Here is a 57176-nt window from a genome sequence, read left to right as displayed (position 1 = left end):
GCTGGCCGGCTCACCCCGCTGGGAACCAAAGCTGCGGGGAGTGCTGCGGGGAGGCGAGTCCGTGGCAGAGCCTGCGGAGTACCTGGGGATCCTGCTCGACGCCGGGTTCACGGCCGATGCGTGGGAGACCACCTACCAGCAGGTGCTTGCGGGCCCGGATCCTGTGCTGGAGTGGGTGCGGGGCACCGCGCTTCGACCGGTCCTGGCAGTCCTGCCACCCGAAGACGGGGCAGAATTCGAAGCAGAATACGCCGCACTGCTGCGCGAAGCGTATCCGCCTGGTGTCCACGGCACAGTGTTTCCGTTCCGCCGGATCTTCGCGGTAGGGCGCAAGGTATAGCGGGTGAAAGTCCATTCGCTGGACGTTCTCCACAGGGTAGTCACGTGGCATGACAAAGAAAGTAAGTGATATGCCTTACAATTGCGGGGTTGGCTGAATTGGGGTGGCCGCCAGCCGCCCTGGCAGGCATCCCGATCACCGTGGAGGCGTGGTGCTGATCGCTCTGATGAGGCGGCTGCTGGACGGGTATAAAGCCCGGATCGCGGCTATCGTTCTCCTGCAACTGGTCCAGGCCGCAGCCAACCTCCTGCTGCCAACAGTGAATGCGGCAATCGTCGACGACGGCATCGTGGCAGGCAACACCGCAGTCATTTCGCGCCTGGGAATGGTGATGGCGGTGATCGCCGTCCTGCAGGCGGCGGCGGCCATAGCAGCCGGCTACCTGGCTGCTCTTGTCGCCATGAAGATGGGCCAACAGCTCCGAGGCGAGATTTTTGCCAAAATCCAGTCGCTGTCCTCCCAGGATGTTGCCGTCTTCGGAACCCAGAGCCTGACTACCCGCGCCACCAACGACACCCAGCAGATCCAGGCCTTCGCTGTACTGGTGTTCACCATGCTGGTGGCCGGGCCGGCGATGGGGGTGGGCGGAGTGGCCATGGCGCTGCAACAGGATGTGGCGTTGTCATCAGTGGTGATCGTTATCGTGCCCCTGCTCCTGCTGATCATGTATCTCATTGTCCGGCGGCTGATCCCGCTGTACCGCGACGGCCAGGAACTGCTGGACCGCGCGGGCGGCATCCTTCGGGAGCAGATCATCGGCGCCGCCGTGATCCGCTCCTTTGTCCGGCAGGACCATGAAATCCGGCGCTTCGCCCGGGTCAACAGCAACCTCACCGCCAACAACCTTTCATCTGCGCTGCTGGTTGCAGGCATGCTCCCGCTGGTCATGCTCGTGGTGAACATCTCTTCAGTGGCCGTGGTGTGGTTCGGCGGGCACAGAATCCAGGCGGGCGAGATGAACATCGGCGCCCTGACGGCCTTCATCGCCTACATCCTGCAGATCCTGCTCGCCATCATGATGTCCATGTACGTCCTCATGACTGCCCCCCGCGCATCTGTCAGTGCCGAGCGGATCAGTGCGGTCCTGGATACGGAGCCATCAGTACGCCAACCAAGGAACCCCGAGTCCCTTTCCCCGCAGCCACTTCCGATGTCGACGGACCCGCTGCGGCCGGCCACACTGGAGTTCAGCCACGTTGGCTTCTCCTACCCGGGAGCCGAGGCTCCCGTCCTGACCGACATCAGCTTTACCGCCCGTCCGGGCACCATCACGGCAATCGTGGGTTCAACCGGCAGCGGAAAGTCCACCCTCCTCAACCTCATTCCGCGCTTCCTTGATTCCACTGCGGGACGCATCAGCCTGGGCGGGGTGGACATCAAGGCGGTGCCGCTGGACAGCCTGCGGGAATCCATGGCGGTTGTTCCACAGCGGTCCCACCTCTTCACGGGCACTATCGGCGACAACCTTCGAATGGCGAAACCGGACGCCACGGACGCGGAACTCTGGGAAGTCCTGGAGACCGCCCAGACCATGCGTTTTATGCGGGACCTGCCGCTGGGGCTTGCAACTCCGTTGGGCCAGGGCGGCACCAACCTTTCCGGCGGCCAGAGGCAGCGGTTGTGCATTGCCCGTGCGCTCCTGCGCAAAGCTCCGCTGTACCTGTTCGATGACAGCTTCTCAGCACTGGACTACGACACCGATACCCGGCTCAGGCAGGCACTCCAGTCAACGTTGGCATCGGCCACAGTGATTGTTGTAGCGGAAAGGATTTCCGCTGTGGAAGGCGCCGGGCTCATCCTGGTGCTCGACGGCGGGCGGGTGGTAGCGCAGGGAACGCACCAGGAGTTGCTGGAGACATCCGAAACGTACCGGGAAATAGCGGAGTCTCAGCTTGCCCTGGATGGCCGGCAGTGACTGCGGAAGCCGGGGCACCGGCGGTGAGGTTCTGGCCCACCGCCCGCAGGCTCCTGCGGCTGCTCCGGCCTTTCCGGCGCCACATGCTGGGCGCTGTGGCTGCCACCTGCGCATTCGCCGGGCTGAACGTGGCTGCTCCGAAATACCTGGGCGACGCCACCGACCTTGTAGTGGACGGCGTACTCCAAGCGAACCTGGACCAGGAGGCGCTGGCGCTCATCCTGGGAACCGTGGCACTTATGTATGTCGGCGCCTCGCTGTTCAACTGGATCCAGGGGGCACTCTCCGCCCGCTCGGTACAGGGCTTGATGTATGGACTCCGGGAGGCGGTGGAGGGAAAACTGCATCGGCTCCCGGCCACTTACTTCGGGGAGCGGTCCAGGGGCGATGTCCTCAGCCGCGCCACCAACGACATCGACAACATCACCCAGGCCTTGAACCAGCTCCTCACCCAGCTCATCATGTCCGTCCTGATGCTGTGCGGCTCGCTGGCCATGATGCTGTGGATCTCGCCACTGCTGGCCGCCATTGCGATCGCCACCGTACCGCTGTCCGCCCTGATCACTGTGCAAGTGGCCCGGAAATCCCAGGCCCAGTTCGAGAAGCAATGGATGGAAACGGGCCAGCTGAATGCGCACATGGAGGAATTTATTACGGGCCATGAGGTCATCAAAGCCTTCGGGCGGCAGGCGCAGGCGGCAGACGTGGTGGCCCGGAGCAATGAACGGCTGGCCCGGGCAGCTACCCGGGCGCAGTATTCGGCGGGGGTTGTTCAGCCCCTGATGGCCTTGATGTCCAACCTCAGCTACATCGCTGTTGCGGTGGTGGGTGCCCTCCAGGTGATCGCCGGTGCCATGACCATCGGCGGCATCCAGGCTTTTATCCAGTTCAGCAGGCTCTTCACCCAGCCCGTTGGCCAGATAGGCGGAATGCTCAACCTCATGCAATCCTGCGCTGCTTCCGCAGCCCGGGTCTTCGCCCTGCTCGATACCTCCGAGGAGCCGCGGGACGCGCCGTCCCCGGCCGCAGGTGCGCCTGTTGCTCCAGATGTCCGGGATCATGAAGGCCGCATCGTCTTTGACAATGTGACGTTCGGGTACCCCGGAGCAGCACCGGCGGTGCGTAATCTGTCCTTCAGCGTGGACCCGGGCCGGACGGTAGCGATTGTTGGGCACACGGGGGCGGGCAAAAGCACCGTGATCAACCTCCTCCTGCGTTTTTGTGAACCGGATTCCGGTCGGATCACCATCGACGGAACGGATATCGCCGCTGTTCCCCGAGACCGCCTGCGGGAGCGTTTCGGCGTGGTACTCCAGGATGCGTGGCTCTTTGCCGGGACCATCCGGGAAAACCTCGCCTACGGCAGGCCTGGGGCTACGGAGGCGGACATCCTGGCCGCCGCCGAGGCCAGCTATGTGGACCGCTTCGTCAGGTCGCTGCCTCAGGGGTATGACACCGTCCTGGAAAACGGCGGTGACGGGCTCAGCCAGGGCCAGCGGCAGCTGATCACCATCGCCCGGGCACAGCTGGCGGGCCGTTCCATCCAAATCCTCGATGAGGCAACAAGTTCGGTGGACTCCCGGACGGAGTTGCTGATCCGCCAGGCGATGAACCGGCTGCGCCGTGGCCGCACCAGCTTCGTGATAGCCCACCGTTTGTCCACAGTGCGGGACGCTGATCTAATTCTGGTCATGGACCACGGACGGATCGTCGAGCAAGGCACCCACCAGGAGCTGCTCGTTGCGAACAGCTACTACACACGCCTCTACAACGCACAGTTCGCCCTGCAGGCGGGACGCAGCAGCGCGCTCGAGGCCGGACTTTGACAGCCGCGGGCTTCCCGGGGACGTGGAAGCCGAATGCAGCCAGTTCGGTGCCGCTGTTCGAGCAGCTGCGGCTCCAGGTGATCCATCTGGCCGACGGCGGGAAGCTGCCGCCCGGAACCCGGCTGCCTGCGGTCAGGGCGCTGGCGGAGCAGCTCGATGTGGCACCCCATACGGTGGCGAGGGCGTATAAGGAACTGGAGGCGGCCGGCGTCGTGGCCACCCGGGGGAGGAACGGCACCGTTGTGTGCGCCAGGGACGAACGGCTCGGCGGCCTGTCGGCCGCGGCTGCCACGTATGCTGCAGCCGCGAAAGCCCAAGGCGCCTCCTTTGCGGAAGCCGTGCAGCTGCTCGCTGCAGCCTACGACGGCACGTGAGGATCACCGCGTGGGTGTTCGAAGAAGTTTTCGATTAGCATTAGTGGGTGCCTAAAGCCGTAGCTGAAGAATCTGACCTCCAATCCGTTGAAGTTTCGCTCGCCCCATCCGCAGCGCCCAAGCGTCCGGACCTGTCCCGCCTTGTGGTGAAGGGGGCGCGGGAGCACAACCTGCGCAACGTTGACCTGGACCTGCCGCGCGACGCCATGATCGTCTTCACCGGGCTGTCCGGCTCCGGCAAATCATCCCTCGCCTTCGACACCATCTTCGCCGAAGGCCAGCGCCGCTACGTGGAATCGCTCTCCGCGTACGCCCGCCAGTTCCTGGGGCAGGTGGACAAGCCGGATGTCGACTTCATCGAGGGACTCTCCCCGGCCGTCTCCATCGACCAGAAGTCCACCAGCAAGAACCCCCGCTCCACAGTGGGAACCATCACCGAGATCTACGACTACATGCGCCTGCTGTGGGCCCGCGTAGGCCGGCCGCACTGCCCTGTCTGCGGTGAGCCGGTAGCCAAGCAGACGCCGCAGCAGATTGTGGACCAGTTGCTGGAACTGGACGAGGGCACCCGTTTCCAGGTCCTGGCCCCCGTGGTGCGCGGCCGGAAGGGGGAGTTTGTTGACCTCTTCAAGGAACTCACCGCCAAGGGCTACTCCCGTGCCCGGGTGGACGGCAACCTGGTCCAGCTCAACGATCCACCCAAGCTGGGAAAGCAGTTCAAGCACACCATCGAGGTGGTGGTGGACCGGCTGGTGGTCAAGGAGGGTATCAGCCAGCGGCTCACCGACTCCATCGAAACAGCCCTGGGCCTGGCCGAGGGCAGGGTCCTCGCCGAATTCGTGGACCTGGAAGCCGACGATCCCCACCGGCTCCGGGCCTTCTCCGAGAACCTGGCGTGCCCCAACGAACATCCGTTGGCCATCGACGAAATCGAGCCCAGGTCCTTTTCCTTCAACAACCCCTTCGGCGCCTGCGCGGCCTGCAGCGGCATTGGCACCAAGCTTGAGGTGGATGAGGAACTGATCGTCCCCAACCCCGAGCTTTCGCTGTCGGAGGGCGCCATCGCTCCCTGGTCCCTGGGCACGGCCACCACCGAATACTGGAACCGGCTCCTCGAAGGCCTGGCGAAGGAACTCGGGTTCTCCATGGATACGCCGTGGGAAAAGCTGGGCAGTGATGTCCGGCAGACAGTGCTGCACGGCAAGGACCACAAAGTGGTGGTGCAGTACAAGAACCGGTTCGGCCGCGAACGGAAATACAGCACCGGCTTCGAAGGTGCCATCCAATACGTCCACCGCAAGCACGGCGAGACGGACTCCGAGTGGGCCCGCGACCGCTACGAAGAGTACATGCGGCAGATCCCCTGCCCTGCCTGCAACGGCGCCCGCCTCAACCCGGCCTCCCTGTCGGTGCTCATCAACGGGAAGTCAATTGCCGACGTCGCCGCCCTCCCCATGCGGGACTGTGCCGACTTCCTGAACAACCTGGTGCTCACGGGCCGCGAAGCGCAGATCGCGCACCAGGTGCTGAAGGAGATCCAGGCGCGGCTGACCTTCCTCCTGGACGTCGGGCTGGAATACCTGAACCTCGAGCGGCCGTCCGCCACGCTGTCCGGCGGCGAAGCACAGCGTATCCGGCTGGCCACCCAGATCGGTTCCGGGCTGGTAGGTGTCCTGTACGTGCTGGATGAACCGTCCATCGGACTGCACCAGCGGGACAACCGCCGCCTGATCGACACCCTGACCAGGCTGCGCGATATGGGCAACACACTCATTGTGGTGGAACACGACGAAGACACCATCCACGTGGCCGACTGGGTGGTGGACATCGGACCAGGCGCCGGCGAACACGGCGGCCAGGTGGTCCACTCCGGGTCCTACAAAGAGCTGCTCGAGAACACCGCTTCACTGACCGGGGATTACCTGTCCGGACGCAAGAAGATCGAGGTCCCCAAGAAACGCCGGAAATACGACAAGAAACGTGAACTGAAGGTCATCGGCGCCCGGGAAAACAACCTCGTGAACGTCGACGCCGCCTTCCCGCTCGGTCTCTTCACCGCCGTCACCGGCGTCAGCGGGTCAGGGAAGTCCACCCTGGTCAACGAAATCCTCTACAAGGTGCTGGCCAACAAGCTCAATGGCGCCAAGCAGGTTGCCGGCCGGCACAAAACGGTCCAGGGCCTGGAACACCTGGACAAGGTGGTGCACGTTGACCAGAGCCCCATCGGCCGTACTCCGCGCTCAAACCCGGCCACCTACACCGGCGTCTTTGACAACATCCGCAAGCTCTTCGCGGAAACCACCGAAGCGAAGGTCCGCGGATACCTTCCCGGACGCTTCTCCTTTAACGTCAAGGGCGGGCGGTGCGAGGCATGTTCCGGTGACGGCACGCTGAAGATCGAAATGAACTTCCTGCCGGACGTTTACGTGCCCTGCGAGGTGTGCCACGGAGCGCGCTACAACCGCGAAACGCTGGAAGTCCACTACAAGGGCAAAACCATCGCGGATGTCCTGAACATGCCCATCGAGGAGGGCGCCGAGTTCTTTGCGGCGTTCTCTCCGATCGCCCGCCACCTGAACACCCTCGTGGACGTGGGACTTGGGTATGTCCGGCTGGGCCAGCCCGCCACCACGTTGTCCGGCGGCGAGGCCCAGCGCGTCAAACTGGCCGCCGAACTGCAAAAGCGGTCCAACGGCCGCAGCGTCTACGTCCTGGATGAGCCCACCACGGGCCTGCACTTCGAGGACATCCGCAAGCTGCTGATGGTGCTGCAGGGCCTGGTGGACAAGGGCAACACCGTGATCACCATCGAGCACAACCTGGATGTCATCAAGAGTGCCGACTGGATTGTGGATCTCGGGCCGGACGGCGGTTCGGGCGGCGGCCAGATTGTTGCAGCCGGCACGCCGGAGCAGATCTCAAAGTCAACCACCAGCCACACGGCGGCCTTCCTCGCAGAGATCCTGCCGTAGGCAGCCACCCTGGCAGCGGAAATATTCCGTGTCGGGAATGCGAGTTTCAGGCATCAGTGCTGTCATGAGAAACTAACCCGGTGACTCAAACAACAGTGCCCGTGATCTTTGACCTGGACGGCACTCTTGTCGATCCGGCCGGCGGAATAACCGATGGAATTGCTTCAGCCCTTCAGGCGCTGGGGCTTCCGGTTCCCGGCCAGGACCTGCTCGAAGCGATGATCGGCCCGAAGCTGAGCGACTCGCTGCTGAACGTGGCCAAGGTCCCGGCGGATCTGCTCGACGAAGTGATCCGCCGCTACCGCGAGTACTACGTGGCCACCGGTATCGGCCAGAGCCGCCTGTACCCGGGTATCCGCGAAGTCCTCGAGTCATTTGCGGCGGCGGGCCGGCCGGTGGCCGTTGCCACACAGAAACCCCAGGGCCTGGCCCGAACGGTCTTGGAGCACCACGGAATCGATGGACTTTTCCAGGCCATCCACGGCTCAGCGGACGACGAGTCCGCAGTTGACGGGGTTCCGGTCGGCAAGACCGGGATCATCGCCGCCGCGCTGAAGGACCTTGGCACGCAGCATGCCTTGATGGTGGGGGACCGGGCACAGGATGTTGCGGGTGCCGTTGCCAACGGCCTGGACTGCATCGGCGTGGCCTGGGGTTTTGCCCCGGACAACGAACTGGAAAATGCCGGAGCCGTTGCAGTGGTGGCCACCGCGGACGAGCTGGTGACCACCATCGACCGTCTTGAGTCCGTCCACGCGGCCGCCATGAGCGAGGTGACCAACGATGGAAATGTTTGAAGCAGTCCGCTGGACCACGCGGAGCCTGATTGCCGGCACCTGCCGGCCCACCGTCGTCGGCATCGAGAACGTGCCCGCCGACGGGCCCTTCATCGTGGCACCCAACCACCTGTCGTTCTTTGACAGCGTCATCGTCCAGGCGCTGATGCCCCGTCCCGTGGCATTCTTCGCCAAAGCCGAGTACTTCACCACCGGCGGCGTCAAAGGCAAGGTCATGAAGGCCTTCTTCGAATCCGTGGGTTCAATCCCGGTGGAGCGCGGTGAACAGGCCGCCAGCGTCCAGGCGCTCAAAACCCTGATGGACATCCTCGAGTCCGGCCGGGGAATCGGAATCTACCCCGAAGGCACCCGATCCCGGGACGGCATCCTTTACCGCGGCCGCACCGGCGTGGGCTGGCTGGCACTGACCACCGGAGCCCCTGTGATCCCGGTAGGCCTGATCGGGACTGAAAACTTGCAGCGCGCCGGTGAGAAGGGGGTCAGGCCGCAGCACTTCACCATGAAGGTGGGGGAGCCCCTGTACTTCGACAAGACCGGACCGGACCATTCGCTTCCTGCCCGGAGGGAAGTCACGGACCGCATCATGGACGCCATCGCCGAACTCAGCGGCCAGGAACGCTCCGGCAGCTACAACCAAAGCAAAATCGCCGAGTAGCGGGCCTCCGGAGGTGCTGGCCCGCAGATCCTCCCGTCCCTGAGGACCATTGCACCCTGTGCGCCTCAGTAGACTGGATAGGTGGCAAATCCAGCAAGTTACCGGCCCCAGACGGGCGAAATCCCGACCAATCCGGGGGTGTACCGGTTCCGTGACCCGAACGGACGGGTCATCTACGTGGGCAAGGCCAAAAGCCTCCGGTCCCGGTTGAACTCGTACTTCGCCAACCCCGCCGGGCTCCTGCCCAAGACCTATGCCATGGTCCATGCGGCGAGCAGCGTGGAGTGGACAGTGGTGGGCAGCGAGCTGGAGTCGCTGCAGCTCGAATATACGTGGATCAAGGAATTCAAGCCCCGGTTCAACGTTGTCTTCCGGGACGACAAGACCTACCCCTACCTTGCCGTGACTATGGGCGAAAAGTATCCGCGGGTGCAGGTGATGCGCGGAGATAAGAAAAAGGGCACGCGCTACTTCGGCCCGTACACCGCGGGGGCCATCCGGGAAACCATGGACACCCTCCTCCGCGTCTTTCCGGTCCGCAGCTGCAGTGCCGGCGTGTTCAAGCGCGCCGAGGCCAGCGGCCGGCCCTGCCTGCTGGGCTACATCGACAAGTGCGCCGCGCCCTGCGTCAGCAGGATTTCGCCCGATGACCACCGGGCCCTCGCGGAGGATTTCTGCGCCTTTATGGGCGGCGAAGCCAAACGCTTTATCAGCAAACTGGAAAAGCAGATGGCCGAAGCCGTGTCCGAGCTGAACTACGAGCGGGCGGCACGGCTGCGTGATGACATCACCGCACTTCGCAAGGTCTTCGAACGCAACGCGGTGGTCCTCGCCGAAGACACCGACGCCGATGTCTTTGCCCTCCACGAGGACGAACTGGAAGCTGCCGTCCAGGTATTCCATGTCCGGGGCGGCCGGATCCGCGGCCAGCGTGGCTGGGTGGTGGAGAAGGTGGAGGATTCCACCACTCCTGACCTGGTGGAGCACCTCCTGCAGCAGGTGTACGGCGATGAGGACCAGAGCCATGGGAGGCTGCCACGGGAAGTGCTGGTGCCAGTAGCGCCCAGCAATGAGGCGGAGCTCACGGTATGGCTCAGCGGAATGCGCGGCGCCAAGGTGGACATCCGGGTGCCGCAACGCGGGGACAAAGCCGCGCTGATGTCCACTGTCCGTGAAAACGCCGAACATGCCCTCAAGCTCCACAAGACCCGCCGCGCCGGTGACCTCACCGTCAGGTCCCAGGCGCTGCAGGAACTCCAGGAGGCCCTGGACCTGCCCGTGCCGCTGCTGCGCATCGAATGCTTTGACGTTTCGCACGTGCAGGGCACCAACGTGGTGGCCTCCATGGTGGTGGTGGAGGACGGGCTGCCCAAGAAGTCCGACTACCGGAAGTTTTCCATCACCGGGGCCGCGGCGTCCGATGACACCGCAGCCATGCATGACGTCCTGACCCGGCGGTTCCGGCACTACCTGAAGGACAAGTCGGCGCAGGTGGACGAATCGGTCCTCAACGCGGGCGAGGCAACTGACGAGGCAGACGCTGCAGGGGCGGACCTGGTCCAGGCAGAATCCGGCCAGACAGAACGGGCCAAGGCAGAACCAGGCCTGGCAGCCGTGCGGGAGGACAGCGCCCTGCTGGACACCACCACGCCGGCGCCCCGGGCCAAGTTCGCCTATCCGCCCAACCTCGTGGTGGTGGACGGCGGCAAGCCCCAGGTCAATGCAGCGGCACGCGCACTCGAAGACCTCGGCATTGATGACGTGTACGTGGTGGGCCTGGCCAAACGGCTGGAGGAAGTCTGGCTGCCGGACAGCGACTTTCCGGTGATCCTGCCCCGGACGTCCCAGGGGTTGTACCTGCTGCAGCGGATCCGCGACGAGGCCCACCGGTTCGCCATTTCCTTCCACCGGCAAAAGCGTGGAAAGGCCATGACGGTTTCCGCGCTGGACGGCGTGCCGGGACTGGGCGCCTCCAAACGCAAGGCCCTCCTCGCGCACTTCGGCTCGGTCAAAGGCGTCAAGGCAGCGTCGGCGGCCGAACTGTCGGAAGCGAAGGGCATCGGTCCTGCCCTGGCCAGCGCCATCGTGAACCACTTCTCGGGGAGCGGACCGGAAGCGTCGCCGGTGCCGGCCATCAACATGACCACCGGTGAAGTCCTCGAAGGCTGACGGAGGACACCGGCACGCCGGAATGCGCAAAACTCAAGAGGATCAACCAAAATCCGGCCGCGTCTGCGGAAACTTGGCGGACTCCACCGATTCTTAGCTAGGGTTGGGGAGGGGTGCGGGACAACGCGGGCCGTCCCCACCAGGCAACTGAAGAAACGGGGCGGACTTAATGGCAGACACAACGGCGGAATCCGGAGCAGGCGAAGACGGGATGCAGCCCGTCAAGCCGCTCGAAGCGGAACTGCTGGTGGTCACCGGGATGTCCGGAGCGGGGCGGAGCACGGCTGCTGACGCGCTGGAGGACCACGGCTGGTATGTCGTGGAAAACCTGCCGCCCCAGATGCTGGGCACGCTCGCCGAACTCGTCTCGCACGCCCCGCAGTCCATCCCGCGGCTGGCCGTGGTCATCGACGTCCGCAGCAAGGGTCTTTTCGCAGACATCCGCGCGGCGCTGGGAGCACTGGCGGCCAGCGGGGTCACCTTCCGCGTCCTGTTCCTCGACGCCAGCGACAACGTGCTGGTCCGCCGCTTCGAGCAGGGCCGCCGGCCCCATCCGCTCCAGGGCGGCGGCCGGATCCTCGACGGCATCGCTGCCGAACGGGAGCTGCTGCAGGAACTCCGCGACAGCTCCGACGTCGTGCTGGACACGTCGGGCTACAACGTCCACGGCCTGGCCACCGCCATCACCGAGCTCTTCAGCGAGACCGGCCCCGTGGCCCTGCGGCTGAACATCATGAGCTTCGGCTTCAAGTACGGGCTGCCCGTCGACGCCAACTATGTGGCGGACGTCAGGTTCATTCCCAACCCGCACTGGGTGCCCCAGCTCCGCCCGCACACCGGCCTGGACAAGGACGTCAGCGACTACGTCCTCGAAGCCGAAGGTGTCAAGAACTTTGTCGACCGCTACGTGATGGCGCTGGAACCGGTCCTGGACGGCTACCGCCGCGAGAACAAGCATTACGCCACCATCGCCGTGGGCTGCACCGGCGGCAAACACCGCTCGGTGGCTGTCGCGGTCGAACTGTCCAAGAAGCTGGCCCAGTTCCCGCGCGTCACCGTGACCACCACGCACCGGGACCTGGGCCGGGAGTAATGTCGCTGTTCACCGGGGCCCTGCCGCTGGTTCCGCCTGCCGGAACGGCGGCCAACCAGCAGGACAAAGGGCGCAATGTTGTTGCACTCGGCGGCGGGCACGGGCTGTCTGCCTCCCTCTCGGCGCTGCGCCTGCTCACCAGCGAGCTGACCGCCATCGTCACGGTAGCGGACGACGGCGGATCTTCCGGGCGTCTGCGCGACGAGTACGGCGTCCTCCCGCCCGGGGATCTGCGCATGGCCTTGTCCGCCCTGTGTGACGACACGGACTGGGGCCGCACGTGGCGGGACGTGATGCAGCACCGATTCCGTCCCGGCAAGGGACCGGGCGGCTCCCTGGACGACCACGCAACCGGCAACCTGCTGATTGTCACCCTGTGGGAACTGCTCGGCGACGCAGTTGCGGGGCTGCGGTGGGCGGGGGCGCTGCTCGGTGCCCGCGGCCAGGTCCTGCCCATGTCCACCGAGCCGTTGACCATCGAAGGCGACGTCCGGGTCACCGCGGCGGACGGCACCTCGCAGCTCCAGACGATCCACGGCCAGGCGCGCTGCGCCGTTGCCGGGTCCCTGGAAGCGGTGCGGCTGCTGCCCGAAGCGGCCCCCGCCTGCGTTGAAGCACTTTCGGCCATCGAACTGGCGGACTGGGTGATCCTTGGCCCCGGCTCCTGGTACACGTCGGTCCTGCCGCACCTGCTGCTCCCCGAGATGCGCCAGGCGCTGTGCCACACCCCGGCCAAACGCCTCCTGACCATGAACCTGGCCACGGACACTAAGGAAACCTCCGGCATGACGGCCGCCGACCACCTCCACGTCCTGCGGCGCTACGCTCCCGATTTCAGCATTGATGTTGTCCTGGCCGACCCCGCCTCGGTTCCCGACCTGCCGGAGTTCGAGAAGGCCGCCGCGATGATCGGAGCCGAGGTGGTCTTGGGTAAAGTAGGGGCGTCGGGCCGCCGACCCGTCCATGACCCCCTCCGTCTGGCAACGGCGTACCACGACATTTTCGGGAACAGTTAGGAAGGTGCCATGGCACTGACAGCATCAGTCAAGGAAGAACTTTCCCGTCTGGACATCAAAAAGTCATCAGTCCGGAAGGCGGAAGTCTCAGCCATGCTGCGCTTCGCCGGCGGACTCCACATCATCTCCGGCCGGATCGTGATCGAAGCCGAAGTGGACCTGGCCTCCACAGCCCGCCGCCTTCGCGCGGCCATCGCCGAAGTCTACGGACACCAAAGCGAAATCATCGTTGTCTCAGCCGGGGGTCTGCGGCGCGCCAGCCGCTACGTGGTCCGTGTTGTGCGCGACGGCGAGGCGCTGGCCCGCCAGACAGGCCTTCTTGACGGCCGCGGCCGCCCGGTTCGGGGGCTGCCCTCCGCCGTCGTCAACGGCTCCGCAGCCGATGCGGAAGCGGTGTGGCGCGGCGCGTTCCTGGCCCACGGCTCGCTCACGGAGCCCGGGCGGTCCTCTTCGCTGGAGGTGACCTGCCCCGGCCCGGAGTCGGCGCTGGCACTGGTGGGCGCGGCCCGCCGGCTGGACATCCAGGCGAAGGCACGCGAAGTCAGGGGAGTGGACCGCGTGGTCATCCGGGACGGTGACACCATCGCAGCCCTCCTTACCCGCATGGGCGCCCACGACGCCCTGATGGTGTGGGAGGAACGCCGGATGCGCAAGGAAGTCCGCGCAACGGCCAACCGGCTCGCCAACTTCGACGACGCCAACCTGCGCCGCTCAGCCCAGGCTGCCGTGGCCGCCGGCGCGCGCGTGGACAGGGCGCTGGAAATCCTCGGCGACGACGTCCCCGAGCACCTGAAGTACGCCGGCGAACTGCGGGTCGCCCATAAGCAGGCCAGCCTCGACGAACTGGGCCGCTTGGCGGATCCGGTGATGACCAAGGACGCCATCGCGGGCAGGATCCGCCGGCTGCTTGCCATGGCGGACAAACGTGCCCTTGACCTGGGCATCCCCGGAACGGACGCCAATGTGACGCCTGAAATGCTGGACGAGTAACAGGCCCATAGAATCAAAAAGATTCCGGGTGCCAGATGCCCGGATGCACAATCCGAGATGTACCAACCGGACCGAGTGTCCACGATGATGGAGGATTTTGTGACCGAGTACGTACTGCCTGAACTCAGCTACGACTACGCCGCCCTGGAGCCGCACATTTCTGCGCGGATCATGGAGCTGCACCACAGCAAGCACCACGCCGCTTACGTGGCCGGCGCCAACAACGCCCTGGCCCAGCTGGCCGAAGCCCGCGAGAAGGGCGACTTCGCGAACATCAACCGGCTCTCGAAGGACCTCGCGTTCCACACCGGCGGACACGTCAACCACTCCGTCTTCTGGAACAACCTCTCCCCGGACGGCGGCGACAAGCCCGAAGGCGAGCTCGCTGCGGCCATCGATGACGCTTTCGGTTCCTTCGACGCATTCCGTGCCCAGTTCTCCGCGGCCGCCCTCGGCCTGCAGGGTTCCGGCTGGGGCTTCCTGGCCTACGAGCCCATCGGTGGAAACCTGGTCATCGAGCAGCTGTACGACCAGCAGGGCAACACGGCACTGGGCACCATCCCGCTGCTGATGCTGGACATGTGGGAGCACGCCTTCTACCTGGACTACGTCAACGTCAAGGCCGACTACGTCAAGGCGTTCTGGAACATCGTGAACTGGGCCGACGTCGCCAAGCGCTTCGAGGCTGCACGCACCAACGCCACGGGACTCATCACCCTCCCGTAGTGATCAGCGCTACACGCGCCTGTAACAAACTTCACATTCGGACTTAAACCAACCGCAATGTGGACCGTCCGCCCCCGCACTTGCGGGGGCGGACCCAGTTAAACGTAAGATAGGTCACGGAAGGCGGTTAGCCTTCAGCAATGAGGCTGGTCGCCCTCCGTCTGTAAATCATCTCTGCCCAATGGCGTGCGGGATCTGTTAGTTGGCTTGAACGCCCGCTCAACTAGTTGTGCTTCTCAAAGCACCAAGGAGACTGAAAAAGTGACGACCCGTATTGGTATCAACGGCTTTGGCCGTATTGGCCGCAACTACTTCCGCGCAGCCCTGGCACAGGGCGCGGACCTGGAGATCGTTGCAGTCAACGACCTCACCAGCCCCGAGGCCCTCGCCCACCTGTTCAAGTACGACTCCGTGGGCGGCCGCCTGAAGGAAACCATCGAGGTCAAGGACGGCAACATCGTCGTCAACGGCAACGTCGTCAAGGTCCTGGCAGAGCGCGATCCCGCCAACCTCCCGTGGGGCGAGCTGGGCGTGGACATCGTGATCGAATCCACCGGCTTCTTCACCAAGGCCGCCGATGCGCAGAAGCACATCGACGCCGGCGCCAAGAAGGTCCTGATCTCCGCCCCGGCATCGGATGAGGACATCACCATCGTGATGGGTGTCAACCACAACCTGTACGACAACGCGACGCACCACATCATCTCCAACGCGTCCTGCACCACCAACTGCCTAGGCCCGCTGGCCAAGGTGGTCAACGACGAGTTCGGCATCGAGCGTGGCCTGATGACCACCGTCCACGCCTACACCGCAGACCAGAACCTGCAGGACGGCCCGCACAAGGACCTGCGCCGTGCACGCGCCGCAGCCGTCAACATGGTGCCCACGTCCACCGGTGCAGCCAAGGCCATCGGCCTGGTCCTCCCCGAGCTCAAGGGCAAGCTGGACGGCTACGCCATCCGCGTTCCCGTCCCCACCGGCTCCGCCACCGACCTCACCGTCACCGTCTCCCGCGAGACCACCGTGGAGGAAGTCAACGCCGCCCTCAAGCGTGCCGCTGAATCCGAGGAACTGCAGGGCTTCCTGACCTACACGGACGAGCCCATCGTCTCCTCCGACATTGTCGGCGACCCCGCCTCGTCCATCTTCGACTCCGGCCTCACCAAGGTGATCGGCAACCAGGTCAAGGTTGTTTCCTGGTACGACAACGAATGGGGCTACTCCAACCGGCTCGTTGACCTTACGGAGCTTGTCGCGTCCAAGCTGGGCTAGGGTTAGACACATGACATCTCACACCCTCAACGAACTGATCGCTGAAGGTGTCCGCGGGCGGTACATTCTGGTTCGAAGTGACCTGAATGTGCCGCTCGACGGCTCTACAGTGACTGACGACGGCCGGATCAAGGCCTCACTGCCAGTCCTGCGAAAGCTCACGGACGCCGGTGCCCGCGTGCTGGTAACAGCCCACCTCGGCCGCCCCAAGGGCGCCCCGGAGGAAAAGTACTCCCTCAAGCCTGCGGCCTTCCGCCTGGCCGAACTGGCCGGCTTCAAGGTCACGCTGGCCGGGGATACCGTGGGCAGCTCCGCCAAGGAAGCTGCCGCCTCCCTCCAGGACGGTGAAGTGCTGGTCCTGGAGAACGTGCGCTTCGATGCCCGCGAAACCAGCAAGGACGACGCCGAGCGCGGCGCCTTCGCTGACGAGCTGGTGGCCCTGACGGGCGATAACGGCGCCTACGTGGACGACGCCTTCGGGGCCGTGCACCGCAAGCACGCCAGCGTCTACGATGTCGCCACCCGGCTGCCGTCCTACCTCGGTGACCTCGTGCACACCGAGGTGGAGGTTCTGCGCAAGCTCACCGCGGACACCCAGCGCCCCTACGTGGTGGTGCTCGGCGGGTCCAAGGTCTCGGACAAGCTGGCTGTCATCGACAACCTGCTCGGCAAGGCAGACACCATCCTGGTGGGCGGCGGCATGCTGTTCACGTTCCTTGCCGCGGCCGGGCACAAGGTTGGCTCCAGCCTCCTCGAAGAAGACCAGATCCCGGTGGTCCAGGACTACCTGAAGCGGGCAGCGGATGCCGGCACCGAATTTGTGGTGCCCACGGACGTGGTGGTGGCAGAGAAGTTCGCTGCCAACGCCGCCCACGAGACCGTTGCCGCCAACGCCATCGAGGGCAGCAGCTTCGGCGAGCAGGGCATCGGCCTGGACATCGGACCCGACTCGGCAGCCGCTTTCGCCGACCGGATCAAGGGTGCCAAGACCGTCTTCTGGAACGGCCCCATGGGTGTCTTCGAATTCGAGGCGTTCTCCGCCGGTACCCGCGCCATCGCGCAGGCCCTCACCGAAACCGGAGCGTTCACGGTTGTGGGCGGTGGCGACTCAGCCGCCGCAGTCCGCACCCTCGGGTTCGCCGATGACCAGTTCGGCCACATTTCCACCGGGGGCGGCGCCAGCCTGGAATACCTCGAAGGCAAGGAACTCCCGGGGCTCAGCGTCCTGGATCGGTAGAGCGTCACTGCTCTTTCGTCCTCCGGCCGGCAGGTTGCCCCCGCGGCAGCCTGCCGGCCGCACACTTATTCTGACTTTTTTGGAGAACACGTGACATCGTCAACGAACGGCGCTTTTGACCGCAAGCCCTTCATCGCGGGCAACTGGAAAATGAACATGGACCACGTCCAGGGCATCACCCTCCTGCAGAAGCTTGCCTGGACCCTTTCGGATGCCAAGCACGATTACAGCCGGGTGGAGGTTGCCGTCTTCCCCCCGTTCACCGATCTCCGCGGCGTGCAGACCCTGGTCCAGGGCGACGACCTGGATGTCGCCTACGGCGGCCAGGACCTTTCCCAGTTCGACTCCGGTGCCTACACCGGCGACATCTCCGGCCAGTTCCTGAACAAGCTGGGCTGCAAGTACGTCCTGGTGGGCCACAGTGAGCGGCGGACCATCCACAAAGAATCTGACGACGTCCTCAATGCCAAGGTCAAGGCTGCCTTCAAGCACAGCCTCGTTCCCGTGCTCTGCGTGGGCGAAGGCCTGGAGATCCGACAGGCAGGCACGCACGTCGAGCACACCCTTGCCCAGCTCCGCGCCGGCGTCGCCGGGCTGAGCCCCGAGCAGGCCGCCGAGCTTGTGGTGGCCTACGAGCCCGTCTGGGCCATCGGAACGGGCGAAGTTGCCGGGCCGGCAGATGCACAGGAAATGTGCTCCGCCATCCGCGCCGAGCTTGAGTCCCTGTTCGATGCCGCAACTGCTGCCAAGACGCGTCTGCTGTACGGCGGTTCGGTCAAGGCCAACAACGCCGCCGCCATCCTGAAGGAACGCGACGTGGACGGCCTGCTGGTGGGTGGTGCGAGCCTCGATCCGGCCGAGTTTGCTAATATTGTCAGGTTCGAGAGTCACCTGGTGACGGACTAGTCCGTCCCGGCGCGCACACTCCCGTCATTCCAACTTTCTGAAAGGCCGTCGTGGACGTTCTTCATGTCATTCTGCAGATCCTCCTTGGCATCACCAGCCTCCTGCTGACGTTGCTGATCCTCCTCCACAAGGGACGGGGCGGCGGACTGTCCGACATGTTCGGTGGCGGCATGAGCTCTGGTTTGAGCTCGTCAGGCGTGGCAGAGCGCAACCTGAACCGGTTCACCATCATCCTCGGCGTCACGTGGGGCATCGTGATCATCGCCCTGGGACTGATCATGCGCTTCACCGGCAGCGGCGACTCCTGATTCCCGCCTAAAAGGTTCGGCGCGGGCACTGCCGCGGCGCCGGTCCGCGAACTAAACTGTGGCTGTCGGTTCTCCGGCAGCCACAGTTCTGTTTAACACAGGCAGGAGTCTCGATGATTCATCCAACATCAGGTTTCCGGGGCACCCGGGCGGGCGCAACGGCGGGAACAGGGACCAGCCTGGAGACCGGAGCCCACGGGAACGACCTTCCCCGCATCCGGATCTCGTACCTGTGCGCCAAAGGACACGAAACGCAGCTCGTCTTCCTCAAACTCCCCGAGGACCAGATCCCGGCCGTGTGGGACTGCCGGCACTGCGGGACGGCTGCAGCCCGGGACGGCGTGGCTCTTGCTGATACGGACATCCTGGAGGACGGCTACAAGAGCCACCTGGAATACGTTAAAGAGCGGCGCTCCAGCCAGGACGCCGAAGACCTCCTGGCTGGAGCGCTGGAAAAGCTACGCGCCCGCAGCGTCCTTCCGGACGAGCTGATGCGGGACGCGTGAGGCGGCGTTTTCGTCGATCAGCCACAGGGTTCGTGATGTGCCACGCGGACCGGCAGCGGGAACCTGGACGGGATTGGCGCCGGCCAGGGCCAGCCCCACAGCGCCGGCCTTGTCCTCACCGGCCACCACCATCCATACTTCGGCAGCGGTATTGATGGCCGGCAGTGTCAGGGACACACGCAGCGGAGGGGGTTTGGGCGAATTGCGGACGCCCACCACGGTGCGGGTTTTCTCCCGGATGCCGCCCTGCTCGGGGAAGAGTGACGCGATGTGTGCGTCCGGTCCCACGCCCAGCAGGACAACGTCCAGGCGGGGGAGCGCGGAAGGCTCCTCCGGCCGGTCATCAGACATGTCGGCCGCGTGCTCTTCAGCCGCGGCCTCGCGCAAGCGGCGCGCATAGTCCTCCGCTGCCTCCTCCGGGCTGCCGAACTGGTCCGCTGAGCCGGGCTCATGGACACGGTCAGGGTCCACCGGAATGTGCGAGAGCAACGCGTCGTACGCCTGTTTGGTGTTCCGGTCAGCGTCATCCGAGGCGACGAACCGCTCATCTCCCCACCAGAAATTGACCTTCGACCAGTTGACTGCGGGAGCAGCCGGAGAGTCAGCAACAGCCTTCAGCGTGCCGATGCCCACCGTGCCGCCGGTCAGCACCACGGTGGCTTCACCGTACTTGTCCTGAACATCAACAAGCTTGGTAATCAGGCGGGCCGCAATGGCTGCCATTAGCACCGACGAATCAGGATGGATGCTTACTCTTGGCTCAACGCTCACTGGGTCGGACGCTCCTTAGATTTGTTCGTGGCAGTCCCATAGTAATCACTTCGCCGAAGACTTCGTCCGGGTCCAGGCGTCGCAGCTCCTCCGCCAGGCAGTCGCGGAGGCTGCGGCGCGGCAGCGAGATCCGCTGGGCGGGCTGGCCGGGCTGGGTCAGCTCGGCCACGGACAGTCCCGGACGGAAGAGCTGGACGTCGCCGCCGGGGCGGGAGAGCCGGACCCGGCGGATACCGGTTCCGGCGGGGTCCGCCACGATGGTCACCGGCGCCTCCAGGGCAAGGGTGAGCCACGCCGCGAGGAGGATGGTGGACGGGGAGTCCGAAGCACCCTCGACGGCGACCGCGGTCACCGGCGAGGAGTCCACTTCGTCCAGGGCCGCCGCGAGCTGGATCCGCCAGTTGGTCAGGCGGGTCCAGGCCAGGTCCGTATCACCGGCCCGGTAGGTTTTGTGGATCCGGGCGAGTGCCGCCTGCGGGTCGGGTTCGTTGGCGGAGTCGGTGATCCGGCGGTGCGCGATCCGCCCGATGGAGGTTTCGCAGGCGTTTTCCGGGGCGCCGTGCGGCCACCAGGCCACGATCGGCGCGTCCGGGAGCAGCAGCGCGGCGACCAGGGACTCGGACTCGTGGGAGAGCTGGCCGTAGCCGCGCAGCACGATCACCTCGGACGCGCCGGCGTCACCGCCCACCCGGATCTGGGCGTCGAGCCGGTCCTCGGCGTCCGCTCCGGCGTCGGCCAGAACGATGATCCGGCAGGGGTGTTCCCGGCTGGCATCGTTGGCGGCCTCGATGGCTTCTTCCTCAAGGCCGGACTTGGTGACCACCACAAGGGTGAGCACCCGGCCCAGGGCGATCACGCCGCCCTGCTCGCGCAGCGCCATCAGCTTCTTGGACACGTTGGAGGTGGTGGTATCCGGCAGGTCTACAATCATGGCCTTCTCCAGGTTCGTCCGTCGCGGGCCAGCAGCTCATCAGCGCTGGCCGGCCCCCAGGAGCCGGGGGCGTAGGGTTCGGGCTGTTCGTCCAGGGTGGCCCAGTAGTCCTCGAACGGGTCAAGGATCTTCCAGGACAGCTCCACTTCCTCATGCCGCGGGAACAAGGGCGGCTCGCCCAGGAGCACGTCCAGGATCAGCCGCTCATAGGCCTCGGGGCTGGATTCGGTGAACGAGTGGCCGTAGCCGAAGTCCATGGTCACGTCGCGGACTTCCATCTGCGTGCCCGGCACCTTGGAGCCGAAGCGGATGGTCACACCCTCATCGGGCTGGACCCGGATCACTACGGCGTTCTGGCCGAAGTCATCCTCCCCGTGGTCACGGAACAACAGGTTCGGTGCGCGCTTGAACACCACCGCGATCTCGGTCACGCGCCGGCCCAGGCGCTTGCCGGCGCGCAGGTAGAACGGCACCCCGGACCAGCGGCGGGTGTGGATGTCCACCCTGATCGCGGCGAACGTTTCGGTGGTGGAATCGGCAGGGATGCCCTCTTCCTCCAGGTAGCCCTGGACCTGCTCGCCGCCCTGCCAGCCGCCGGTGAACTGCCCCCGCGCCGAGTGCGTGGACAGGTCATCGGGGAGCTTGACGGCGGCGAGGACCTTTTCCTTCTCCGCGCGCAGGTCATCGGCGTTGAAGGAGATGGGCTCCTCCATCGCCGTCAGCGCCAGCAGCTGGAGCAGGTGGTTCTGGATCACGTCCCTCGCGGCGCCCACGCCGTCGTAATAGCCTGCCCGGCCTCCGGTGCCGATGTCCTCGGCCATGGTGATCTGGACATGGTCCACGTAGTTCGCGTTCCACAACGGCTCGAACAGCTGGTTCGCAAACCGCAGCGCCAGGATATTCTGGACCGTTTCCTTACCCAGGTAATGGTCGATCCGGAACACCGCATCCTGCGGGAACACCGACTCGACGATGTCGTTCAGCTTCCGGGCCGACTCAAGGTCGTGCCCGAACGGCTTCTCGATCACCACGCGCCGCCACTTGTCCCCCTCAGCCTGCGCCAGGCCGTGCTTGGACAGCTGCCGGCAGACCTGCTCGAACGCCTTCGGCGGGATCGACAAATAGAACGCGTGGTTCCCGCGGGTGCCACGGACGTCGTCGAGTTCCTTGATGGTCTCACCGAGACGCTCAAAGGCTCCGTCGTCGTCGAACTCGCCCTGGACAAAACGGATGCCTTCGGACAGCTGGTTCCACACCGCCTCATCAAAAGGCGTGCGCGCGTAGGACTGGACGGAGGCCTTCACCTGGCCGGCGAAATCCTCATCAGTCCACTCCCGCCGTCCAAAACCCACCAACGCAAAGCTCGGCGGCAGCAGCCCGCGGTTGGCCAGGTCATACACGGCCGGCATGAGCTTCTTGCGGGCAAGGTCACCGGTAACTCCGAAGAGCACCAGCGAGGACGGGCCGGCAATCCGGTTCAAACGGCGGTCACGGGGATCCCGGAGCGGATTACGCAGCGTTTTGCCGGGACGCGTCCCGGGCGACCTGCCGTATTCAGTTTCTGGCATGTTGCTTTGTGCCTTAGCTTTCGGTGACGGAGGCTGACCTGGCGGACAGCGCAGCAATGATGTCCTGCAACTGTGCCACACCGGCTGCCCGGTTCGTCAGGTGCAGGCGAAGCACGGGGCGCCCGTGCTCGCTGAGGACCTGGGCATCGCCCGCGGCCTGCGCGGCAATCAGTTCCCCGAAGGTAAAGGGACGTTCCGGGATGGCGAGGTCCTCCGCCGAAGCAGCGGTGACCTGCAGGAATACGCCGACTGCCGGGCCGCCCTTGTGGAACTGGCCGGTGGAGTGCAGGAACCGGGGGCCCCAACCGAACGTCACGGGACGTCCAGTGACGGCAGCGAGTTCGTCGCGTACACCTTCCAGCTCCGCGAATGCCAGACGGTCAAAGTAGGCCTGGACACTGAGGTAGCTGTCCGCCTCGAGCGTCTCCAGCAGCGCCTTGACGGCACCCTCCGCAGTGGAAGCATTGCCGAGCCACTCGCCGCCACGAACCTCGATGGCACCGTCAACGAAAGCTGCCGGCGTGGGCTCCGGCTGTGCGTCCAGCAGGCCGCGGGCGGCTACCTTGGCGGCCTCCACGTCCGGCTGGTCGAACGGGTTGATCCCCAGCAGGCGCCCGGCCACGGCCGTGGCAAACTCCCAGACCATCATCTGCGCGGCGAGCCCGCCGGCGATGGCAACCTGGTTCTCACCGAGTTCGACGTCGGCATCCGCGGCCACCAGGCGCACCACCAGCACGTCATCGGCGCCCGTGGTCACCTCCGGCGAGTTGGGACCAGCCACCACCGGCAGGACACCGGTGCCGAGCTTGCCCGTGGACTCGGCGATCAGCTGCTCGGCCCAGTCGGCGAAGCCCACTATGCCCGAACCGTCCTCGGCGATGACGATCTTGTTGCGCAGCGGGCTGGTCCCGCCCAGCGCGGTCCCCAGTGCCAGGCCGATGTTCTCAGGAGCATCCTCGTTGAGGACCTCGGCTGCTTCCTCGGCCTCGTCCAGGAAGGCCTGGATGTCCACGCCGGCCAGGCCCGAGGGCACCAGGCCGAACGCGGTCAGTGCGGAGAAGCGGCCGCCCACGTTGGGGTCGGCGTTGAAGACGGCCCGGTAGCCGGCCTCGCGGGAGGCCTTGTCCAGCGGGGAGCCCGGATCGGTGACGATGATGATCCGGCTCGCGGCGTCGATGCCGGCGTCGTTGAACGCCTTCTCGAAGACCCTCCGCTGGGAATCAGTCTCGACGGTGGAACCGGACTTGGAGGAGACCACTATGGCGGTCTCTTCCAGCCGGTCCGCCAGGGCAGCACGGACCTGGTCCGGATCCGTGCTGTCCAGCACAGTCAGCTCGACGCCGGCGGTGCCGGCGATGACCTCCGGAGCCAGCGAGGATCCGCCCATGCCGCAAAGCACAATGCGGGTCACCCCCTCGGCCCGGAGCGCGTCACGCAGTTCCAGGATCTCGTTCACCAGCGGCTGCGAGACGCTGGCCGCCTCAACCCAGCCGAGGCGGATGGCCGACTCGGATTCGGCGTCGGGACCCCACAGGGTATGGTCCTTCGCGAAAATCCGGGTGGCGATCCGTTCCTCCACCAGGGCGGGAAGGTGCTGTTCGAGTGCCTGCTGTGCGGCACCGGTGGCTTCGTAGCTGAGTGTGCTCATTGTTGGTTAGGAGGCCTTCCGTGCAGAGGCGAGGGCGCCCTCGACGTCGCCGAGCAGTTCCTTCCAGCTGGCCACGAACTTGTCCAGGCCTTCGGATTCGAGGATTGCGACGACGTCGTTGTAGGAGATGCCGAGCTTCTCGAGCGCGTCGAGGGTTGCGTTGGCTTCGTCGTAGGTGCCAATGACGGTGTCACCGGTGACCACGCCGTGGTCGAAGGTGGCGTCCAGCGTCTTCTCGGGCATCGTGTTCACCACGCCGGGAGCAACGAGCTCGGTGACGTAGAGGGTGTCCGGGTAGGCCGGGTCCTTGACACCGGTGGAGGCCCACAGCGGGCGCTGGGGGAGTGCGCCGGCTTCGGCCAGCAGGGCCCAGCGTTCGGTGGAGAAGAGTTCTTCGTAGACCTGGTAGGCGAGGCGGGCGTTGGCCACGCCGGCCTTGCCCTTGAGGGCCTTGGCTTCATCGGTGCCGATGGCATCAAGGCGCTTGTCGATCTCGGTGTCCACGCGGGAAACGAAGAAGGACGCCACGGAGTGGATCTTGGAGAGATCATGGCCGTTTTCCTTGGCCTGCTCCAGGCCGGCCTGGAAGGCGTTGATGACGGCGCGGTAGCGCTCAAGCGAGAAGATCAGTGTCACGTTGACGCTGATGCCCTCGGCCAGGGTTGCGGTGATCGCCTCAAGGCCCTCAAGCGTGGCCGGGATCTTGATGTGGACGTTGTCCTTGTTGACCTTCTTGTACAGGTGCTTGGCTTCGGCGATGGTGCCGGCGGTGTCCCAGGCCAGGCGCGGGTCAACTTCGATGGACACGCGGCCGTCAACACCCTTGGTGGCTGCTGCCACGGGAGCGAAGAGGTCGCAGGCATCGGCGACGTCGGTGGTGGTGATTTCGAAGATGGTGTCCTCGACGCTGGCCCCGGCTGCTGCCTGGGCGGCGATGGTGGCGTCGTAGTCCGTGCCGGAGGTGATGGCGGCGTGGAAGATGGACGGGTTGGTGGTCACACCAACCACGTTCTTCTCTTCGATGAGCTTGGCCAGGGTGCCGGTTTCCAGGCGTCCGCGGGAAAGGTCATCGAGCCAGATGGAAACTCCGGCTTCGGAGAGCTGCTGTGTGGGAGTAGTCATGATGTTTTTCTCCTCAGAAATTGGTTGTTAGGCCTGCAGGCCTGCGAGGGAGTCCTTGGCAGCGGCGGCAACTGCTTCCGCGGTGATGCCGAACTCCTGGAAGAGGCGCTTGTAGTCGGCGGAAGCGCCGTAGTGCTCGAGGCTGACGGAACGGCCGGCGTCACCGACGAATTCCTTCCAGCCCAGGGCCAGTCCTGCTTCAACGGACACGCGGGCCTTGACGGCGGCGGGCAGCACGGACTCGCGGTAGGCGGCGTCCTGCTTGTTGAACCATTCAACGCACGGCATGGACACAACACGGGCCGCGATCCCCTCGGCCTGCAGGGCTTCGCGGGCCTGGACGGCCAGCTGGACCTCGGAGCCGGTGGCGATCAGGATCACGTCGGCCGGGACGGTGGCGCCGTCCTTGGCCGCTTCGGCCAGGACGTAACCGCCCTTGGCGACGCCGGCCACGGAACCGAACGTGTCGCCGTCGGCTGCGCCCTCGCCGCGCTCCCAGGTGGGGATGTTCTGGCGGGTCAGCACAATGCCGGCGGGGTTGCTGTGGTTTTCCAGCATCGTCTTCCAGGCAACAGCCACTTCGTTGGCGTCACCGGGGCGGACCACGTCCAGGCCCACGATAGCGCGCAGCGAGGCGAGCTGTTCCACCGGCTGGTGGGTGGGGCCGTCTTCGCCCAGGCCGATGGAGTCGTGCGTCCAGACATACAGGGACGGAACACCCATCAGGGCGCCAAGGCGGATGGCCGGGCGCTGGTAGTCACTGAAGATCAGGAACGTGCCCGAGAAGGCACGCGTGCGGCCGTGCAGGCTGATGCCGTTCACGATCGACGCCGCGGCGTGCTCACGGATGCCGAAGTGCAGGACCCGGCCGTAGGGGTTGCCCTTCCAGGCGTCCGTCTGCTTCGAGGCGGGAACGAACGACGGCGAACCCTCGATGGTGGTGTTGTTCGACTCCGCGAGGTCCGCGGAACCGCCCCACAATTCGGGCAGGACCGGGCCCAGTGCGTTCAGGACCTTGCCTGACGCGGCGCGGGTGGAGACGTCCTTGCCGGCGGGGAACACCGGAAGGGCCGCGTCCAGGTCTTCGGGAAGTTCCTTGGCCTCGATGCGCTGCAGCAGGGCAGCGCCTTCGGGGTTGGCTGCCTGCCAGGCGTTGAAGGACTCTTCCCATTCCTTGCGCGCGGCGGCACCTCGGTCCACCACGGCGCGGGCGTGGGCCAGGACGTCCTGGTCCACGTCGAAGGACTTGGCCGGATCGAAGCCCAGGACCTCTTTGAGCGCTGCGACTTCCTCGGCACCGAGGGCAGAGCCGTGGATCTTGCCGGTGTTCTGCTTCTTGGGGGCCGGGTAGCCGATGATGGTGCGCAGCGAGACGATGGAGGGCTTGGAGGTTTCAGCCTTGGCGGCCAGGAGCGCGGAGTAGAGCTCCTGCACGTCTTCCTTGTATTCGCCGGTCTTGGTCCAGTCCACGCGCTGGACGTGCCAGCCGTAGGCCTCGTAGCGCTTCAGGACATCTTCGGTGAAGGCGATGTCGGTGTCGTCCTCGATGGAGATGTGGTTCTCGTCGTAGACAACAACGAGGTTGCCCAGTTCCTGGTGGCCGGCCAGCGAGGAAGCCTCGGACGTGACGCCTTCCTGCAGGTCGCCGTCGGAAGCGATCACCCAGATGGTGTGGTCGAACGGGCTGGTCCCCGGGGCGGCGTCGGCATCGAACAGGCCGCGCTGGCGGCGCTGGGAGTAAGCGAAGCCAACAGAGGACGCAAGGCCCTGGCCCAGCGGGCCGGTGGTGATTTCCACACCGGCGGTGTGCTTGTACTCCGGGTGGCCCGGGGTCAGTGAACCCCAGGTACGCAGCGCCTCAAGGTCCTTCAGTTCCAGGCCGTAACCGGAAAGGAACAGCTGGATGTAAAGGGTGAGTGAGGTGTGGCCGGGTGACAGGACGAAACGGTCACGGCCCAGCCACTCGGGGTTGCGGGGATCGTGGCGCATCAGCTTCTGGAAGAGAAGGTACGCCGCCGGCGCCAGGCTCATGGCCGTTCCGGGGTGTCCGTTGCCCACCTTCTCCACCGCATCCGCGGCCAGAACGCGGATGGTGTCCACCGCGCGCTGGTCCAGGTTGGTCCAAGACAGTTCTTGCTCTTCCAAATGTGGCACGAAAACCGGGCCCCTCTCTGTGCTGATGGCAGGCGGCACACCGGGTCCGTTTGAACGCGCGCCGCGTGGCGCCCGCTGCGGTGTGTACCAGCCGTTCACCATCGAAACGTTGATCTTTCACTCAGCCACTGGCCAGTCGGGAATGCGTTTTCCACCGCTTCCTGCTGCGTGCTGATCTGTTTGACAGCTTAGCTCCATTCCATTCTCCGGGCGGGCCAAATCTCACGTTGTGGACGCAATTTCCCCTTATTTGAACCCCCCCTGAAGTGAGGTTGAGTTAATCTGCTCGAATCGGTGCGCGCGCAATCACCAGCACCAATTCCGGGACGATTGCCGCGGCTGCATGACGGACCGTTGGGAGGGGAGCGGCACGGTATGATATTCGGAGGCCAGCGCCGGGCTGCAGACCTTTGTGGCCGCCCGGGGACTCCCGGCCCCGGCGCGCGGATCACCTGATAATGGTTCCGCCGGCGCCCGGACGGGCAGGGCCGCATGACACAGCTGGACAGCCAGACAGAACTGCCAACAGAACGGGTGACTGCCACCGTGAGCACAACAGATACGCCGCTGAACGCATCCCGGGCAAGCGCCGGGATTGCCCGTAAAGCAAAGGCGTATCTCGCCCTCACCAAGCCCCGCGTGATTGAGCTGCTGCTCGTCAGCACGCTGCCCACCATGATCTATGCCGAGCGCGGCTTTCCCTCCATCGGGCTGATACTGGCCACCCTGGTGGGCGGTGCTTTCGCCGCAGGCAGCGCCGGAGCCTTCAACTGCTACATTGACCGCGACATCGACAAACTGATGCACCGCACCGAGAACCGGCCGCTGGTTACTGGTGAAGTCACTCCCCGTGAAGCCTTGGTCTTCTCGTGGCTCCTCGGCGCGGCCGCCATCGCCATCCTGTGGTTCGGGGCCAACCCGCTGTCCGCCTGGCTCGGACTGGGCGCCATCTTCTTCTACGTGGTGATCTACACAATCATCCTCAAGCGGCGCACCGCGCAGAACATCGTGTGGGGCGGCGCCGCCGGCTGCTTCCCCGTCCTGATCGCCTGGGCCGCTGTCACCAACTCGGTGGAATGGCCCGCCGTGATCCTCTTTATGGTGATCTTCCTATGGACACCGCCGCATTACTGGCCGCTGTCCATGCGTTACGGCGAGGACTACCGCAACGCCAACGTCCCCATGCTTGGCGCCATCGCCGGCGCCAAGGTGGTCTCGGTCCAGGTGGTCCTCTACGCATGGGCCATGGTTGCATGCTCGCTGCTCATGGTTCCCGCCGGCGGGGCGGGCTGGGTCTACACCGTCACGGCTGTCCTGGCCGGCGCCTGGTTCCTGTACGAATCACACTCCCTCTATAACCGGGCCCAGCGCGAGGACATCTCGGATAAGCGCGCCATGAAGGTCTTCCACGGTTCCATCAGCTACCTCACCCTGCTCTTCATCGCCTTGGCGGTCGACCCGTTTATCGGCCAGGCGGTCATGGCCGGCTAGTCCGCGTCACTCGGCACTGCCGCTGTCCCCCTGCACACCGGCCGCGTTGCCGCTGGTGGGCCGGCGTGCCAGGTGCAATAGTGGCGGGGTGATCAACCAACAAGAACTTTGGGATGCCGACGCTGCCGCCCGGTACGATACGCCCGGAGTGGGAATGTTCTCCCCGGAGGTACTGGGCCCCACGGTGGAGGTCCTGTCACAGCTTGCCGGTTCCGGTCCTGCCCTCGAATTCGCCATCGGCACGGGTCGGGTTGCCATCCCCCTGTCCGAGGCAGGGGTCCAGGTCACCGGCATCGAACTGTCGCATGCAATGATCGCCGGCCTCCGCGGGAAGGCGGATGAGCGCCGCATTCCGGTGGTTCAGGGTGACATGATCGACGCATCGGCCGGGAACAACTATTCGCTGGTGTTCCTGGTGTTCAACACCATCTCCAACCTCCTGACCCAGGACGAGCAGGTCCAGTGTTTCCGCAACGCCGCACTTCACCTCGCACCTGGCGGACGCTTTGTCATTGAGCTCTGGGTGCCCCAACTGCGGTCGCTTCCGCCCGGGCACGGCGGGACTGTCGAGGTGAGCCAGCCAGGCTATTTGCTGGTGGACACCTATGACGTGCTCCGGCAGCACGTGACATCCCACCACGTGCAGTTCGGCCCTGAACTGGAGGCCGGGCGTAATGCGCGAATTGACCGGACACCCCACCGCTATATCTGGCCCGCAGAGCTCGACCTGATGGCACGGCTGGCGGGATTCGAGCTGGAATCCCGGTGGGCCGACTGGGACCGGAGCGAATTCACAGCCGACTCCCGCAGCCATGTGTCCGTCTACCGGCTGGCGGGCTTATAACGGGCGCGGCCGAGAAAAGGTTCCGCAGCTAAGACAATGATGTGACTGAGTTGTCATATCCGTCACGTTTCCTGTCAGTCCGCGTGACTCCGTGCTTACGCTTGGATGGATCCTGCCCGCAAGCAAAGGAAAATCCATGGCACAGGCGCCCGATCCATCCACCGTCCCCACTGCGGTCCACAGCCCGCCAGCCAAAGGAAGGGGCACTAGCAGATTCCGGCGGCCCGGCTTCCTCAAGCATCTGGGCAACGATATCCCGGCCTCCTTGGTGGTGTTCCTTGTTGCCCTTCCACTTTCCCTCGGCATAGCCGCAGCATCCGGGGCGCCCATCATGGCGGGGCTGATCGCAGCCGCCGTCGGCGGCATCATTGCCGGCAGCCTGGGCGGATCCCCGCTCCAGGTCAGCGGACCCGCTGCCGGGCTCACCGTCGTTGTGGCCGGACTGGTCCAGGAGTTCGGCTGGCAGGTGACCTGCGCCATCACCGCTGCAGCCGGCGTCGTCCAGCTGCTGCTGGGCATCAGCCGCGTGGGACGTGCAGCGCTGGCCGTCTCGCCCGTGGTGGTGAAGGCGATGCTCGCCGGCATCGGCATCACCATCATCCTGCAGCAGATCCAGGTCCTGCTGGGCGCCGAACCGGCCGGCTCAGCGCTGGAAAACCTGGCCGCGCTGCCTGCGGCCATTACCAATGTCGAACTGCACGCAGCCCTGCTGGGGCTCACCGTTGTGGGCATCCTGCTGGGCTGGAAGTACCTTCCCGCCGCAGTCCGCCGCGTTCCCGGGCCGCTGGCCGCCGTCGCTGCCGGCACCGCGCTTTCCGTTGCTTTCGCCCCGGCGGTCCAGCGCATCTCCTTTGAAGGCTCCATTTTCGACGCCGTTGCGTTGCCGCAGCTGCCCGAGGGCAACTGGCGTGCCGTCGCTTTCGCCGTCATCTCCATGGCCCTGATCGCCAGCATCGAATCGCTGCTTTCCGCGGTTGCCGTCGACAAGATGCACACCGGGGCGCGCACCAACCTCAACCGCGAGCTCGTGGGCCAGGGAGCGGCCAATATCGTTTCCGGTTCCCTGGGCGGCCTGCCGGTGACCGGCGTGATTGTCCGAAGTGCCACAAACGTCGAGGCCGGCGCCGCCACCCGTGCTTCTGCCGTCCTCCACGGTATCTGGGTCCTCGCGTTCTCAGCCATCTTCGCCGGACTGATCCAGCTGATCCCACTGTCTGTCCTGGCCGGCCTGCTGGTGGTCATTGGTGCCCGCCTCATCAAGGTTGCCGACATCCGCACCAGCCTGCGCACGGGCGACCTCATGATCTATGTGGTCACCCTCCTCAGTGTGGTGTTCCTGAACCTCCTCGAAGGCGTGATGATCGGGCTGGCGCTGGCCGCGGCCAGCGTGCTGTGGCGCGTGCTCCGGGCGGCAATCCACGCACACCAGCCCGTCTCGCCGTCGGACCCCTGGCGGGTCACCATCGCCGGGTCCTGCAGCTTCTTCGCCTTGCCGCGGCTGAACCGCGTGCTCCACTCAGTGCCCGCGGGAACGGCCGTTGTGGTGGAGCTGAACGCAGACTACGTAGACCACGCCTTCCGCGAAGCCCTGATCGCGTGGCAGAAGCAGCACGAAGCGGCCGGCGACACCGTCCGCCTTGAAGAACACGGAAACACCCTCTTCCAGGACGCGGCACACCGGACCCCGCAGCGGCAGGAAGCCCGGGAACTCCCGCTTCCGCCCAGGACCTCATGGCAGTCCGCCGGGCCCTCAGGGAATGGAGCCGGCGATGCAGCCGGCGGACAGCACAGCCAGCTCGGATCCCTCCTGGCGGGGATCAACAAGTACCACCGGCGCTTCGCCGACCAGGTCAAGCCCCTGGTCCAGGACCTGGCGGACGGCCAGGACCCGGACACGTTGTTCGTTGCCTGCGTCGATTCCCGGGTGAACCCCAACCTGATCACCAGCAGCGGCCCGGGCGATCTCCTGACCCTGCGGAACATCGGCAACGTGGTGTGCCACGAAGGCCAGGATGCCTCGATCGACTCGGCCCTGTCCTTCGCCGTCAAGGGCCTCAACGTGCATTCGATCGTCATCGGCGGGCATTCCAACTGCGGTGCGATGAAAGCACTGATCGAGGACGCCATGGGGAACGGCAACGCTTCGCTCGGCGCAGGCTTCGATGCCTGGCTCAACCACGCGCGGCCCAGCTACCGCGAACTCGCCCACCATCCCGTGGCGCTGGCCGCGGAGGCTGCCGGCTACAACCCGGTGGACCAGTTGGCCATGGTGAACGTCGCCGTCCAGTTGCAGAAGCTGGAGTGCCATCCTGTGGTTGGCCCTGAACTCGCCGCCGGCAGGGTGCAGGCGACCGGCCTGTTCTATGACATCGCCACGGCCCGTGTGCTGCTGGTGGAACGGGGCGGCATCCGGTTCCTCGATCCCGCCCAGGCCGCAAAAGCTGCTGCCCCGACGCTTATGCGGTGACAGGCAAGGTTTGCATCTGCGGTTAGCGCAGCAGTGCCCCCGGTTCGAACCGAACCGGGGGCACTGCTTTTGCGGCGAAGCTACTCCACGGGGCTCGCTTTAGCGAGATCCCAGGCGTTGGTTGAGGCCACCATCAGCAGCGCGGCGCCGAGCATGTGGGCGGCCACCAGGGGGGCCGGGATGCTGTTGTAGTACTGGGTGAAGCCGATGATGGCCTGGAGGATGGTCACACCGAGGAGCCCGATCACGGCGGTGCGGAAGGGGCCCCGGATCCGGCGCAGGAACACGAGCGCAAGCGCCACAACGGTTCCCGCTGTCACCAGGTACGCGGGCACGGCATGGATGTGGGAGAACAGGTCCCAGTCCAGGCCGTTGCGGGGAGCATCGGCGTCGCCGGCGTGCGGGCCCGCTCCGGTGACCACCACACCAAGCATCACGGCCATGGCGGAAAAAAGTGCGACGGCGGCCGTCACCGGCCGCATGATCCCCGGCAGGGCCGGGTGCCGGGCAGCCACAAAACGTCCGGTCCGGCCGAAAGCGCGGTTGACCAGCAGCGTGGCGAACACCACCAGCGCCATGGACACCAGGAAGTGCAGGCCCACCACCCAGGGATTGAGGTTCGTGAGCACGGTGATGCCGCCGATGATGGCCTGCGCCGGGATGCTGGCCAGGAGGCCCAGGGCCAGCAGGAAGAGGTCGCGCCGCTCCTTGCGGAGGTTCCACAGGTACACCAGCATCAGGGCTGCCACTGCCGCCAGGGCGAAGGTCAGGAGCCGGTTACCGAATTCGATGAAGCCGTGGATCCCCATTTCCGGGGTGTTCACCAGGGAGTTATCGGTACAGCGCGGCCACGTGGGGCAGCCCAGGCCGGACGCCGTCAAGCGGACCGCGCCGCCGGTTACCACCAGGAGGGTCTGGCCAATGAGCGAGGCAACGGCAAGGCGCCGCACCCTGACGTCCACGGTGCGCGGCAGCCGGGATGACAGGCGGTTAACGAACTGGGGGAGGCGTGACGCCGTGCTCACGGATATCTCAATTCCACTTGAACCAACGGATGGCAGCTGCCCCGGCGATGACCGTCCAAAGCAGCAGGATAAGGGCGGCGGCGCCGTTGAGCGTGCCACCGAGGAAAGCTTCACGCAGGGACTCACCCAGGGCGCCGGAGGGCAGGAAGTGCACCACTGACTGCGGGCCGGCGGGCAGCCGTTCGGCCGGGATGACAATTCCGCCCAATGCGCCCAGGAGGATCCACAACAGGTTGGTGATGGCCAGTGTCGCTTCGGGCCGGACCGTCCCGGCCACCAGCAGGCCGAGCGCGGTGAAAGCAGCGGCACCCAGGGCCAGGAGAAGCAGGCCGGGCAGCCACCCGGCTGCCTCGGGCCGCCAGCCCAGCGCAAAAGCCACTGCACTGACGACGGCGACCTGGAGGCAGAGCACAGCCAGGACTGAAAGTGCCTTGCCGGCGATCAGTCCACCGCGGCCCAATGGCGTGGTGGACAGGAAACGGAGGACGCCGTAGCGGCGGTCGAACCCGGTGGCGATGCCCTGGCCGGTAAAGGCGGTGGACATGGCGCACAGCGCCAGGATGCCCGGTACCGCAACATCTATGCGGCTGCCGCCCATCCCGTCGAGGAACGGCGTCACGGTCAGGCCAACCAATGCAAGGAGCGGCAACACTACCGCCAGAATCAGTTGCTCGCCGTTGCGGAGCATGGCAAGGGCCTCGTATTTGCCCTGCAGCAGCACCCGCCGCAGCAACGATGCAGGCCGCTGGGATCCGGCCACTCCGCCCAAAGCGGCGATGGGTGCATTGCTTGCACCGGCGCCGGCACCGGCAGCGCCGGACGCGGTCCCATTCATCGGATGTCCTTTCCCGAGATATCCAGAAAGACGTCTTCAAGGCTACGCGCCTGCAGGCTCATCGAAGCAGGCATGATGTTATGCGCTTCCCACCATCGGGCCAGGGCTGCGAGGTGGGCCGGGGTAAGGCTTCCTGTGACGGAGTAGCTTCCTGCACGGGCCTCGGACACGGCAATGCCGGCCGGGAGAACGCCGTCGAAATCCAAACCCGGGGCTGCCTCGAACTCCAGGGTACGGATGTGTTCCGCGCCGGCCTCCACTCCGGGATTGCGCTGGAGCAGTTCCTGGACGGTCCCCTCGGCGACGTTCCGGCCGCCATCAATGATGTAGACGTAGTCGGCCAGGCGCTGGGCGTCGTCCATGAGGTGGGTGGTAAGGATGATCCCCATCCCCGCCTCCCGGAGTTCAGCGATCAGGTCAAACACCAGCTGGCGGGACTGCGGGTCCAGGCCTGCGCTCGGTTCGTCGAGGAACAGTACTTCCGGCCTGCCGATCAGTGCGGCGGCGAGGGCGAGGCGCTGCTTCTGCCCCCCGGACAGGCGCCGGACGGTGGTGCGGCTGAAACTATCGATGGCCAGACGCTGGATGAGGTCGTCCACGGGCCACGGTGTTTCGTAGAGTCCCGAGATATGCCGCAGCAGCGGAATCGGCCTGGACGACGGCGGCAGCCCGCCGTCCTGGAGCATCACACCTACGCGCGAGCGAAGCTCAGCCCCGGCCGAGGCAGGGTCCTGCCCCAGGAGCGAGATGGTGCCGCCGCTGCGCTTCTGGAGGCCCTGGGCACACTCGAGCGTGGTGGTTTTTCCGGCGCCGTTGGCGCCAAGCAGTGCTGTCACCTGGCCGCGCTCGGCGACGAGGGAGACCCCGCTGACCACCCGGAGCATTTTTCCGTCCAGGCTGGGAAGCGGGCCAACATCCTTAATGAGCCCGCTGATGGACAGAACGGGGGATTGGGGGGATCGCACCCGAGTATTCTACGGGATGTAGTATTTACCGCCGGCCTCCGGTGCCCCACTCAGGTCAGCCTGTCCTTACTGGATTGCGGGACTAAATTACGACAACATTGTGTTGTGTATTCCATGAGCAATGCTACTGCTGTGCCCTTTGCCGGGCAGGGAGCCTCCGAGGCTCCCGCAGACCGTGGCCGGCCGGCCACCGGTCCGGTGGCTGACGCCGATGAGCGCACCAGGGACCGGGTCCTGTCCGCCGTCCTGGAGCACGGACCTGTCAGCGCCGCCGAGCTCGGGGACCTGCTGGGCTTCACGCCTGCGGCCGTGCGGCGGCACCTGGACCATTTGTCCCGTGCCGGTGTGATCGAAGTCAAGCGTGTGGCCAGGGCCGGCGCAGGGGCAGGCCGTCCCGCACGCCGTTATGTCCTCAGCTCGCAAGGTCAGTCGAGCCTGGGCAACGACTACCTCGATATCGCCGCACTGGCCCTCCAGCAGCTCCAGAAAATGGCGGGGCCGGACGCCGTGCGGGCCTTCGCCGTCGAGCGCTTCGCTGACATGGAGCGCCGCTACGCGCCGGAGATTGACAAGGCCGGACCGGACATCGCAGACCGCGCGAAAGCGCTGGCCGAGGCCCTGAGCCGCGATAATTTCGTTGCCTCCGCAGCCTCCATCGAAGCCAAGGCGCCGCTCCCGGCCGCCCTTTCCAGTGTGCAGCTGTGCCAGGGGCACTGCCCCATCCAGCAGCTCGCTGCCCGGTTCCCGGTGTTTTGCGATGTGGAGACCGAGGTCTTTTCCAGGCTCGTGGGCGTGGACGTCCGCCGGCTCTCCACGCTGGCCCGCGGCGGGCACGTCTGCACCACCCATATTCCTACAGGCAGGCTGTCTGCCCGGGTGCCCACAAGGCTCCCGGGAGCCCCCGCCAGCCTGAATGAAGTAAACAACCATCAGCAAGAAAGGCCGTGATGACGGACCAACTATCAGAGAAAGCAGTCGCCGAAAACACTGTGATCTCGGAGATTCTGGAAAAGAATCCCGAGCTCCACGGCATCGGCACCTACGAGTACGGATGGGCCGACAAGAACGACGCCGGCGCCAACGCACGCCGTGGGCTCAACGAAGAGGTAGTCCGGGACATTTCGGCGAAGAAGAGCGAACCGGAATGGATGCTCGACCTTCGCCTCAAGGGCCTGAAGTACTTCGACCGCAAGCCCATGCCCACCTGGGGCGCGGACCTGTCCGGCATCGACTTCGACAACATCAAGTACTTTGTCCGCTCCACCGAGAAGCAGGCAGCCACTTGGGAGGACCTCCCCGAGGACATCAAGAACACCTACGACAAGCTGGGCATCCCCGAAGCCGAAAAGCAGCGCCTGGTTTCCGGTGTCGCCGCCCAGTACGAGTCCGAGGTTGTCTACCACCAGCTGCGTGAGGACCTTGAGAGGCAGGGTGTCATCTTCCTGGACACCGACACCGCCCTGAAGGAACACCCGGAGATCTTCCAGGAGTACTTCGGCACCATCATCCCGGTGGGCGACAACAAGTTCGCCTCGCTGAACACGGCCGTATGGTCCGGCGGGTCGTTCGTGTACGTGCCCAAGGGCGTCCACGTGGATATCCCGCTGCAGGCATACTTCCGCATCAACACGGAAAACATGGGCCAGTTCGAGCGCACGCTGATCATCGCCGACGAGGACTCCTACGTCCACTACATCGAAGGCTGCACCGCGCCCATCTACACCTCGGACTCCCTGCACTCGGCAGTTGTGGAAATCATCGTGAAGAAGGGCGCCCGCGTCCGCTACACCACCATCCAGAACTGGTCCAACAACGTGTACAACCTGGTGACCAAGCGTGCCATCTGCGAAGAGGGCGCCACCATGGAATGGGTCGATGGCAACATCGGTTCCAAGGTCACCATGAAGTACCCGGCCGTGTACCTCGTGGGTGAGCACGCCAAGGGCGAGACCCTGTCCATCGCGTTCGCCGGCGAAGGCCAGCACCAGGACACCGGCTCCAAGATGGTCCACATCGCGCCGAACACCAAGAGCTCCATCATTTCCAAGTCCGTGGCCCGCGGCGGCGGCCGTGCAGCCTACCGCGGCCTGGTCCAGGTCCGCGAAGGCGCCAAGCACTCGGCCAACACGGTCCGTTGCGACGCGCTGCTGGTGGACACCATCAGCCGTTCGGACACCTACCCCTACATCGACATCCGCGAGGACGACGTTGTGATGGGCCACGAGGCAACTGTTTCCCGGGTCAGCGAAGAGCAGCTCTTCTACCTGATGTCCCGCGGCATGCGCGAAGACGAAGCCATGGCGATGATCGTCCGCGGCTTCATCGAGCCGATTGCCCGCGAGCTCCCCATGGAGTACGCACTTGAGCTGAACCGCCTGATTGAACTGCAGATGGAAGGGTCCGTCGGATAACGATGACTGAAATCACTACTGAAAAGGCACGTATCGGCGCGCCCTCAGCCCAGCCGTTTATTAACGGCTTCACCGAAGAAGGCGAGAGCCTCTCACCCATCAACGCGGGCACCAAGGCACCGCTTGCCGGGGATTCAGCCAAGAGCCACTCCCACGGCGGCGGCGTCGGTATCCCGGACAGCTCCCGCGCCGGACGCCTCACGTCCTACAAGCTGGCCGACTTCAAGCCGCTCACCGGCCTGGAGGAAGACTGGCGCTTCACCCCGCTCAAGCGTCTCCGCGGGCTGCACTCCGAGGTCCTCTCCGGCGCCGCACCCACCGTGGTGGTTAACGGCCCCGAGCAGGTCACCGTTGAAAGCGTCGGCCGCGATGACAAGCGCATCGGTACCGCCGGCATCCCCGAGGACCGCGTGTCCGCCAATGCGTGGGAGAACTTCGCCGGAGCCACCGTGGTGACCATCCCGTCCGAGTTTGAGGCGACGACGGAGATCAGCGTCGACATCGAAGGCACCTCCCTGGAGGCCGCCGCCCAGCACCTGGTGATTGTCGCCGAGAAGTTCTCCAAGGCAGTTGTGGTCCTGAACCACAAGGGTTCCGCCGTGGTCTCGGAGAACGTGGAGATCATCGTCGAAGACGGCGCCAGCCTGACGGTCATCACGCTCCAGGAATGGAACGACGACGCCGTCCACGCCTCCTCCCAGCAGGCAAAGATCGGCCGCGACGCCAAGCTCAAGCACGTTATGGTGAGCCTGGGCGGCGACCTGGTCCGCGTCACGCCGTCGGCCCGCTTCACCGCCCCTGGCGGCGAGGCTGAAATGTTCGGCCTGTACTTCGCCGACGCCGGCCAGCACCTTGAGCAGCGCCTCTTTGTGGACCACGCAGTGGCCAACTGCAAGTCCAACGTGCTCTACAAAGGCGCACTGCAGGGGCGCAACGCCCATGCAGTCTGGGTTGGCGACGTCCTGATCCGCAAGGAAGCCGAAGGCACCGATACCTACGAGGCCAACCGCAACCTGCTGCTCACCGACGGCGCCCGCGCCGACTCCGTGCCCAACCTCGAAATCGAGACCGGCCTGATCGAGGGCGCAGGCCACGCCAGCGCCACCGGCCGCATGGACGACGAGCACCTGTTCTACCTGATGGCCCGCGGCATCCCCGAGGACGTTGCCCGCCGCCTGGTGGTCCGCGGCTTCCTGAACGAGATCATCCAGCAGATCAAGGTCCCCTCCATTGAGGAGCGGCTGACCGACGCTGTTGAACACGAACTCGCACTGACGGACAACTAGAAGGCACGGAGCACGGGTTTACAAATGACTGACCAGCCAAAGGGCGAGCTTGTCTGCAAGGTGGATGAAATCCAGCTGAAGCAGGCGTTGCGGATCCTGATCGACGACTACCCTGTGGCCATCGTCAAGGACTCCATGGGGGAGATCCACGCCATCGGCGACACCTGCTCGCACGCGGACATTTCACTGTCCGAGGGCGAAGTGGAGGGATGTGCCATCGAGTGCTGGGGCCACGGCTCCCAGTTCGACCTGCGCACCGGCGAACCGCTGCAGCTGCCGGCCTATGATCCCGTGCCCGTCTTCGCCGTCGAGATCAGGGGCGATGAGGTCTACGTGGACTTCACCAGCGTCCTCAACGGCGCCGAAGCACCCAACTTCAGCTAGCACCACAGAATTACGAACCAACTTCCAGACAGAGACCGCACCGCCGCCGCCAGGCACGGTGCAGAGGAGAACAAGACATATGTCTACTCTTGAGATCAAGGACCTGCACGTCAGCATTGAGACGGAACAGGGCACCAAGGAAATCCTGAAGGGCGTCAGCCTGACCATCCGGACCGGCGAAACCCACGCCATCATGGGCCCCAACGGCTCCGGCAAGTCCACGCTGGCCTCCACCATCGCAGGCCACCCGCGCTACAACGTCACCAGCGGTTCCATCACCCTGGACGGCGAAGACGTCCTGGAAATGAGCGTCGACGAGCGCGCCCGCGCCGGCGTCTTCCTGGCCATGCAGTACCCGGTGGAGGTCCCCGGCGTGAGCATGACCAACTTCCTGCGCACCGCCAAGACGGCCATCGACGGCGAAGCCCCCAAGCTGCGCACCTGGACCAAGGACGTCAAGGCAGCCATGGAGCAGCTGCGGATCGACGCTGACTTCGCCCAGCGCAACGTCAACGAAGGCTTCTCCGGCGGCGAGAAGAAGCGTGTGGAGATCCTCCAGCTCGAACTCTTCAAGCCCAAGTTCGCCGTCCTGGACGAGACCGACTCCGGCCTGGACGTTGACGCGCTGAAGGTTGTCTCCGAAGGTGTCAACCGCGCCCACGCCGATGGCAACATGGGTACGCTGCTCATCACCCACTACACACGCATCCTGCGCTACATCAAGCCTGACTTCGTGCACGTGTTCGTGGACGGCCAGGTTGTTGAGGAAGGCGGCCCCGAGCTCGCCGACCGCCTGGAAGAAGAAGGCTACGACCGCTACGCCAAGGGTGCCGGCGCCGCCGCCGCACCTGCCGCTGCACAGGCCTAGTTAGGACTTCGCCATGACCGAAATCAACGCGTCCCGCACCAGCCTGGAGGACGTTGAAGAAGCGCTCAAGGATGTGATCGATCCTGAGCTCGGCGTCAACGTGGTGGACCTCGGCCTGCTGTACGGGCTGAAGTACTCCGATGACGACGGCGCGCTGCTGATCGACATGACCCTGACCACGGCCGCCTGCCCGCTCACCGATGTCCTCGAGGAGCAGGTGGGCAAGGCCCTGGACGGCGTGGTTGATGACTGGCGCCTGAACTGGGTCTGGATGCCGCCATGGGGTCCGGAACGGATCACCGACGACGGCAAGGACCAGATGCGGGCCCTCGGCTTCAACATCTAGTCCCCACCGCCTCCCTGGCCTCGCTTCGCTTCGGCCAGGGAACCCTCGGCGGCGTGGGCCCAAGTACGACGACGGCGGGTCACCTTTCGCAGGAAAGGTGACCCGCCGTCGTCGTTCCCGAATTAGAGGCTGGGAGCCGAGAAAGTATCGCACTGGTTGATGTCGCCCGTTTGGTAGCCCTGCGCAAACCACCGCTGCCGCTGTTCGCTCGACCCGTGCGTCCAGCCTTCGGGGGAGACACGACCCGTGGCGGCTTGCTGGATCCGGTCATCGCCCACGGCTGACGCTGCCGAGAGGGCGTCGTTGATGTCCTGCTGGGTCAGCGCTTCGAGGTAGGGCTGGCCAGTCTTGGGATTCGGGGTGGTTGACGCGTATTTGGCCCAGAGCCCGGCATAGCAGTCAGCCTGCAGCTCGGTGCGGACAGCGCCGGATTCCGGTCCCTGCGGATCCTGTTGTGCGCGGTCCAGGTTGCCGAGGACGTTCTGGATGTGGTGCCCGAACTCGTGGGCCACCACGTACTCCTGCGCCAGCGGGCCGCCGGAGGAACCAAACCGGTCCACCAGTTCCTGGAAAAAGCCGGGATCGAAGTAGGCCGTGGTGTCGGTGGGGCAGTAGAAGGGGCCCACCTCGGAGGTGGCAGCACCGCAACCGGTGTTGGTGCCCCCGGTAAAGATCACGGCCTCCGGCCGCGGGTACTGCACGTTGTACTGCTGCAGGTAGCCGGGCCAGAACGCGTTCAGGCTGTTCACTGTTCCCGTGATACGGCAGTCCACCCGGGCGTCGGCGTCGGCTCCGGTTTCGCATGCAGGAGCCGTACCTTGGCTTTGCGGCTCCTGCCCCGCCCCGGTCAGGCCCTCAAGCAGCTGGGGATTTACGCCCAGGAGCGTGGCGATGAGCAGGAGGAGCCCGCCGCCGATGCCACCGCCAACCAACACCCCACGGCCACCGCCGCGCCGGTCCTGGACTTGTGATGGATCCAGCTGCACATTGTCGTTGAAGCTCATAAAGTCACAATACCCGCGGGCCCCGACTTCAACCGGTGCCCGCCGGTAAAGTTGATCTGATGCCTTTCCTCAACCACATCCAGCGCTGGGCCGAAGATCGGCCGCACCACACCGCCGTCGTCGTCGCCGGTCAGCGCCTCACCTGGGCGGAGCTCCGCGATGCCGCAGCAGCCCTGGTTCCGGACACCAAAGCGGTCACGTCACTGTGCGAGGCGAACTCGGCCGGGTTCGTCGCCAGGTTCGCCGCCGCGGTTGCCGGCGGGCGCCAGTGCGCCGTCCTTGATCCCGCCTGGCCGGCACCGCTGCAGGAGGATATTGTCCGCCGGGTTGAATCGTCCGCCCGGCCGGCGGCCGTGTCCGCGGAGGATGAGCTGGCCGACGGCGGGCCGGAGACCACCTTCCTGATTGGCCTCACGTCCGGCACCACTTCTGTCCCCAAAGCCTTCACGAGGTCACGGCGGTCCTGGCAGGAGTCCTTCAAAGCGTCCATTGAGTTCTTCGGGCTGGTACAGGACGATGTAACGCTTGCGCCGGGCCCGCTGGCGGCGAGCCTGAACCTGTACGCACTGTCAGAATGCCTCTACGCAGGTTCCGAATTCCAGACACTGGAGACGTTCGACGTCGGAGACGTCCATGCGGCCATCACCTACGACCGTGTCACCCGGCTGGTGCTGGTGCCCACCATGCTGAGGATGCTCAGCGAACGTGGATTGACCGGATGCGTGGACGCTTCCGGGCTGCGCACCATCATCTGTGCCGGGTCCAAGCTCGACGCCCGGACCCTGGAAGCTGCCCGCCGCTGGGCGCCCAACGCCACTATTTACGAGTACTACGGCGCCTCCGAGCTGAGCTTTGTCTCGGGCGCGGGCCTGCCCGCCGGGGAAACGGCCGCCATGGGCGGGACGGGCATTGGGCGGCCTTTCCCGGGGGTGGACGTCAGGATCCTCAACGATTCGGGCGAACCGGTTCCGGACGGAGCCGCGGGCAACATCAGCGTGCGCAGCGGGATGGTCAGCAACGGCTACCTGTGGGGTGATGACGGGCAGGCCCTCAGATCCTTTGGCGGCTGGTTCACGGTGGGGGACCAGGGCTACCTCGAAGCGGGGGAACTGCATATCCTGGGCCGCCGGGCGGACATGATCCTCACGGCTGGCAAGAACGTGTACCCGCATGAAGTGGAACTGGCGCTGGCGGCCGTGCCCGGCGTGGCTGCAGCGATGGCCGCCGGCATGCCGGACGACCTGCGGGGCCAGCGGGTGGTGGCCGCAATTGTTCCGTCTGCGGGTGCTGTTACCGCCACCCAGTTGAAGGCGGGGCTGGAAACCATCCTGGCCCGCGACAAGTGGCCCCTCCAGTACTATGCGGTCACCGAATTGCCCACCACGGACCGCGGCAAAGTCAGCCGAAACGTCCTGCTGGACTGGATCAATGCCGGTGACTCCCGGATCCGCACCCTTGGCGCCTGAACTCCTGCCGCCCAACCGGCAGCCCGTCATCATCGCGGCGCGGCGCACTCCCGTCTGCCGGACCAACGGTGCGTTGCGGACGCTTCGCGCCCACGAGCTGCTGGCCCCGGTCCTGCGCGAGCTGACGGCTTTCCCCGGGATCGAACCGGGTGATGTTACCGACGTGGTGATCGGCAACGCCGTCGGTGGCGGCGGAAATGTAGCACGGCTTGCCCTGCTGGAGGCCGGCCTGCCCGTCAGCGTGCCCGGACTCACTGTGGACCGGCAGTGCGGTTCCGGCCTGGACGCGATCGTCCTCGCTTCCGGGCTGGTGGCGGCCGGCGGCAATCCCCTGTACGTGGCCGGTGGAGTGGAGAGCACCAGCACCGCGCCGCTGCGGGCGCATCGAAGGGACGACAGCGGCCCGGAGTTCTACCCGCGCGCCCAGTTTGTGCCGGAGGCCTTTGGCGACCCGGACATGGGTGTCGCAGCCGAAACTGTGGCCCATAGGTTCGGCATCAGCCGGGACCGGCAGGATGGGTTTGCGCTGCTGAGCCACCAAAAGGCCCTCGCGGCAGCTGCGGCAGGATACTTCGACGACGAACTGGTCCCGCTGGTGAATGGTGCGGGAACCGTTGCTGTGGATGATGGCCCGCGCCGGGGGCTGGGCGCGGCGGTGATGGCGCGGTTCCCGGCCGCATTCGTGGACGGGGGAACCGTCACCGCCGGAAACTCCTGCTTCGACGCCGACGCCGCCTCCGCCGTCGTCATCACTTCCCTGCAGCGGGCCCGGGACTTGGGGGTGCCCGACGGTCTGCTGGTGCTCGGCACCGGCACCGCCGGGGTGGAACCGGACGTGCTCGGCATTGGTGCGGCCGCTGCGGCACGGGAAGTGCTGGCTGCTGCAGGAGTGACCACTGAGGAGCTGGAGCTGGTTGAGTTCAATGAGGCGTTCGCGTCGCAGACGCTGGCCTGCCTCGACGAACTGGGGATTGATCCTGCCCGGGTGAACCTCGACGGCGGCGCCTTGGCTTTGGGCCACGCGTACGGTGCATCGGGCGCTGTCCTCGTGACGCGGCTGTTGGCCCAAGCGCGCAGGAAGGGAACACCGGGAAGCCTTGCACTCGCCATGATCAGCATCGCCGGCGGCATGGGGACCGCCGCATTGCTGCGGTACGAGCGCTTCTAGCCGCGTCTTCCGGCGCTTCAGTCCTCCGCTTCGCCCAAACCGCGGGCGGCGAGTGCTTCGCCAGTCTGCCGGGCGAAGGCCACGGAAGTGATGAACACGGGCAGGATCAGTGCCCGGGGGTTGCGCTCGAGTCCCCGTGCCCGGGCGGAATCGCGGACGTCAGCGAAGGTGCCCGCGATGTAGGGGATGCTGCGCAGCATGATCCCGATGGTCAGGGCAAACCGCTCGGGGTCCGCGCCGAATCTTTTGAAAGGGCTTGCTGCTTTGACCACACCGTCCAGGAGCTTTTGGACGGGGGTGGTGGCGGTGAGCAGCGATGCCGCCACCACGCACACCAGGATGTTAAGGACGATCCGCGCCGCAGTGGGCGCGCCGAGCTGCCACCACTGGAAGAGCCCGATCACCAGCAACACCGCGGCCAGCGGGCGGACGGCGCGCCAGAGCCGTTTCAGGCCGGCGCCGGTGAGCAGGAAAAGGCCGCAGAGTACGGTGAGTACCGCCGTCGAGATGCGCCAGTCCTGGATGATGAACGAGGCCAGGCCGCAAGCGAAGACGAGGAGGAACTTCAGGGCCAGCGGTGTCCGGTGGATCAGCGAGTTCCCGGGCACATAGTTGGCCAGGAGGAAGCCAAGTCCTCTCACCGCGGGCTCGGTTCGGTGGTGTGCAGCCCGTCCATACAGAGGGTGCGGTAGGCGGCCACGGCCTCCGCGGGAGCGCCGTCGAAGGCGACCCTGCCTTGTTCGATGACCAGCACACGGTCCATTTCCAGTGCGAGGTCAAGATCGTGGGTGGACATGATGATCTGCTGGTCCAGCCCGGCCAATGTCCTGCGAAGGAGTTCGCGGTTGCGGAGGTCCAGGAGGGTGGAGGGCTCGTCGAGTACCAGGACGTTGGGGCTGACCGCCAGCACGGCGGCGAGGGCCATCAGCTGCCGTTCGCCGCCGGAAAGCTCGTAGATGCTTTGATCGGCCAGGTGCAGGAGCCCCAGGCGCCGCAGCGCCGCCTCAGCCTGGCTCCGCCGTTCGGTGCCGTTCTTCACCGAGCGGCGGAGGGAGAGTTCCACGTCCTCCCTGCCGGTGGGCATCACCAGCTGGGACAGGGGATCGGTGAAAACGAAGCCCACGTTCCTGCGGACCCTGCGGACGGCACCGACTGTATCGTCGCCGTCGACCGCTACAGTGCCCGAGGTTGGCTGGACGAGGCCGTTGACCAGCCGCAGGAGGGTGGATTTCCCCGAGCCGTTGGCGCCGATGACGCCGACGCGCCTTTCCGTCAGGCGGAGGTCGACGGCGTCAAGGAGCACTTTGGGCTCCGGCGAGTCATCAGTTTCGACGGCGACCGTTACCTGGTCAAAGGTCACTGCGGGCATGGGGGAGATCCTAGGCCTTGGTGGTCTGGCTGGTAGCGGCTTTGGCGGCGGTGCGGCGGACGCGGCGGACCAGGATGTCCGGGAAGGCGCGGTGGAGGGCGACGGCGATGACCGCGGCGAGGATGTTTTTGATGATGTCGCCCGGGTAGAACACCAGGTCGCTGAGGAAAGCCTGGCCCAGGGTGGCCTTGGTGTTCAGGGCGATGCCGGCGACGCCGAGCGAGTGCACCACCACCACGCTGGTGACCGTGGCGGACAGGAAGAGCCACAGGGCGCGGGTTTTGGTGGTCCGGCGGATCACCATGGTGGCGAGCCAGCCAACCACCAGTGCGGCGATCGGGAAGGCAATGATGTAGCCGGCGGACGGTCCGGCGAGGATGCCGAGGCCGCTGCGGCCCTGGCTGAAGATGGGAAGGCCCGCGAGGCCCAGAAGGGTGTACAGCCCGACGGCGGCGAAGCCCCGTCCCGGGCCAAGGACCAGGCCGGTGAGCATCACCGCGAGGGTCTGGAACGTGATGGGGACGCCGAAGCCGTTAACGGCGAGGCCTGGGACGAGCGCTGCGCCGGCGACGAGGGCCGCGAAGACGGCGATCAGGCCGAGGTCGGTGGCGTTCCAGCGGCGCCTGGCCTTGGGGGCGTTCGAGACGGCTGTGTTGGTGTTGCTCATGGGAAGGTCCTGTCGGGGTTGTACAAGCGGAATCTAATGTACCGCTGACGTTACCGGGGTGCTATGGACCCCATTTTGTAGGGGGCCTACTAAAGCTGGGGGTGGCCGCTGACGGCAGGGCACAACCGGCCGGCATTGCCGTCCCTGCGGCGGGTTCCCCCACCGCCTAGTAGGTCTTGGATCTGAGACGTGACGGGTCTGCAGCGTGACCCGTGGCCTCAACGACGTGCACCTCACTAGTCGCTCGTTTCGGTGCGTCACGCTGTTACTGCCCGGGAATCGGCTCACCCGCAAGATGCTGATTGCGCGTCTCGATTAAGTTCTGAAGGTATCGGGCCAACACCAGTTTCTCCACCAGTCGTCCCAGGAGTCCGAATGGGGCCGAGAATTCAATCCGGTCCACCATCAGCGTTCCTTCTGAATCCTGCCGGAACTCATGAACGTGCCGGAACCGGCGAAACGGGCCTCTGACCTGTTCATCGACAAAATATTCGGGTGGGTGCATCTCGGTAATCCTGCTGGTCATCTGCAGCGGCAGGCCAAAATGCCAGGCCCGCCACGTCACTTCCTCATCCAAAGAGATCAGGCCGCTCGTCACGCCAGCGACGGCTTCTTCACGGGACTTTGCCATCGAGTTTTTGTGGACGTCGATGTTTCGGGCAAGGTCGAACAACTCGGATTGCCGCCTATTTGTCCGCGTTATGCACTCGAAGAAGACAGCCATGGTCAGAGTATTGCATCCTCGAGCCGGGGTCACCTCCCTTGTCCCTGATCGTCGCGCTCTTGTCGGGCGCCGCCGGCGAACTCCGATTGATCGGTAGTGTGGGCGGGTGGACTTTTCCTGTGAGCTTGCCGATGGGGTTGTGCTGCGCCCAGTCCAGGTGTCGGATGCTGCGGAGCTGGCAGCGGCGGTTCAAGCAAACCGGTCTTACCTGGCTCCCTGGGAGCCGATCAGGCCCGAGGAGTTCTACACACTTGAGGGTCAGCGAGAGGTGATTGAACGACGCCGGGCCGAGCTTGATGCGGGGACAGCACTTCCCATGGTTCTGTCCGCGAAGGGCAGCATAGTCGGTCTGCTGACCCTCAGTTCGATCGTGCGTGGTGCCTTCCAGAACGCCCACGTAGGCTACTGGCTCGAGCAATCGGCCCAAGGAACCGGCCTCATGACTGCGGCGGTCGGCAGTGCCATAAAGGTCGCAAGGGACCACCTCGGTCTGCACCGGCTCGAAGCCGCAACTCTGGTCCACAACGTCGCCTCCCAAAGGGTGCTTGAGAAGAACGGCTTCGAGGCCTACGGCACGGCCCATGCCTACCTTCGAATAGCCGGCCTGTGGCAGGACCACCGCATGTATCAGCGAATCCTTTAGACATCGGCAGACTCCCGTTCTTCAGGACCATTGCCCTGCCGGCGCGCCGCGTGGCAGTATCCCGACATGACGAAATACCTCATTTCCTTCCCAAGTGAGGCCATGGTCCTCACCGACGAGGAGTTCCCAATTGTCTCCGCTGACTCCCACGCTGTGATTCAGGAGGCGAAGGACGCCGGAGTCTACGTATTCGGCGGCGGAATCAACGAGGAAGTCGATCCGGTGCTGGTCTCCGCCGACGGGTCGGTGAGCACCGGGACCTATCCGGGCTCCAGGGTCAAGGGTGGATTCTGCGTGTTGGAGCTGCCCACGCGAGAGGATGCCGTGGAGTGGGCCCGGAAGATCGCCGTGGCATGCCGTTGCTCCCAGGAACTGCGCGAATTTGGTTACGACCCGGAAAGCTAGCTGCGTTCACCGACGCGCTGCACATCGCCCAGGGCCCGGTGACGAGCGGCTGACATGGCGCAGCAGGGTTGCGGGGGAGCCTTGGCTCAGATATCGAGTGTCCGGCGTTTGGCCGCCACAAACTCTTCCCGGGTAAGAGCACCCTGCGAGTAGAGGTTTGCTATGAGGGCAAGCTGGGACGCCACCGATTCTTTCTCCCTCACTTTGCCTGCTTTCATGACACGGTGCTTTCCCGCCTGGGCAGGAGCATTGGAGGGCCTGGCTTTGTTCGCGCTGAATGCATGCACTAGGAGCACCAGAGCGCCGAGAACCGCTGCCGCAATTCCAAGGGGCACGGACAGCAAAGACTGGGAGGCGATCCCTATGATCACGATTGCCACCCCGGCGCCGGACAGACAGACACCGGCGGCCCATCGCGCTGTATCACGCAGGGGCCGCTTTCCTCTGAACTCAAACAGATAACCGCCGACCTCGCGGGGAACCGCATGCTCGTTCATGCGTGAAGGATATACCCGGGCCTGAGCATTGAACATCCGGTGTCCAGGAGCTGCCCGACGGCCAATCGGAAACGCGGACTGTCCCTGATCGCGAAAGGGTAGTTCAGCCCTGGCCCTGGGGCAATACCAGCAGATAGCCGGCCGGGAGTTCGCTGCTCCACCGCCGCGGCTCGCGGACCACAAACTGCGTGGCCAGCTGCTCGGGAGTGAGCAGGCTGTTGGGTTCGGGCGATGGCCCCCATTGCCCGCTGCCATAGGGATAGAGGGGATCCAGTACGCGGACGCCGGTGACCGAGAACTCCGGGAACTGGGCCGGATCGCCGACCGACTCGAACCCACTCATCACCCAGGCGTGGCGGCCGCTCCACATAACGAGCCCAACGGGCCGGCCCGTCTCCGTCATCGCCCGCGCCGCGGTCTGCAGGGCGTCCCCGTAGTCGGGAATGCTGACCACGGAGTATGGCCCCATCCCCACCTCGGTGAGGACCTGCGCCCAACCGAACGGATTGGCTCCGTTGAACGAGTTGGATGAATGTGCCCGGGCCATCTCCCACAGCTCACCCTGCTGGCCGGAGTCAGTCCAGCTCCCACCCCCTGTGTCGTCGACGAGGTTATGCGCCATCTGGATGCTCGCTGCAACACACCAGTCGAAGGTGTACTGCGGAACGAAGTCGCCCTCCTGGTAGAGGTTGAGGGCAAACGGCTGGGGGACGGCAACCGGCGCCGGGGCGTCGGTTGTGGGGATCTGCTGAGGGGCGACGGCGGTTTCGGTGGCTGGGGCAGTCGCCGGGGCAGTCGCCGTGGCGGCCGCCGTCGGCTGTTCCGTCGCTGCGGCGTCAAGGCCAACAGTGGGTGTACAGCCCGCGATGAAGCCCGCCAGGACTATGAGCCAGGCCAGAAGTCGGGTACGGGCACCGATCATGATGGTCCAGTTTACCGCGGCGTGCAGGACTGCCCGGGAAAGATTTTTAGGCAGAGCCACCAGGGCAGGGGCCTCGCTTCACCGGTAGAGAGCGTAAAACAGAAGTGCCAGGCCGGGACCAAGAGATTGCCCGATGGCGCTGGCCAGGAGGCGCTTCTCCGTGATCCACAGCCAGATGCCGAGGAGGAAGTGGCTGGCGCAGCAGAAGATCACGATTGCTGACCCGCCAGCAGCATTGCCGGCAAAGTTCAGCATCCACAGACCTGTAACGATGCCCAGCCCGAAGGCGATGTTGTAGGCGCCAACGTTCATGGCCCACATGCGGACGGCTGCGACATCTTCAGGTTTGACCAAAAAAATCCTGTAGAAGCGGCGATCGCCATGAAAGAAAATCTCCAGCGGGCCGACGGCGATCAGGGCCAAGGCAGTTATCCCTGCGAAAATCTGGCTCAGTAGATTCATTCCAAATCCTCCCCAGGGCAAGGCCGGAACACCCTGCTGCCTCCCGTGCAGGATAGGGCTCGAACGGGACCGCCTTCAAGCGTCCGCCAGTCGGCGATGCCTGCTTCCGCGCATGCTGGGGTCGAACCTGCAGGTGAAGCCGTTACGACGGCGCCGCTAACCTCTGAGTTTCAGAAGGCGTAGCGGACGCGGCAGTAAGGGGCGATTTCCTCAATGAGTGCGGTCAGTTGCCGGACGTAACGGGCTTTCGTTCCTGAACGGTAACGGACATTGGTGAAGCCGTTGGCGGAGACCTTGGATTCCTGCAGGTCCGGCCGCCACAGCACCTGCTCGGCCTGCGGATGCCACCCCAGATTGACCTCATGCAGGCGCTCGTTGTGCGTCAGGAAGATCACCTCTGCCGCGAGCTGGGCCTTCGCAGCGGGCGTCAGGGTGGCGTCGAGTTGGCGCAGCAGCCCCTCCCAATCCTTGAGCCAGGTGTCGGTAATGACAACGGGCGAGAAGTTCACATGCACTTCATATCCGGCATCAACGAAATCATTGATGGCTGCCATGCGTTCGGCCACCGGAGAGGTCCGGACGTCAAGCGATTTCGCCAGGTCAGCGGGCATCAGGGAGAAACGGATCCTGGTGTGCCGGCCGTGGTCCCAGTCCAGCATCGCCGGGTTCACGTACTTGGTGGCAAAGGACAGCTTGGCGGTGGGCAGGTCCCTGAAGAGCGTGACTAGATCCTGCACGTTGTCACTGAGAAGCGCGTCCACGGAGCAATCGCTGTTTTCACCGATGTCATAGACCCAGAGCTCAGCGTCACACTGGTTGGGCTCGAGCTTTATGCCCTGGCGGGTGGCATGCCGTTCAAGGGTGCCGGCAATCTGGTCGATGTTCGCAAACACCGTCACGGGGTTGCTGTAACCCTTGTGGCGGGGGACGTAGCAGTAGGCGCAGGCCATGGCGCAACCGTTCGCGGTTGAGGGCGCGATAAAGTCGGCGGACCTGCCATTAGGTTTGACCGTCAGCGCCTTCTTGACCCCCAGGACCAGCGCCTCAGTTTTAATCCGGGACCACCGTGGCACGTTCGTTTCATCTCCATGTACCTCCGGGATGTTCCAGTGGTTCTCAACCGGCACCACCTCGGCATCAGGCCAGCGTTCGATGATCTCCTTGCCCCGGGGAAGCTCCAGCGCGGCTGGCTGCGCATAGATGCGCCGGATCTGCAGCAGCCGGTTGAATTCCATGCCTATATTCTTCCAAGCCGCGGAAGTCGCCCACCCCGGTTAAGCCCACGGCCTATTCACGGCTTTCTTCCCGCACTGGCTTCAGGTGCTCGGGGGCTCCTCCGGCGGAGAGGGCGGGAAAGGTGCAGGTGAACTCGCCGCGGTATCCGAAAAGGAATCCAAGGAGCGGGTTCCGCACCTGCATCTGGATTGTGTACACGCCCCGGGAATCGTCGAAGTTCTCATACAAGTCGGCCGTGCCAGTGAGTGCGGCAGGAAACTCGAATGCGGCGAAGCCCTCGTAGAATCGCTGAACCCCTGTTTGCAGGTGGAGGGAACCGTCGGCCAGAACCTCCAGGACGAGGTCAGTTGCCAAGTGCTGGTGGGTGCCCAGGTAGTCAACGACTCCACCCCTGGCTTCGCTGTGCACCATGGTGGCGTCGAATCGCCTCCTCTTGGACCCGGGCAGTTCCAGTGACCTGACGAACGTCACGGTGGGGCGGCCGAATCCATCCGTATACGGGTAGTTCTCGATCGTGAAGGGGATGTGGTTGCCCTGGTCCGGAAACAGGATATTGCGGTAGGCCCCCAACTTCAGGAACGGGACGGTCCACCATGCCCCGCGGCGCACGTCAGAAAACACACCGCGGCCTACACAGGCGTAGCCCGCCGCAATGTCGACGCCGAAGCGCTTCTGCAGCATCGGGTGCAGCCTATGGAAGTCTTCCCCCAGTGCCCGCTCAAATATCGACGCCATCAGCAACCTCTTCCTGACAAGCTGGGATCCGCGACCGGCGGCGCGTCCAGGCCGGCGAGGGCGGAAGGGGCACGCCCGGACGGCAGGTCCGGAGGATTCCGCAGACATCTCCCGGCCCTGGGCACCGTTGGGTGTGCCGGAAGGAGCCAGGCGGCACCGGCAACTGCCACGCCTGTGAACGCGGCGGCTACGTGCCCCTGCTCCACCGCGCGTCGCAGCACCAACCAGGCGGCGACGGCACCCACTGCCCTGACAGCGGCATCCAGGAACCACCGGGTCCCGGAGTCTCTGGGATGAAGCCCGCTTTCCGCCCACATCCTCAACCGGTCAAAACTCATGGCTGTCGCCCAACCCAACGCGGGGCGGAACAGCCAGGAATCCATCACTTTTCCGGCTGGGCCCATCCCCGGCGAATAGTTGTAGCCCGTGATGAAGCGGAGTCCGTCCTCACTGGGGATATACCGCCAATATCCGGAACCGGGCCCAATCGGCGATAACACGTCAGCAGTATTGAATTTCAGTGCCGAGGTGGCTTGCCCGTCCGGCCGGAACCGGTGCCCTAAAGATATTCCGGTTCCGTGAATAGTATGGAACGGAAGGCGGAACTCATACCGGAAATTCTGAACTCCCTGCTCGTTTTCCGATACGGGAATGATCCGGGAAAACCGCAAATCCCAGGCGGAATGCATGGATGTGTCCTGGCTCAGCTTCCAAACCCGCTCCAAGGGAGCTCGAATTCGGATCTCAACATATATCTGCCGCTGCCGCCCGGACTTTTTCCTGCGTGAACTTTCCCCCATTTGAGCATCATAATCGGCAGGCAGCAGCCGTCCACGACCCAGCACCACCGGGTGGATGTACCGGTATTTGTCGATCAGGCCAAGCCGGCGCCTATTCTGCTCGGGGCCGCCTCCGTTGCTGCTTCGTTGTTGACCGCTGCTTCTTGGCTGAGAGGCGACGGCGGGCCGAGCCACGGGTTGGTTTGGTTGCCCGGCGTTCGGGCGCAGGCGGTGCAAGGGCTCCTGCCACAACATCGGCAAGCTTCACCATGGCAATCTCACGATTGCGCAGCTGGGAGCGCTCCTCGGACGCAGTCACGGTGATCACCCCGTCCACCAGGCGTTGACCGAGACGCGAAAGCAGGATCAGCCGCTGGCTTTCGGAAACCGCCAACGAGGCGCTGACGTTCCACGAGAGCTCGACGCGGGTGTCTGTGGTGTTGACGTGCTGCCCGCCGGGTCCGGACGCACGCGAAAACCGCCAGCCGAGTTCGGACGCCGGAATCGTGAGCGTGGGCAACACCTCCAAATGCATGCAACCAGCGTTGCATGCCTCCGGACGCTTTCACGAGGCGGCAAAGGTCATCTTCCGGATCCGGGTGTTCCTTTCGTGAGGCCAGTCTCCAAGTACCGGTATATGGGCCGTTCACCGGTAGACTTGGATGGGCCGTTCTGTCGGCCATTGCCGCCCACGCCCGCCACAGATGCTTTGGGCTGCGGCTAATCCCTGCTGTGAAAGGCTTTACCTGCTGTGATTACTGTCCAGGATCTTGAACTGCGTGCCGGCGCCCGGCTCCTGATGGACCAGGTGAGCTTCCGCATCGACAAGGGAGACAAGATCGGCCTGGTGGGCCGCAACGGTGCCGGCAAAACCACCCTCACCCGGGTTCTTGCTGGGGAGGGGCTGCCCGCTGCCGGCAAGGTGACCCGCAGCGGTGAGATCGGCTACCTGCCCCAGGACCCGCGCACACCGGATATGGAACAGTTGGCACGCGACAGAATCCTGTCAGTCCGCGGCCTGGACATCGCCGTCGGAAAACTCCGCCAGGCCCACGATGAAATGGCCAGCGAGGACGCAGCGGTCCAGCGCAAGGCCATGAACCGCTACGACCGGCTCGAGTCCGAGTTCCTGGCGGCCGGAGGATATGCCGCCGAGGCCGAGGCCGCCGCGATCTGCTCCAACCTCGCACTGCCGGACCGCCTCTTGAACCAGCCCCTCAAGACCCTGTCCGGTGGCCAGCGCCGCCGTGTGGAGTTGGCCCGGATTCTGTACTCGGATGCCGAGACCATGCTCCTGGACGAGCCCACCAACCACCTCGACGCCGATTCCATCGCCTGGCTGCGGGACTTCCTGAAAAACCATCAGGGCGGACTGATCGTCATCAGCCACGACACGGAACTGCTCGAAGCCACCGTTAACAAGGTCTTCCTGCTTGACGCCAACCGCGCGCAGATCGACTTCTACAACATGGACTGGAAGCGCTACCTCACCCAGCGCGAAACCGACGAGCGCGCCCGCAAGCGTGAACGTGCCAACGCCGAAAAGAAGGCCCAGGTCCTGATGGACCAGGCCAACAAGATGCGTGCCAAGGCCACCAAGGCAGTCGCCGCACAGAACATGGCCAAGCGTGCCGAGCGCCTCCTGAGCGGTCTTGAAGCCGTCCGCGAGCAGGACCGCGTGGCAGCACTGCGCTTCCCGGATCCGTCGCCGTGCGGCAAGACCCCGCTGACTGCCGAAGGGCTCAGCAAGTCCTACGGTTCGCTCGAGATTTTCACGGATGTGGACCTCGCCATCGACCGCGGCTCCAAGGTGGTTATCCTTGGCCTCAACGGCGCCGGCAAGACCACCCTGCTGCGCATGCTGGCAGGCGTGGACACACCTGACACGGGTGACGTCATTGCCGGGCACGGCCTGAAGGTGGGCTACTACGCCCAGGAACACGAGACACTCGACGTTGACCGTACGGTTCTGGAAAACATGCGTTCGGCGGCCCCGGACATGAAGGACGCCGAAGTCCGCGGCATCCTGGGCTCGTTCCTGTTCTCCGGCGACGACGTGGACAAGCCCGCCGGTGTCCTCTCCGGCGGTGAGAAGACCCGCCTCGCCCTCGCCACCATCGTCGCTTCCAGCGCAAACGTGCTGCTCCTGGACGAGCCCACCAACAACCTGGACCCAGCCAGCCGTGCCGAGATCCTGGGCGCCCTCAAGAACTACAGCGGCGCCGTCGTCCTGGTCAGCCACGATGAAGGGGCGGTGGAGGCACTCAACCCGGAGCGCGTGGTCCTGCTGCCCGACGGCGTCGAGGACCACTGGAACGAAGACTACCTGGACCTGATCACGCTGGCTTAGGCGCCAACGACCGCAGTGGCGCTGTGGGCATCAGTCTTTCTTGAGTTTCTCCGCGAGCATCACCAGGATTCCGCTGGGACCCCGGAGGTATGTGAGTTTATAGATGTCGCCGTAGGTGGCCACGCCGCGCAGCGGATGGCACCCATGCTTGGCGGCTATCTCAAGGGCGTCGTCGATGTCGTCCACGGAGAAGGCCACGCGGTGCATGCCGATGTCATTGGGACGGGTTGGCTCCACTTCAATCGCCTGGGGATGGATGTATTCGAAGAGCTCCAGCTGGCCATGGCCGTCCGGGGTCTGGAGCATCGCAATCCTGGCGTGGTTGCCATCCAGTCCGACGGCGGTGTCGGTCCACTCGCCGCTGACCGTGTCGCGGCCCACCACCGTGAGCCCGAGGTCGGTGAAAAAGGCGATGGCTGCTTCGAGGTCGCGAACCGCGATACCGACGTTCTCAAGTTTGATGGCCATGCGTTGAAGCTACCAAGGTGGAGCGGTTAGCTCCAGTGGCGGTCCGGACCCGGACCCCACAAGGTACGGAACCCGCGCCTCAGAACCCCTGCGCGTCCAGGAGTGCGTCTTCCTCTTCTTCGGCGGTGGCCTTCTTCCGCTTCCGGGGCGGGGACGGACGACGGCGGGCTGCCGCGGCAGCGGAGTGCAGGGCACCCTCGGGGGACTCGTCGTCGTCCTCGGCGTCAATGGCGGCGTTGCGCGCCTGCTGGCGGGCGGCGTAACCGAAGCCGACGAACATCAGCACGCCGAAGGCGAACCACTGGAGTGAGTAGGAAAGGTGCGTGCCTTCCTCGGTGGAAGGCTTCGGGAACGCCATGGGCATCTCGGCCGCCGGGGGAGTCTCGGAGGCGAGCTGCCCGTAGGCACCCGTCAGCAGGGGATAGCCGAGCTGCGCGGAGTAGGCCGCGAGGTCAATGGACGCCAGCTGCCCCTGCGGGGCGCCGCGCTGCAGTTCAGGCTCAGGATGCTTCAACCGCACGACGGCGGTCACGTCACCTGGGGGAGGTGCCGGCACTGAATCGGGGCTGCCGGGATTGTTGTTGCCGATGGGGAGCCATCCGCGGTCGATGACCACAGTTTCGCCTGTCCGCAGCCGGAACGGGACCACCACTTCGTAGCCGGGCTGGCCGTTCAACGGCCGGTTCCGGACGATGCGCTGCCCGTCCACAAGGTATGAGCCTTTCAGCTCAACCTGCGTCCACTCCCGGGCAGGGTCCAGCTGACTGAACTCTTCGCGGACATCCGTGAAGGGGACAGGCGTTGCCGAGTAGTTGGTCACCACGCGGTTGATTTCTGCCAGGGTTTCGGCGCGGCGGTCCATCTGCCAGCGGCCCAGGAAGACACAGGCGGAGGCGAAGATTGCGGCCAGCAGGAGATAACCCAGCCATTTGCTGGAAAAGAGGAACCGGTACATTCAGCTGTCCTGCACCAGGGCACCGGATACCCGGCCGTCCTCGAGCGGCACAGTTTCCTTCCACAGGCCGCGTGTTTGAAGGTAATCCTCAAGCCACTCGCGGTGGTCTCCACACGCAAGCCAGGTCTTGCGGCGCTCGGGGGTGTGGATCTTCGGGTTGTTCCACAGGAGCTGCCACGAGGCCTGGGACCGGCATGCCTTCCGGGAGCAGACAGCGGCAGATTCACCCATTGTGGGATCGGTTCCCGCAGCGAAGTCGAAAATACTCATGATGCCCTCCGCTCCTGCTCAGTCGGTGTTTCGTCGTCGTCGTTAATGAGCTCGCCCTGCAGTACCTCGCTGCCATGCCCGTCTTCGGCAGTGGGCGCCGGCGGGCTTTCTATTTCGGCAAGCGGCGCGGAATCCAGCAGCAGGTCGCTGTGCCCCTCAGCCTTGTCGTTGCCGTTCGCAATGACCACCGCAATCCACGGCAGGAAGACCGCTCCGGCAACCATCACAATCTTAAACCAGCCATCCACCACGAAGATCATGATCAGGCACACCATGCGGATGCCCATAGCCAGCGCGTACTTGACCATGCGCTGGTGCATGTCCTCCGAGTGCGCCCCCGCGGCCTCGGTGATGCTGTGGACTTCGGAATCGCCGGAGAACCGCCCGGGTTCTCCGGGCGCCGATTGTCCCGCATGGTTTTCAAGGGTCACGGTGGCTGATCACGCTCCAAAGGCTTGCATCAATTCTCTCACCATCGGCAGTGGCGCCCAAACCCTTGCCGGGGCGGGGCGCTAAGATCAAAGTCAGCCAAATCACCCCCTTCCACCGCGGTGCACCGTGCCGCAGAATTCCGGAGCCTTTACATGACTGAAGCAGCCACCGCCCCCCGCAGCGTCCTTGTCACGGGCGGAAACCGCGGGATCGGACTTGCGATTGCCGAGGCGTTTCTCGCCAATGGCGACAAAGTGGCCGTGACCTACCGCAGCGAATCAAAGCTCCCCGAGGGGATCCTGGGCGTCAAGGCCGACGTCACCGATGAGGCCTCCGTGGACGCGGCCTTCAAAGAGGTGGAAGCTGCCCACGGTCCAGTGGAGGTGCTGGTGGCCAACGCCGGCAT

At 65.2% G+C, this 57176-nt stretch carries 56 protein-coding genes (2 of these 56 cut by a window edge); 32 read left to right on the top strand and 24 right to left on the bottom strand.

What is annotated here, in order from left to right:
* From FNL14_RS07520 to FNL14_RS07440, 17 genes are all read left to right on the top strand, one after another.
* Positions 1-340, top strand: partial view of a trans-aconitate 2-methyltransferase gene (locus FNL14_RS07520; protein ID WP_142058933.1) — the 3' end only. It extends 437 nt beyond the left edge of the window; only the last 340 of its 777 coding nucleotides appear in the window; its start codon lies off the left edge, out of view; it ends in the stop codon at positions 338-340.
* Between the two features lie 166 nt (positions 341-506).
* The gene (locus tag FNL14_RS07515; protein WP_181762564.1) at positions 507-2255 is read left to right on the top strand and encodes an ABC transporter ATP-binding protein; all 1749 of its coding nucleotides are present in this window, start codon (positions 507-509) and stop codon (positions 2253-2255) included.
* 83 nt (positions 2256-2338) lie between these two features.
* Entirely contained in the window at positions 2339-4081 is a 1743-nt protein-coding gene (locus FNL14_RS07510) for an ABC transporter ATP-binding protein (protein WP_370455815.1), read from the top strand.
* Complete coding sequence (locus FNL14_RS07505; RefSeq protein WP_091418766.1) at positions 4078-4455, top strand: GntR family transcriptional regulator; 378 nt, start codon at positions 4078-4080, stop codon at positions 4453-4455. Before FNL14_RS07510 ends, FNL14_RS07505 begins: the two co-directional genes overlap by 4 nt.
* Positions 4456-4502: 47 nt before the next feature.
* Positions 4503-7427 carry an excinuclease ABC subunit UvrA gene (uvrA, locus tag FNL14_RS07500; protein ID WP_091418767.1) on the top strand — a complete coding sequence of 975 codons (2925 nt, stop codon included), beginning with the start codon at positions 4503-4505 and terminating at the stop codon, positions 7425-7427.
* An 80-nt stretch (positions 7428-7507) separates the two neighbouring features.
* A complete protein-coding gene (locus FNL14_RS07495; protein ID WP_142058931.1) occupies positions 7508-8224 on the top strand; it encodes an HAD hydrolase-like protein in 717 nt (238 codons plus the stop codon).
* Complete coding sequence (locus FNL14_RS07490; RefSeq protein ID WP_091418769.1) at positions 8211-8879, top strand: 1-acyl-sn-glycerol-3-phosphate acyltransferase; 669 nt, start codon at positions 8211-8213, stop codon at positions 8877-8879. Before FNL14_RS07495 ends, FNL14_RS07490 begins: the two co-directional genes overlap by 14 nt.
* 81 nt (positions 8880-8960) lie before the next feature.
* Positions 8961-11048: an excinuclease ABC subunit UvrC gene (gene uvrC, locus FNL14_RS07485; RefSeq protein WP_142058929.1), complete on the top strand. Its 2088-nt coding sequence runs from the start codon at positions 8961-8963 to the stop codon at positions 11046-11048.
* Positions 11049-11217: 169 nt separating this feature from the next.
* The gene (gene rapZ / locus FNL14_RS07480) at positions 11218-12141 is read left to right on the top strand and encodes an RNase adapter RapZ (protein ID WP_050055348.1); all 924 of its coding nucleotides are present in this window, start codon (positions 11218-11220) and stop codon (positions 12139-12141) included.
* On the top strand, positions 12141-13157 hold the full coding sequence (yvcK, locus tag FNL14_RS07475; protein WP_091418772.1) for a uridine diphosphate-N-acetylglucosamine-binding protein YvcK: 1017 nt from the start codon (positions 12141-12143) through the stop codon (positions 13155-13157). Before rapZ ends, yvcK begins: the two co-directional genes overlap by 1 nt.
* Positions 13158-13166: 9 nt before the next feature.
* Positions 13167-14147: a DNA-binding protein WhiA gene (gene whiA, locus FNL14_RS07470; protein ID WP_050055346.1), complete on the top strand. Its 981-nt coding sequence runs from the start codon at positions 13167-13169 to the stop codon at positions 14145-14147.
* A gap of 99 nt (positions 14148-14246) precedes the next feature.
* A complete protein-coding gene (locus FNL14_RS07465; RefSeq protein WP_091418932.1) occupies positions 14247-14873 on the top strand; it encodes a superoxide dismutase in 627 nt (208 codons plus the stop codon).
* A 261-nt stretch (positions 14874-15134) separates the two neighbouring features.
* Entirely contained in the window at positions 15135-16145 is a 1011-nt protein-coding gene (gene gap / locus FNL14_RS07460) for a type I glyceraldehyde-3-phosphate dehydrogenase (protein ID WP_050055344.1), read from the top strand.
* Positions 16146-16155: 10 nt separating this feature from the next.
* Positions 16156-17382, top strand: a complete 1227-nt coding sequence (gene pgk, locus FNL14_RS07455) for a phosphoglycerate kinase (RefSeq protein WP_142058927.1) — start codon at positions 16156-16158, stop codon at positions 17380-17382.
* Between the two features lie 90 nt (positions 17383-17472).
* The gene (tpiA, locus tag FNL14_RS07450; protein WP_142058925.1) at positions 17473-18288 is read left to right on the top strand and encodes a triose-phosphate isomerase; all 816 of its coding nucleotides are present in this window, start codon (positions 17473-17475) and stop codon (positions 18286-18288) included.
* 50 nt (positions 18289-18338) lie between these two features.
* Positions 18339-18596 carry a preprotein translocase subunit SecG gene (secG, locus tag FNL14_RS07445; protein WP_050055341.1) on the top strand — a complete coding sequence of 86 codons (258 nt, stop codon included), beginning with the start codon at positions 18339-18341 and terminating at the stop codon, positions 18594-18596.
* A gap of 113 nt (positions 18597-18709) precedes the next feature.
* Entirely contained in the window at positions 18710-19102 is a 393-nt protein-coding gene (locus FNL14_RS07440) for an RNA polymerase-binding protein RbpA (protein ID WP_091418775.1), read from the top strand.
* On the opposite strand, the gene pgl is transcribed toward FNL14_RS07440, so the two are convergent.
* The 6 genes from pgl to tkt are packed head-to-tail and all read right to left on the bottom strand — an operon-like array spanning position 19055 to position 27287.
* Complete coding sequence (pgl, locus tag FNL14_RS07435; protein WP_142058923.1) at positions 19055-19873, bottom strand: 6-phosphogluconolactonase; 819 nt, start codon at positions 19871-19873, stop codon at positions 19055-19057. The two genes, FNL14_RS07440 and pgl, sit on opposite strands and share 48 nt — an antisense overlap.
* A complete protein-coding gene (locus FNL14_RS07430) occupies positions 19863-20804 on the bottom strand; it encodes a glucose-6-phosphate dehydrogenase assembly protein OpcA (protein WP_142058921.1) in 942 nt (313 codons plus the stop codon). The genes pgl and FNL14_RS07430 overlap by 11 nt, the downstream gene beginning before the upstream one ends.
* Complete coding sequence (gene zwf / locus FNL14_RS07425; protein WP_142058919.1) at positions 20801-22372, bottom strand: glucose-6-phosphate dehydrogenase; 1572 nt, start codon at positions 22370-22372, stop codon at positions 20801-20803. The genes FNL14_RS07430 and zwf overlap by 4 nt, the downstream gene beginning before the upstream one ends.
* A 13-nt stretch (positions 22373-22385) precedes the next feature.
* On the bottom strand, positions 22386-24020 hold the full coding sequence (locus FNL14_RS07420; RefSeq protein ID WP_142058917.1) for a glucose-6-phosphate isomerase: 1635 nt from the start codon (positions 24018-24020) through the stop codon (positions 22386-22388).
* Between the two features lie 6 nt (positions 24021-24026).
* Complete coding sequence (gene tal / locus FNL14_RS07415) at positions 24027-25142, bottom strand: transaldolase (protein WP_142058915.1); 1116 nt, start codon at positions 25140-25142, stop codon at positions 24027-24029.
* Positions 25143-25169: 27 nt separating this feature from the next.
* Positions 25170-27287, bottom strand: coding sequence for a transketolase (gene tkt / locus FNL14_RS07410; protein WP_142058945.1), 2118 nt, complete (start codon positions 27285-27287; stop codon positions 25170-25172).
* Positions 27288-27830: 543 nt separating this feature from the next.
* Here tkt and FNL14_RS07405 point away from each other — a divergent pair.
* The 3 genes from FNL14_RS07405 to FNL14_RS07395 all read left to right on the top strand — a co-directional run bounded on the left by FNL14_RS07405 (position 27831) and on the right by FNL14_RS07395 (position 32098).
* Positions 27831-28787 (top strand): heme o synthase, encoded by a 957-nt coding sequence (locus FNL14_RS07405; RefSeq protein ID WP_142058943.1) that lies wholly within the window; start codon positions 27831-27833, stop codon positions 28785-28787.
* Between the two features lie 88 nt (positions 28788-28875).
* Positions 28876-29631 (top strand): bifunctional 2-polyprenyl-6-hydroxyphenol methylase/3-demethylubiquinol 3-O-methyltransferase UbiG, encoded by a 756-nt coding sequence (locus tag FNL14_RS07400; RefSeq protein ID WP_142058913.1) that lies wholly within the window; start codon positions 28876-28878, stop codon positions 29629-29631.
* A gap of 136 nt (positions 29632-29767) precedes the next feature.
* A complete protein-coding gene (locus FNL14_RS07395; protein WP_142058911.1) occupies positions 29768-32098 on the top strand; it encodes a bifunctional SulP family inorganic anion transporter/carbonic anhydrase in 2331 nt (776 codons plus the stop codon).
* Between the two features lie 80 nt (positions 32099-32178).
* Here FNL14_RS07395 and FNL14_RS07390 read toward each other — a convergent pair whose 3' ends face one another.
* Genes FNL14_RS07390 through FNL14_RS07380 form a run of 3 tightly spaced genes read right to left on the bottom strand, consistent with a single transcriptional unit; the run spans position 32179 to position 34923 of the window.
* Positions 32179-33123, bottom strand: coding sequence for a heme A synthase (locus FNL14_RS07390; RefSeq protein ID WP_142058909.1), 945 nt, complete (start codon positions 33121-33123; stop codon positions 32179-32181).
* Positions 33124-33130: 7 nt separating this feature from the next.
* Positions 33131-33958, bottom strand: a complete 828-nt coding sequence (locus tag FNL14_RS07385; protein WP_370455814.1) for an ABC transporter permease — start codon at positions 33956-33958, stop codon at positions 33131-33133.
* Complete coding sequence (locus FNL14_RS07380) at positions 33955-34923, bottom strand: ABC transporter ATP-binding protein (protein WP_142058907.1); 969 nt, start codon at positions 34921-34923, stop codon at positions 33955-33957. The genes FNL14_RS07385 and FNL14_RS07380 overlap by 4 nt, the downstream gene beginning before the upstream one ends.
* A 114-nt stretch (positions 34924-35037) precedes the next feature.
* On the opposite strand from FNL14_RS07380, the gene FNL14_RS07375 reads away from it, so the two are divergent.
* From FNL14_RS07375 to FNL14_RS07350, 6 genes are all read left to right on the top strand, one after another.
* On the top strand, positions 35038-35871 hold the full coding sequence (locus tag FNL14_RS07375) for a metalloregulator ArsR/SmtB family transcription factor (RefSeq protein ID WP_142058905.1): 834 nt from the start codon (positions 35038-35040) through the stop codon (positions 35869-35871).
* The gene (gene sufB, locus FNL14_RS07370; protein ID WP_091418785.1) at positions 35871-37334 is read left to right on the top strand and encodes a Fe-S cluster assembly protein SufB; all 1464 of its coding nucleotides are present in this window, start codon (positions 35871-35873) and stop codon (positions 37332-37334) included. The genes FNL14_RS07375 and sufB overlap by 1 nt, the downstream gene beginning before the upstream one ends.
* Before the next feature lie 2 nt (positions 37335-37336).
* Positions 37337-38620 carry a Fe-S cluster assembly protein SufD gene (gene sufD, locus FNL14_RS07365; protein WP_091418786.1) on the top strand — a complete coding sequence of 428 codons (1284 nt, stop codon included), beginning with the start codon at positions 37337-37339 and terminating at the stop codon, positions 38618-38620.
* A gap of 24 nt (positions 38621-38644) precedes the next feature.
* Positions 38645-39004, top strand: coding sequence for a non-heme iron oxygenase ferredoxin subunit (locus tag FNL14_RS07360; RefSeq protein WP_091418787.1), 360 nt, complete (start codon positions 38645-38647; stop codon positions 39002-39004).
* A gap of 79 nt (positions 39005-39083) precedes the next feature.
* Positions 39084-39872: a Fe-S cluster assembly ATPase SufC gene (gene sufC / locus FNL14_RS07355; protein WP_091418788.1), complete on the top strand. Its 789-nt coding sequence runs from the start codon at positions 39084-39086 to the stop codon at positions 39870-39872.
* A gap of 13 nt (positions 39873-39885) precedes the next feature.
* Complete coding sequence (locus FNL14_RS07350) at positions 39886-40218, top strand: metal-sulfur cluster assembly factor (protein ID WP_091418789.1); 333 nt, start codon at positions 39886-39888, stop codon at positions 40216-40218.
* 122 nt (positions 40219-40340) lie between these two features.
* Here the strand turns inward: FNL14_RS07350 and FNL14_RS07345 are convergent, their stop codons facing one another.
* Positions 40341-41222: a neutral zinc metallopeptidase gene (locus tag FNL14_RS07345; protein ID WP_142058903.1), complete on the bottom strand. Its 882-nt coding sequence runs from the start codon at positions 41220-41222 to the stop codon at positions 40341-40343.
* 59 nt (positions 41223-41281) lie between these two features.
* On the opposite strand from FNL14_RS07345, the gene FNL14_RS07340 reads away from it, so the two are divergent.
* Both FNL14_RS07340 and FNL14_RS07335 read left to right on the top strand, forming a co-directional pair.
* Positions 41282-42688: a class I adenylate-forming enzyme family protein gene (locus FNL14_RS07340; protein ID WP_142058901.1), complete on the top strand. Its 1407-nt coding sequence runs from the start codon at positions 41282-41284 to the stop codon at positions 42686-42688.
* Entirely contained in the window at positions 42651-43856 is a 1206-nt protein-coding gene (locus FNL14_RS07335) for a thiolase family protein (protein WP_142058899.1), read from the top strand. The genes FNL14_RS07340 and FNL14_RS07335 overlap by 38 nt, the downstream gene beginning before the upstream one ends.
* Positions 43857-43873: 17 nt before the next feature.
* Here the strand turns inward: FNL14_RS07335 and FNL14_RS07330 are convergent, their stop codons facing one another.
* From FNL14_RS07330 to FNL14_RS07315, 4 genes are all read right to left on the bottom strand, one after another.
* Positions 43874-44497, bottom strand: a complete 624-nt coding sequence (locus tag FNL14_RS07330) for an energy-coupling factor transporter transmembrane protein EcfT (RefSeq protein ID WP_142058897.1) — start codon at positions 44495-44497, stop codon at positions 43874-43876.
* Entirely contained in the window at positions 44494-45225 is a 732-nt protein-coding gene (locus FNL14_RS07325) for an energy-coupling factor ABC transporter ATP-binding protein (protein ID WP_142058895.1), read from the bottom strand. Before FNL14_RS07325 ends, FNL14_RS07330 begins: the two co-directional genes overlap by 4 nt.
* A gap of 10 nt (positions 45226-45235) precedes the next feature.
* Positions 45236-45892 (bottom strand): biotin transporter BioY, encoded by a 657-nt coding sequence (locus FNL14_RS07320; RefSeq protein WP_142058893.1) that lies wholly within the window; start codon positions 45890-45892, stop codon positions 45236-45238.
* A 265-nt stretch (positions 45893-46157) separates the two neighbouring features.
* Positions 46158-46616: an SRPBCC family protein gene (locus FNL14_RS07315; RefSeq protein WP_091418794.1), complete on the bottom strand. Its 459-nt coding sequence runs from the start codon at positions 46614-46616 to the stop codon at positions 46158-46160.
* A 106-nt stretch (positions 46617-46722) separates the two neighbouring features.
* Between FNL14_RS07315 and FNL14_RS07310 the strand changes: the two genes are divergently transcribed.
* Complete coding sequence (locus FNL14_RS07310) at positions 46723-47259, top strand: GNAT family N-acetyltransferase (RefSeq protein ID WP_142058891.1); 537 nt, start codon at positions 46723-46725, stop codon at positions 47257-47259.
* 66 nt (positions 47260-47325) lie between these two features.
* A complete protein-coding gene (locus FNL14_RS07305; RefSeq protein ID WP_142058889.1) occupies positions 47326-47664 on the top strand; it encodes a YciI family protein in 339 nt (112 codons plus the stop codon).
* A gap of 86 nt (positions 47665-47750) precedes the next feature.
* Here the strand turns inward: FNL14_RS07305 and FNL14_RS07300 are convergent, their stop codons facing one another.
* The 6 genes from FNL14_RS07300 to arfB all read right to left on the bottom strand — a co-directional run bounded on the left by FNL14_RS07300 (position 47751) and on the right by arfB (position 52830).
* Positions 47751-48161, bottom strand: a complete 411-nt coding sequence (locus FNL14_RS07300) for a hypothetical protein (protein WP_142058887.1) — start codon at positions 48159-48161, stop codon at positions 47751-47753.
* Between the two features lie 103 nt (positions 48162-48264).
* Positions 48265-49083, bottom strand: a complete 819-nt coding sequence (locus FNL14_RS07295) for a hypothetical protein (RefSeq protein ID WP_142058941.1) — start codon at positions 49081-49083, stop codon at positions 48265-48267.
* A 78-nt stretch (positions 49084-49161) separates the two neighbouring features.
* Positions 49162-49506 carry a DUF1304 family protein gene (locus FNL14_RS07290; protein ID WP_255470735.1) on the bottom strand — a complete coding sequence of 115 codons (345 nt, stop codon included), beginning with the start codon at positions 49504-49506 and terminating at the stop codon, positions 49162-49164.
* Positions 49507-49715: 209 nt separating this feature from the next.
* Positions 49716-50780: a spore photoproduct lyase family protein gene (locus tag FNL14_RS07285; protein ID WP_142058885.1), complete on the bottom strand. Its 1065-nt coding sequence runs from the start codon at positions 50778-50780 to the stop codon at positions 49716-49718.
* A gap of 52 nt (positions 50781-50832) precedes the next feature.
* Complete coding sequence (locus FNL14_RS07280) at positions 50833-51516, bottom strand: DUF4166 domain-containing protein (RefSeq protein WP_142058883.1); 684 nt, start codon at positions 51514-51516, stop codon at positions 50833-50835.
* Positions 51517-52407: 891 nt separating this feature from the next.
* Complete coding sequence (arfB, locus tag FNL14_RS07270; RefSeq protein WP_142058880.1) at positions 52408-52830, bottom strand: alternative ribosome rescue aminoacyl-tRNA hydrolase ArfB; 423 nt, start codon at positions 52828-52830, stop codon at positions 52408-52410.
* A gap of 216 nt (positions 52831-53046) precedes the next feature.
* Here arfB and FNL14_RS07265 point away from each other — a divergent pair, with 216 nt between their 5' ends.
* Positions 53047-54645, top strand: coding sequence for an ABC-F family ATP-binding cassette domain-containing protein (locus FNL14_RS07265; protein ID WP_091418804.1), 1599 nt, complete (start codon positions 53047-53049; stop codon positions 54643-54645).
* A 30-nt stretch (positions 54646-54675) separates the two neighbouring features.
* On the opposite strand, the gene FNL14_RS07260 is transcribed toward FNL14_RS07265, so the two are convergent.
* The 4 genes from FNL14_RS07260 to FNL14_RS07245 all read right to left on the bottom strand — a co-directional run bounded on the left by FNL14_RS07260 (position 54676) and on the right by FNL14_RS07245 (position 56769).
* Positions 54676-55113, bottom strand: a complete 438-nt coding sequence (locus tag FNL14_RS07260; RefSeq protein ID WP_142058878.1) for a VOC family protein — start codon at positions 55111-55113, stop codon at positions 54676-54678.
* Positions 55114-55192: 79 nt separating this feature from the next.
* Positions 55193-56068 carry an SURF1 family protein gene (locus tag FNL14_RS07255; protein ID WP_142058876.1) on the bottom strand — a complete coding sequence of 292 codons (876 nt, stop codon included), beginning with the start codon at positions 56066-56068 and terminating at the stop codon, positions 55193-55195.
* Positions 56069-56338 carry a hypothetical protein gene (locus FNL14_RS07250; protein ID WP_142058874.1) on the bottom strand — a complete coding sequence of 90 codons (270 nt, stop codon included), beginning with the start codon at positions 56336-56338 and terminating at the stop codon, positions 56069-56071.
* The gene (locus FNL14_RS07245) at positions 56335-56769 is read right to left on the bottom strand and encodes a DUF3099 domain-containing protein (RefSeq protein ID WP_091418808.1); all 435 of its coding nucleotides are present in this window, start codon (positions 56767-56769) and stop codon (positions 56335-56337) included. The genes FNL14_RS07250 and FNL14_RS07245 overlap by 4 nt, the downstream gene beginning before the upstream one ends.
* A 153-nt stretch (positions 56770-56922) precedes the next feature.
* Between FNL14_RS07245 and FNL14_RS07240 the strand changes: the two genes are divergently transcribed.
* On the top strand, positions 56923-57176 hold the 5' end (the start) of the coding sequence (locus FNL14_RS07240; RefSeq protein WP_091418809.1) for a beta-ketoacyl-ACP reductase. Its footprint extends 472 nt past the window's final position; the window shows 254 of its 726 coding nt (coding positions 1-254); the start codon lies at positions 56923-56925; its stop codon lies beyond the right edge, outside the window.

Origin of the sequence: Pseudarthrobacter sp. B4EP4b (assembly GCF_006680095.1) — a bacterium.
In the GTDB taxonomy this organism is placed as follows: domain Bacteria; phylum Actinomycetota; class Actinomycetes; order Actinomycetales; family Micrococcaceae; genus Arthrobacter.
This window is presented reverse-complemented; position numbering and strand designations above follow the sequence as displayed.

Bases quoted from the DNA above. Each gene is read 5' to 3' on its own strand.
- FNL14_RS07250 (WP_142058874.1), bottom strand. From the start codon at position 56,338: ATGAGTATTTTCGACTTCGCTGCGGGAACCGATCCCACAATGGGTGAA.
- pgk (WP_142058927.1), top strand. From the start codon at position 16,156: ATGACATCTCACACCCTCAACGAACTGATCGCTGAAGGTGTCCGCGGG.
- FNL14_RS07325 (WP_142058895.1), bottom strand. From the start codon at position 45,225: ATGCCCGCAGTGACCTTTGACCAGGTAACGGTCGCCGTCGAAACTGAT.
- FNL14_RS07300 (WP_142058887.1), bottom strand. From the start codon at position 48,161: ATGAACGAGCATGCGGTTCCCCGCGAGGTCGGCGGTTATCTGTTTGAG.
- FNL14_RS07350 (WP_091418789.1), top strand. From the start codon at position 39,886: ATGACCGAAATCAACGCGTCCCGCACCAGCCTGGAGGACGTTGAAGAA.
- FNL14_RS07510 (WP_370455815.1), top strand. From the start codon at position 2,339: ATGCTGGGCGCTGTGGCTGCCACCTGCGCATTCGCCGGGCTGAACGTG.
- FNL14_RS07490 (WP_091418769.1), top strand. From the start codon at position 8,211: ATGGAAATGTTTGAAGCAGTCCGCTGGACCACGCGGAGCCTGATTGCC.
- zwf (WP_142058919.1), bottom strand. From the start codon at position 22,372: ATGCCAGAAACTGAATACGGCAGGTCGCCCGGGACGCGTCCCGGCAAA.
- arfB (WP_142058880.1), bottom strand. From the start codon at position 52,830: ATGCATTTGGAGGTGTTGCCCACGCTCACGATTCCGGCGTCCGAACTC.
- sufC (WP_091418788.1), top strand. From the start codon at position 39,084: ATGTCTACTCTTGAGATCAAGGACCTGCACGTCAGCATTGAGACGGAA.
- whiA (WP_050055346.1), top strand. From the start codon at position 13,167: ATGGCACTGACAGCATCAGTCAAGGAAGAACTTTCCCGTCTGGACATC.
- FNL14_RS07285 (WP_142058885.1), bottom strand. From the start codon at position 50,780: ATGGAATTCAACCGGCTGCTGCAGATCCGGCGCATCTATGCGCAGCCA.
- FNL14_RS07305 (WP_142058889.1), top strand. From the start codon at position 47,326: ATGACGAAATACCTCATTTCCTTCCCAAGTGAGGCCATGGTCCTCACC.
- FNL14_RS07385 (WP_370455814.1), bottom strand. From the start codon at position 33,958: ATGAATGGGACCGCGTCCGGCGCTGCCGGTGCCGGCGCCGGTGCAAGC.
- FNL14_RS07315 (WP_091418794.1), bottom strand. From the start codon at position 46,616: ATGGCTGTCTTCTTCGAGTGCATAACGCGGACAAATAGGCGGCAATCC.
- FNL14_RS07440 (WP_091418775.1), top strand. From the start codon at position 18,710: ATGATTCATCCAACATCAGGTTTCCGGGGCACCCGGGCGGGCGCAACG.
- FNL14_RS07345 (WP_142058903.1), bottom strand. From the start codon at position 41,222: ATGAGCTTCAACGACAATGTGCAGCTGGATCCATCACAAGTCCAGGAC.
- FNL14_RS07260 (WP_142058878.1), bottom strand. From the start codon at position 55,113: ATGGCCATCAAACTTGAGAACGTCGGTATCGCGGTTCGCGACCTCGAA.
- FNL14_RS07360 (WP_091418787.1), top strand. From the start codon at position 38,645: ATGACTGACCAGCCAAAGGGCGAGCTTGTCTGCAAGGTGGATGAAATC.
- rapZ (WP_050055348.1), top strand. From the start codon at position 11,218: ATGGCAGACACAACGGCGGAATCCGGAGCAGGCGAAGACGGGATGCAG.
- FNL14_RS07295 (WP_142058941.1), bottom strand. From the start codon at position 49,083: ATGATCGGTGCCCGTACCCGACTTCTGGCCTGGCTCATAGTCCTGGCG.
- FNL14_RS07515 (WP_181762564.1), top strand. From the start codon at position 507: ATGAGGCGGCTGCTGGACGGGTATAAAGCCCGGATCGCGGCTATCGTT.
- FNL14_RS07430 (WP_142058921.1), bottom strand. From the start codon at position 20,804: ATGATTGTAGACCTGCCGGATACCACCACCTCCAACGTGTCCAAGAAG.
- sufB (WP_091418785.1), top strand. From the start codon at position 35,871: ATGACGGACCAACTATCAGAGAAAGCAGTCGCCGAAAACACTGTGATC.
- FNL14_RS07420 (WP_142058917.1), bottom strand. From the start codon at position 24,020: ATGAGCACACTCAGCTACGAAGCCACCGGTGCCGCACAGCAGGCACTC.
- FNL14_RS07320 (WP_142058893.1), bottom strand. From the start codon at position 45,892: ATGAGCAACACCAACACAGCCGTCTCGAACGCCCCCAAGGCCAGGCGC.
- yvcK (WP_091418772.1), top strand. From the start codon at position 12,141: ATGTCGCTGTTCACCGGGGCCCTGCCGCTGGTTCCGCCTGCCGGAACG.
- FNL14_RS07340 (WP_142058901.1), top strand. From the start codon at position 41,282: ATGCCTTTCCTCAACCACATCCAGCGCTGGGCCGAAGATCGGCCGCAC.
- FNL14_RS07375 (WP_142058905.1), top strand. From the start codon at position 35,038: ATGAGCAATGCTACTGCTGTGCCCTTTGCCGGGCAGGGAGCCTCCGAG.
- FNL14_RS07335 (WP_142058899.1), top strand. From the start codon at position 42,651: ATGCCGGTGACTCCCGGATCCGCACCCTTGGCGCCTGAACTCCTGCCG.
- FNL14_RS07395 (WP_142058911.1), top strand. From the start codon at position 29,768: ATGGCACAGGCGCCCGATCCATCCACCGTCCCCACTGCGGTCCACAGC.
- sufD (WP_091418786.1), top strand. From the start codon at position 37,337: ATGACTGAAATCACTACTGAAAAGGCACGTATCGGCGCGCCCTCAGCC.
- FNL14_RS07280 (WP_142058883.1), bottom strand. From the start codon at position 51,516: ATGGCGTCGATATTTGAGCGGGCACTGGGGGAAGACTTCCATAGGCTG.
- tal (WP_142058915.1), bottom strand. From the start codon at position 25,142: ATGACTACTCCCACACAGCAGCTCTCCGAAGCCGGAGTTTCCATCTGG.
- FNL14_RS07255 (WP_142058876.1), bottom strand. From the start codon at position 56,068: ATGTACCGGTTCCTCTTTTCCAGCAAATGGCTGGGTTATCTCCTGCTG.